We start from the raw sequence: 57,671 nt of genomic DNA, 5'->3' as shown, positions 1-57,671 counted from the left end.
CCTGTCGCTCTGTCCCCGGGACGCATCTGCGACCGCTGCGCCGAGGTCGTCCGGGCGCGCTCCGGAGGTGAGCTGGCGCCGCGGTGCACCGACGGTTCGCTGTCCCGGGGCGCGGCAGGGTCCCTCGGTGGACAGGCATCGCCCGGAATGCCCTTCGGGTACCAGGTCTCAGGTGGACGGTCCGGCGGGACGAGGCCGTGGACGTCACTCGCCTGCCGGCACGGGACGCGTCGGGCAGGGCGTCGACTCGTGTCCGGGCCGATCCGTGCACCCCTTCGATTGTCGTCGGCCAGGGCGCACCGGCAACTCGGGATGACAAGCAATCGGAGTGCGACCGTTCTGTTCCGTCGGGTGACGAGAACCCTGCTCCGCTCGGGGTTCTCGACCGTCCATCGACCGACGCCGCCCCGTCGCCCGGTTCTACGGTGCGGTCCGCGGTGACCGGGTGCGGGGTGGACGCGCGGACGGGTGTGCGCGCCTCAGCGGGGCGGCTGCGTCACCGGGAACACCAGGTGGGTGACCCGCTCCGCCCGGATGCAGGTCGTGGGATCGCCCAGCAGCACGTCGCGGTGCCGGAGCTCGCCGAAGAACGGCCGGCCACCGCCCAGGACGACCGGGACCAGATCGACGGCGACCTCGTCGAGCAGACCCAGGTCCAGGCACTGGGTGGCGACGGTGCCGGCGGCGACCGCCACGATCCGGTCGCCGGCCAGGGCCTGCGCCTGCTCGACGGCTGCGCGGATCCCGTCGGTCACGAAGGTGAACGGGGCATCCGGATGTGCCGCGATCCAGTCGTCCGGTCGCCGGTGGGTGACGACGACGACCGGCACGTCCATGGTGTGCCGCCCGTTCCAACCGTCGGTGACGTCGAAGAGGACGCGTCCGCAGACCAGAGCACCCAGCTGCGACGTCCACCGCTGCCAGTACCCGGCACTGGTCTCGGTGAGGTGGAAGGTCAGACCGGGTGTCACGGTCGGCACCGTCACCGGACCGACGTCGTACCAGTCGAAGAGATGGCCGATCCCGTTGTCCGCGGTCGCGATGTACCCGTCCAGCGACATGGTGGCGGCCGCCACGACCTTGCCCATCCTGTCCTCCGATCGGTCGGCACCTGGGGAGTGACCGGCCCGCATGGCGCGGGACCGGGTGGGGCGGGAACGACGGTCAGGGTCCCACCGCGCGGGGCGGCGTGCACCTCGGGCCGGGGGAGGGCCACCGCGGACCGGCACGGCGGGTTGTCGTCGTCGGTTGACGTCGTCCGTTGACGCCGTTGGTTGGCGCAGCCCGAAGGTGCAGCCCGCTGGCGCAGCCGTGCGCGGGCCCGGACGGGACCCAGGTCTATGGACCGCGTCGGGACGAGGCACGGACGATGATCCGTGCCGTCCCGGGCGTCCGGCGGCGTTCCGCCACCGCCGTGCCGTCAGGGGAGACCGCAATGCCCACACCGCATCCCGTGCGAACGGTGGGGACGGGACGCCGGCTCGTCGCCGGTACCACCGCTGCGTGCGCCGTGCTGCTGATCCGCCTGCACCAGCGGGACCGGCACGGACGCGGCCGGCACGAGGACGTCGGCGACGGGCACGACCTCGGGTGCCGCACCCAGGTCGTCCGCCACGTCCGCGTCGTCCGCTACGTCCGCGTCGACCACGGCGGCCACCTCATCCACAGCGGTGAGCTCGTCGACGATGTCGACCGCAGCCACCACCGCGACGTCCGGGGCGTTGCCGCGCCCGCGGCTGCCGCTGGACGCGGCGGCGCTCAAGGCCCAGTTCGCCGAGCCGGCGGCCAGCAGGCGGATCCCCGACGCGGCCATGCTGATCCGGACGCCGGACGGCGATGTGACCGCCACCTACGGCGTCACCGCGCTGGGCGGACGGACACCGGTGTCGTTTGATGCAGACGTCGTTCCCGGCGACGGACGACGCGTCGCTGCCCGCGCCGTACTCCCGCGGGTACATGTACACGGACAACCTCCGCACCATGGCGACGGCCGAGCTGCCGGGCGACCTGCTCGCCCAGGCGCGGACCGGAAAGCTGCGACCGGACGACCAGACCGACGCCAACCCGTCCTGGGGATGGGCTGCCGGGGCGGGTATCTCGACGATCGGCGACCTGGCGACCTGGGTCGAAGCGCTCGGGGGGGACGTACGCCGCTGCTGGACCCCGCCCTGCAGCGGCGGCGGATGGACAGCGTCATCGACGTGCCGATCGCGCTACCGGGTTCCGGGTACGGCTGGGGGATCGCCAGGATCGGCCCGCAGTTCTACGGGCACACCGGTGAGCTGCCCGGCTACAACTCCTACATGGGTCACGACCCGGTCGACAAGGCCACCGTGGTGGTCTGGTCGAACCTGGCGCCCGGCGCCGACGGGAAGTCCCCGGCCTCGGTGATCGCCGCGGGGCTCATCGACCGCATGTACGGCACCACCAACGGCAGCTGACGTGCGGTATGCGGCACCCGCTGCTGAAGCCGGCTTCCCGGCAGTGCCGAAGAGTCTGCGCGGGTCGGTCCCGCCCCGGGTCGATGTGCCGGCGTCGACGCTCCGCCCCCGCACCTGCGGGCCCTCTCACGCCGAGCGTCGGCGCGCCGGCAGCGGTGACCGCGGGCTCCTCTCGTCGACGTCGGCGGCGACCCCGACATCGCCGCCGGCGTCGACGACCTGCGCGCCGACGACCTGCGCGTCCGAGGACGGCAGCGGCGCAGCCGTCAGTCCTGGGTCGCGGTGACCGGCAGTGGATCGGGCACGGTGAGCTCGGTCGGGCGCAGGACCGGCGGCCGCGGCCGGTCGTCAGGCTGGGCCCGGGCGAGCTCCGCGGTCGCGTCCGGGCCCTGCTGGGACACCGGGAGCTGCACCGACAGTCGGGTGCCGCCACCGGCCGGGCTGTCCAGCGTGAGGCTGCCGCCCAGCACGTCGACCCGGTCGGCGAGACCGCGCAGGCCGGTCCCGTGGTCGCGGGACGCGCCGCCCCTGCCGTCGTCCCGGACGTCCACCAGCAGGTTTCCGCCCACCAGCTCCAGGCGCACGACCACCTTCGACGCCGCCGCGTGCTTCACCACGTTGGTCAGGGCCTCCGCCACGACGAAGTAGGCGGTGCTCGCGACGGGCGTCGGCAACGGCTCGACGTCCCCGAGGACGAGCTCCGCCGGTACCGGCAACCGGTCGACGAGGTCCTCGGCGGCGAGCCCGAGACCGCGTTCGAGCAGCGACGAGGGCATGACCGCGTGCACCAGCGACCGCAGCTCCGCGGCGGCCGCGTCGATCCCGCGGCGCAGGTCGGTCGCCCCGGTCCGGTGCGCGGAGGTGGCGCCCGGTTGGTGGGCGAGCTGCTGTGCCTGGATGGCCAGCAGCACGAGGGTGACCTGCAGCCCGTCGTGCAGGTCCTGCGCGATGCGGCGACGCTCCCGGTCGGCCGTCTCCACCAGCCGCTCCCGGGACCGGCGCAGCGACTGCTCCGAGGCGCGCAGGGCCGCGGTCAACCGTTCCCGCTCGACGCCCAGCGCCACCACCCGCCCGGCCGCCCGGACCAGCTCCGGGTCGGCGATCAGCTCGGAGTCGTAGACGATCGCGGCGATCACCTCGCCGGAGAGCTCGACCGGGACGGCCGCCCGGGTGTCCCCGGGTGCGGGCAGGCCGACCGGTCGACCGGCGGAGTCGACCCAGTCGAGCCGGCCGGGCACGCGGAACGCGATCTCCAGCAACGGATCACCGAGGACGGCGGCCAGCGCCGCGGACAACCCGGATCGTTCCGCCGTCGGCGCGCTCAGCCAGGAGGACAGCTCCTCCACCTCGCCGGTCCGCGCAAAGCCGCCGAGCAGCACCGCCAGGGCGAACGCGACGGGAACTCCGCTGATCGCGACCAGCTGGCTCACCCCGATCGCGAACGGCGACCAGTCGAACCACCGGGAGAACAGGTTGGGCGACAACGGGATGAACAGCACCGCGAGGACGCCGTAGCCGAACAGCGGGACCAGGATCCGGCGCTGCCAGGGCTTCGCCCGGCGCAGCCGCACGACCAGCACCACCGCGGTCACTGCCATCACCAGCGCCCCGGCGTACCGCTGGATCTCGATCCCCGTCCGCAGCAGGTCGGGCCGGTCGGCGACGAACAGCGGCAGCGCGGACATCCGGGCGTCGAACGCGTAGAGCGGGAACTGGAGCACCAGGGTGACGACGTAGCCGGCGGCGACCACGGCCCAGGGCAGTGCGCGCCGCAGCCGGCCGGACGGGAAGGCCAGCAGCAGGTGGACCACCACGGCCAGCGGCAGTGTCCCGGCAGCCGTCCCGAGTGCCGCCAGTAGCGGTGCCGCCGTGGAACCGACGAGCAGCAGCGACACCGAGACGCCGCCCCACACGATCAGCGCACCCATCCCGTTGCTGGGCCGCCGCCACCAGGCCACACACCCGGCGACGAAGTACAGCCAGCAGACCGCCGTGTAGCCCCAATAGGCCCAGGGCGGCGAGTCCGGATGGACGAGCAGGATGGCCAGCAGCACCCCGGTGCCGCCGACCAGGCCGCCGCACAGCCAGATCAGGCTCCGGCGCAGCGATCTGGCCAGCGCGGGCCGGGCCGTCCGTACCGGCGCGGCACGCACTTCGTCCGCCACCTCGTCCGTCACCTACTGGGCCAGGTACTTCAGGACGGCCAGGACCCGGCGGTGGGCGTCGTCGTCCACGGCGATGCCGAGGGCGTCGTAGATCCGCGAGGTGTGCTGCACGACCGCCTTTTCCGTGATGTGCAGTTCCGTGCCGATCGCGAGATTGCTGCGTCCCTCGGCCACCAGCTTCAGGACCTCCCGCTGCCGCGGCGTGAGCCGGCCGATCGCCGTCCCGTCCCGGTCCGCCCGGGCCACCATGATCTCCACGACCTCGGGGTCGATGACGGCGCCGCCGGCGTGCACGCGGCGCAGGTCCGCGCAGAACGTGTCGACGTCCGCGATCCGCTGCTTGAGCAGGTAGCCGATGCCCCTGCGCTTCTCGCCGAGCAGCTCGACGGCGTACCGGCGCTGCACGTGCTGGGACAGCACCACCACCGACATCGACGGGTAGATCCGGGCCAGTTGCAGCGCGGCTGCCATGCCCTCGTCGGTGTGCGTCGGCGGCATACGGACGTCGGTGATCACCATGTCGGGTTCGTGCACCGCCGCCAGGCGCACCAGGCCGGCGGCGTCGGCGGCCGTCCCGGCCACCAGGAAGCCGGCGTCCTGGAGGATCAGGGTCAACCCGCGCCGCAGCAGCGCCTCGTCCTCCCCGATCACCACCTGCACCGGCGCACCTGCCTCGTCGAGCCGACCCGGGTCCTCGCGCCCCGGCGCGCGCTGCGGGACAGCATGCGGCAGGCGCGGCCGTTCGCCAATAGACCCAGGTCGCGTGCCGGTCGCCGGAGGGCCCGCCCGGGTCCGGTCGACGGGCGCGCCGCCGGTGCGCCGTGGCGGACTGGCGACCCAGGTCCATGGACCGCGCTCCCGGCCGTTCCTAGGTTGACCTGCGGACCGCTCCACCACCCGCGGCACCGCCGCCGACAGACAGGCATCGACAGATGACCGCAGCAGTTCGTACCCGCCCGGGCCTGGTGGTCCTCGTCGTCGTGCTGGTCGTCCTCGGGGCGATCGGCTTCTTCGTTACCGGCATCGTCGCGATGTCCGCCCACGGCGGGGTCTCGGTCGTCGGTGTGTTGATGATCCTGCTCGGCCTGGTCTACCTCGCCGTGGCGAAGGGCCTGGCCGACGGCAACCGCCTCGCCTGCGCCGTCGTCACGGTCGTCGCCGTGCTGCAGATCCTGGCGACCGTCCTCGGCTGGATCCTGCGCGACCAGCAGTACCAGGACTCGCGCGGACCGGGGACCGGGTCCGCGGTGGTGGCGGTCGTCATCCTGATCTGCCTGTACACCCCCAAGGCCAGCGCGTACTTCCAGCGCTCCGCCTGATCCGCCGCGCGGCCGGCCGGATCCCGTCACGGCAGGGCCGGATCGGGGCGCCACCGGAACGGATCGTCCAGGCCGGCCGGCCGTGCCGCCAGCACGCACCGGAGCACGCCGTCCGGGTCACAGCCGTACGGTCCGGCGCTCCAGGCGTTGTTCGCCTCGAGCAGGACGAACCGGCCGTCGTCGAGCCGCGCCACGTCCAGCGCGGCCGCCGGCGGCACCGCCGCGTCCGGCAGGTCCCGCAGCAGCCCGGCGGCCCAGGCGGCGGCCTCGACGTGGAACGACGCCCGGTGCGTGTGCAGCAGCGGACTCCACGGTTCGTCCTGCACCCGGTAGGCCGACGCGGCCGCGACCTGCCGGTCGCAGCAGAACACCCGGTACTCGGAGTCGATCCGCAGCCACCCGGCCGTCACGAGCAGCTGCATGCCGGGGCCGGCTCCCACCGCCGCGACCGCGCGCGCCAGCTCACCGGGGTCGTGCATCCGCTGCGCCGGGAAGTCCGGGAGCTTGGCGTCGGCCGGCTTGACGAACCGGGGACCGCCGCGCAGTTCCGCGGCCGCCGTCGCCGGGTCGCACAGCATCCACCGGCGGCCGGTCACGGCGGCGTCCAGACCGGCGAACCAGGCCGGGGTGGGGCCGGCGAGCTCCACCGGAGCGCCACGGGACAGCGCCGCGGCCACCAGGCCGCCGGGGGCACGGATCGCCGTCCGCTCCGCGGCGCCGGCGGACAGCGCGCGGACCACGGACTCCGGGTCCGCGGTGACGGGCACCACCGCGAGGTGGAGCCGCTCCGCGGCGGCGGCCAGCGCCGCGGCGGTGTCGGCGTGCCGGGCGTACAGCACCAGCCGGTCCACGTCCACGTCAGTGCGCCCGGCGGTCGAGCAGGGTCGCGGCCGCGACGTCGGGCGCGTCGTCCGGATCGGTCCCCACGTCCGGCAGCACCCCGGTGCCCTCCCAGTTCCGCCCGGTGGCGGTGTCCACGACGAACGCCTCCGGCAGCAGTCCGCGGACCCGCCGGGTGAGGCGGACGGGCGTCACGTGGTCGGCGGCGCCCCGGGTCGGCGCGCCGACCACCGGCACCCCGCACCGCTGCTGCAGGTGGAAGGCCAGGGCCTCCGCGGACGAGTAGGTGCCCGGCCCGGTGAGCACGGCCAGGGGGGTCTCGGGCGACAGCGCCCGCGCGGCCGAGCGGCCGGCGGTCCACCACTGGCGCGTCCGGTCGCGGTACCGGACGTCGCTGATGTGGGTGGGCACCGGGCCGATCACCCAGTCCAGCAGGTGGGCGACGGTCGCCGGGTCACCGCCGCCGTTGCGCCGCAGGTCGAGGACCGCGCCGGCGGCACCGCGGACCAGATCCGCGGCGGCGTCCAGGTACGGCGCGGCCAGGTGGGCCGCGTCGAGCCCGTCGATGCGCAGCACCGCGATCCCGTCCGGGCGCCGCACGACCGCCGCGACGCCCGAGGCCCGCCGGTGCACCGCCGCGTCCGGCTCCCGGGTCCAGCCCGGCGGGTCCCGGTCTGGCGCGGCTTCGGTGTCCTCGTGCACCAGCTCGACGTGCCGCGACCAGCGGTGCACCAGCGTCTCCAGCTGGCGGCAGACGAGCGGGTCGACCGGCCGGTCGTCGCCGGCGAAGGCCTCCCGGAGCGCGACGGCCGCGGCGGCGCCGCGGTCCGGGTCCGGCCAGAGCCGGTCGAACCACCGGACGAGCGCCGCCACCAGCTCGGACGTGGTGCCCGGCACCGGCTCGCTGCGCACCCCGGTTCCTCCAGTCGTCGGCCGGGCTCCGGTCACCCGCCGGTGCGGACCGCCGGACGGCGCGGGCGCCGGCGGCAGCGGTCACCCGGGCGACTGACCGGACGCCGGGTGCAGCGATTGTCGGCCCCGGACGCCGGTCGGGCCACCGGTGTCAGCGGCTCGGCGCGAGCGGGCTGACCAGCTCGGCGGTGAAGACGCCCCGTGGATCCAGCCGGACGAGCCAGACCCGCACGTCCTTGGTGTTGTCATCCTTCTGCCGGACCCGCACCGCGGTGCCGTCAGGCGCGCCGACGCCGGCCACGGCCGTCATGCCGGCGCCGAGGTCCACGGTGAAGTGCACGTCGTCGACGAAGTCGGCCAGGCTGTGCGGTGTGTTGCCGCGCACCGCGACCACCGGGCACGGGCGTCCGGACGGAACCGGATCTGGGCTGCCGGCCATCGCGGTCACCTCTCCTCGGATCCGCCGCACGGTGCCGGCGGTCGGTGCCAGTGCCGCCACGGTACCTACAGGCATGTCGGACGGCATCACCCCCACGGGTCCCTCGCACCGTGTCCCGGCGTCGGCGCGACGACCGGCCAGGGGCGGCTCCGTTGGTGTGCCCGCCTAGCATGCCGCGATGGACAGCTACACCCGCGGCGACCTGACGTTCCCGGTGCTGGACCGGGGGCCGGACGACGGCCCGGTGACGGTGCTGCTGCACGGCTTCCCGCAGGACGCCCGTTCGTGGGACCGGGTGGTACCGGACCTGCACGCCGCCGGCCTCCGCACCCTGGCACCGGCGATGCGCGGCTACCCGGCCAGTGCCCGTCCGCGCAGGCGCCGGTCGTACGCCACCCGGGAGACGGTGGCCGACCTGGTGGCGCTGCTCGACGCAGCGGGCGTCGACGCCGCGCACGTCGTCGGGCACGACTGGGGCGGGGCGGTGGCCTGGGCCGCCGCCGGCTGGCACCCGGACCGGATCCGGTCGCTCACGGTGCTGTCGACGCCGCATCCGGCGGCCCTGGCCACGGCTTTGCTGCACAGCACGCAGGGTCTGCGGTCGTACTACATGGCCCTGTTCCAGCTCCCGTGGCTGCCGGAGCTGCTGGTCGGCCTCTCCCTGCGGCGGACGCTGCTGCGCTCCGGACTGCCGGCGGCGGACGCCGACCGGTACGTCGCACAGCTGGCCGACCGGGGCGCCCGGACCGGTGCGCTGGACTGGTACCGGGGGATGCCGTTCTCGCTGCGCGTCCCGGTTCCGGACGTCACCGTCCCGACCACCTACGTCTGGGGTCGGAGCGACTTCGCGCTCGGCCGGGCGGCCGCGGAGGCCACGGCCGGTCACGTCCGCGGGGAGTACCGCTTCCTCGAGCTCGCCGGCGGGCACTGGCTGCCGGAGACCCGGCCGGCCGACGTCGCCGCCGCCGTGCTGGCGCGGACCGGGAGCGTGCCGGGACCACGGTGACCGGCCCGCAGCGGCCTGCTCACCGGCGGACGGTGAAGCCGGTGAGCCCGACCGGGAAGCCGGAGAGGGCCGGCCGGTTGCCGTTGACCGCCAGCCAGTCGCCGTGCTGGCGCATCCGCGCCAGACCCGGTCCGACGTTCTCGACGGTCCAGCCGCCGTGCCGCAGCGCCCGGGTGGACGCCTCGAGCAGCGGGTCCGACGTCGCGTCCGGTCCCAGGCTGTCCGCGCCGACGCCCAGCACGCCACGCCGGTCGAACAGCCAGTCGACGGCGTCGCCGGAGAAACCGGGGACCGGCGTCGTGACGTACGGGGACTGCTCGCCGCCCGGCAGGTGGAAGAGCTCGGCGGCGCCGGTCAGCAGCAGCACGCAGCCCCGCGCCGGGACGGGTCCGTGGTGCCGCTCCCACTCCTGCAGGTCCGCCGTGTCGACCCGGAAGTGCGGACCCTGCCGGCGGATCCGGTGGCGGACGTCCACCACGGCCAGCGGCAGCAGCGCCAGGTCCTCGGTGAGCTCGGCCAGGGTGCGGCCGCCGGGCACCAGGTGGGCGGGAGCCGAGACGTGGCTGGCGGTGTGCGTGCCGAGCCGGGTGACCTGTTCCACCAGGTAACCGCCGGGCGTCCCGCGGGTGTCGACGAACGCCGGGTCGACCGCGAAAGCCGGGTCGCCGGGATAGCTCGGGCCGCCCGGGCGGACGGACAGCGTGAGCGCCACCCGGCGGGCGGTGCGCGGGTCGACGTCGGCGTACCCCGCGGGGATGCCCGCCGCGTCCGATGCCGGTGCGCCGGTCGGCTCCGCCCGGTGCGCGGCTCCCTCCCCGCCCGACGGCGGCGGTCCCGGCGGGGTTCGGGGCGACGGGTCCGGCGTCACGGGAACGCGGACATGCCGACGGACGATCCGGGCGCGACCCGGACGCCCGGCTCGGGGGACTGGTCGACCACCCGGGACGAGCCCGAGCCGACCATCGCGACCACCACCGGCGCCAGGCCCGCCGTGCGCAGGGCGTCCTCGGCCTCCTGCACGGACCGGCCCACCAGTGGCGGCACGGTCACCGCGCTCGACAGGTGCAGCACCACCCGCGGGTCGGCGGGGTCGACGCGGCTGCCCGCGGTGGGCACGGTGCCGGAGACGCTGCCGCCCTCGGCGTCCGGGTCGAACACCCGGTCCCCGAAGGAGACGGTGAAGCCGGCGGCGGTGAGCCGGGCCGTGGCGTCGGCCACCGAGCGCCCCTGGGTGGGCGGCACCAGCAGGGAGTGGCCGGTGAGCAGGGACACCGTGGTGCCCCGCGGGGTCGGCACGCCGGCCGCCGGTCGGGAGCCGACGACGGCTCCGTCGGGCACCGACGGGTCGAACGTCGGCACCGTGGCGCCGACCAGGAACCCGGCGGCCAGCAGGGCGTTCCGCGCGTCCTCCGGCGACTTGCCGGCGACCGCCGGCACCGGCACCGGCGCAGGCCCCAGCGACCGGACGACGGTGACCGCGGCGGACACGGGGACGGCCGTCCCGGCGACCGGGTCGGTGCCCAGCACGGCTCCGGCCGGCACCCGGTCGTCGTACCGGTCGGCGGCCGGGTCGAAGCGGGCCCTGAGCGTCGCCCGGGCGAGCGCCGCTTCGGCCTGCGCCACGCTGGACCCGGCCCGCACCGCGGGCACCCGGGGCCGGCCGGTGGACACCACGAGGTCGACCTGGGTGCCGCGGAGCGCCCGGGTGCCGGCGGCCGGGTCGGCCCGCGCCACCGAGCCGGCCGGGACGTCGTCGTCGAAGGCGGTGTGCACGTCGGGCACCAGGCCGGCGCCGCGCACGACCGATTCGGCCGCGACCTGCTGCAGGCCGACCGTCCGCGGCATGTACGCCCACCGGCCGCTGCCCAGCCACCAGCCACCCAGCGCGGCGGCCGTGCCGAGCAGCAGGAGGATCACCACCGCGATCAGCCAGCGGCGCCAGCGCCGCCCGGCCCGACCCCCGCCGGTGGCCAGTGGCGACCGGGGCGCCGGCGCGGTGCCGCGACCCGGCCGGTCGACCGGCCGGGCCGGCGCGACGGTCGGAGCCGCCAGGGTGGCCTGGCGGGGAGCCGGCGGACGGTCGGCCCGGCGGGTCCGGGCCGACCCGGTGGCCGGCGTACCCGGGGAGGGGCGCGGTCCGGCGCCGACCGGGTTGCCCCCGCCGGCCGCGCCGGTGGCGTCCGGGGTCGGCCGGTCCAGCTGCGGCGTCGGCACCCGCTGCAACCGGATGCCGAGCCGCCGGCGGACCCCGACCAGCGACGCGACAAAGGCCCCGGCGTCGCGGGGGCGGGCGTCCGGGTCGCGGCAGGTGGCCGCGAGCAGGAGGTCGTCCAGCTCGACCGGGACACCGGGCGCCCGGTCGGTGACCGGCGGCACGTCCGAGTGCACGTGCTGGTAGGCCACGGACATCGGGTTGTCGCCGGTGAACGGCGGTGCACCGGTCAGCATCTCGTAGGCCACGACGCCGGCGGCGTAGACGTCCGAGCGCGGGTCGCTCGCGCCGGTCGCCACCTGCTCCGGCGAGAGGTAGGCGACCGTGCCGAGGATGACGTCGCCGGTGGCCATGGTCTGCGAGGTCACCGCCCGGACCAGGCCGAAGTCGGCGACCTTGACCTCGCCCCGGCCGGAGATCAGGACGTTCTCCGGCTTGACGTCGCGGTGCACCAGGCCGGCGGCGTGGGCCGTGGCCAGCGCGCCCAGCAGCGGCTCGAGCACCGACACCGCCACCGGGACCGGCAGCGGGCCGCGCTGGCGCAGCAGGTCCCGGAGCGTGCCGCCGTCCACCAGCTCCATCACCAGGAAGACCACGTCGTCGTCGCGGCCCTGGTCGTAGACCGCGACGACACCGGGGTGATGCAGCCCGGCGGCCAGGCGCGCCTCCCGCTCGAACCGGGTCAGGAATGACGGGTCCCCGGCGTAGCCCGGGTGCATGACCTTGATGGCCACCGCGCGGTCCAGCCGGGTGTCCACCCCGCGGAAGACCGTCGACATGCCGCCCCGCGCGATCACCGCGCCGACCCGGTAGCGCCCGTCGAGCAGGCGGCCGGGCCGCGCGTCGGCGGGAAGGGTCACGGGGCCGATAGTAGGAGTGCGGCGCCCGGCCGCCCGGTGATCGACGGACGGCACGCCAGGACCTGGTGCCGGCCGGTGGGGACCCGCGCCGGGCCGCGGATGGCACGCTGTCCGACGTGAACGCCGACACCCCAGGCCCCGACGCCGGTCCGCCCAGCTACGTCCCGGTCCCGGCGATCGCGGCGGCGCTGCACCTGGTCGTCACCCGGGTGCACCAGCTGCTGCGGGACCGGCAGCTGGTCGCCGTCCGGCGGGACGGCGTGCAGCAGATCCCCCTCGAGTTCGTCGACGACACGGGCGTGGTCAAGGGCCTGCCCGGCACGATCACCCTGCTCACCGACGCCGGCTTCTCCGACCAGGAGATCGTCGACTGGCTGTTCGAGGCGGACGACACCCTGCCCGGCCGGCCGATCACCGCGCTGCGCGAGAACCGCGGGCGCGAGGTGCACCGGCGGGCGCAGGTCGCCGGCTTCTGACCCCGCGCGACGGGACCGACCAGATCAGCGGGTCCTGGTCGTCATGGCCAGCGCGACGGCCCGCAGCTCTCGGGTGACCGCCGGCGCCAGCACCGGCGCGTCGCCGGCGGCCCGCTCGTCGAGCACCGCGATGCCCTCGGCGGTCAGGTCCCGGATCCGCTCCTCGACCCGGTCCGGCGCGCCGGAACCGGTGATCACCGCCGCCAGCCGGGACAGGTCCTCCGGGTCGGCCGACCGGCCCAGCCCGGCGTCGAGGGCGGCCAGCTCGGTGGCGCGGTCCGCCAGCCCGGCCCTGGCCAGGGCGACCAGCGCCGTGCGCTTGCCCTCGGCCAGGTCGTCGCCGGTCGGCTTGCCGGTCACCAGGGGGTCCCCGAAGACGCCGAGTACGTCGTCGCGCAGCTGGAACGCCATGCCGACCGCGGCGCCGTAGCGGCGCAGCAACCCGACCGCGTCGTCGCCGCCGCCGGCCAGCGCGGCGCCCAGGTGCAACGGCCGCTCGACGGTGTAGGCCGCGGTCTTGTAGCGGTTGACCAGCATGGCGTCGGCGTCCTGGGCCGTGGCGTCCGCGCCCAGCTCGACGCCGACCCGCACGTCCAGGATCTGGCCGGCCAGCACCTCGAGCCGCATGGCCCGCCAGGGCGGTAGCGCCCGGTCCAGCACGCCGAGTTCCGCGGCGGCGGCCGTGAACAGGTCGTCGGCCCAGGCCAGCGCCAGGTCGCCGAGCAGCAGCGCGATGGACGTGCCGTAGTGGTCCGACTCGCCCGACCAGCCGGCGTCGGCGTGGGACTTGGCGATGGCCCGGTGCATGCTCGGGCCGCCGCGCCGGGTGTCGGACCGGTCGATCAGGTCGTCGTGCACCAGGGCGCAGGCCTGGATCAGCTCGAGGGCGGCCGCGGCGCGGATCACGGCGTCCGGCAGCACGACCGGCGCGGGCGCCCCGGTGCCGTCGGTGCCGTCGGTGCCGTCGGTGCCGTCGGTGTCGCCGGTGCCGGCGACGACGTCACCGCCGATCTCGCGGACCGCGCGGTACCCCCAGCACAGGAAGCGCGGCCGCAGCTGCTTGCCGGTCAACGCGAAGTCGGCGAGCCGGTCGGCGTCCGCGGCCAGCCGCGGGTCGACGGCGAGCAGTTCGGCGCGCCGCAGCGCCAGCTCCGCCCGGAGCGCCGCGGTCACGGCCGGTCCGGGATCCGCCACGGCATCTGGGTGGGCCACGCCCACAGTCTGCACGGCTGCGGACGGTCGGGACGAGGACGGCCGGCCGATAGGCTCCGTGCCATGGTCACCGTCCGCGAGCGGCTCGCGGCGCCCGGTCCGCATTTCTCCGTCGAGTTCATGCCGCCCCGCGACGACGCGGAGGAGGCCGCCCTGTGGCTCGCCATCCGCCGGCTCGAACCGCTGCGGCCGGCGTTCGTCTCCGTCACCTACGGCGCCGGTGGGTCCCGCCGGGACCGCACCATTCGGATCACCGAGCGGATCGCCGCCGAGACGACGCTGCTGCCGGTCGCCCACCTGACGGCGGTCGGTCACTCGGTGGCCGAGCTGCGGCAGGTCATCGGCTCGTACGCGGCGGTCGGGGTCCGGAACATCCTGGCGCTGCGCGGCGACCCGCCGGGGGACCCGACGGCCGACTGGGTGGCGCATCCCGACGGGCTGCACTACGCCGGCGAGCTGGTCGCGCTGGCCCGGTCGCTGGGCGACTTCAGCGTCGGCGTCGCCGCCTTCCCGGAGACGCACCCGCGGTCCCCGGACGCCGAATCGGACCTGCGGCACTTCGTCGCCAAGATGGCCGCCGGGGCGGACTACGCCGTGACGCAGATGCTTTTCTCGGCCGGCGACTGGGTGCGGTTGCGCGACCGCGCCGCAGCCGCCGGGGTGGGCGCGCCGATCCTGCCGGGCATCATGCCGGTGACCTCGCTGGCCCGGCTGCGCCGGATCTGCGAGCTGTCCGGCCAGCGGCTGCCCGGCGATCTGGCCGACCGGCTGGCGGCCGTCGACGGGGACGCGGCGGCCGGCCGCGCGGTCGGCATGGAGCACGCCGTCGAGATGGCCCGCGAGCTGCTCGCCGAGGGCGCGCCGGGGCTGCACTTCTACACGTTCAACCGGTCCAAGGCGACGCTCGACGTGCTCGCGGCGCTGGACTGGGCCGGGCCGGTGCCGGCCGCGGCGCTGAGCTCGACCACCACGTCCGGCCTCCTGCCCGGCGGCGGCTAGGCCGGCGTGGACCTGCACGTCGTCGAGAAGGCCTTCGGGCTCTCCTCCCTGGTCCTGCTGGTCGCCCTGATCGCCGTCCGGCTGTCCCGCAGGTTCGGGCTGCCGAGCCTGCTGCTCTACCTGTTGATCGGGATCCTGCTCGGCAACCGCGGACTCGGGATCGACTTCGGCGGCACCCTCGGCTCCACCGCGCTGACCGAGCAGCTGGGCCTGGCCGCGCTGGTGTTCATCCTCGCCGAGGGCGGGCTGACCACCCGGTGGGACGACGTGCGGCCATCGCTGGGACTGGGCATCGCACTGGCGACGGTGTCGGTCGCGGTGTCGATCGCCGTCACCGGCGCCGCCGTGTACTTCCTGCTCGGCGGGGCGCTGGGGCTGGACCTGCGGACCAGCCTGCTGTGGGCGGCCGTGCTCTCCAGCACGGACGCGGCGGCGGTGTTCTCGGTGCTGCGCGCGGTCGGTGTGCGCCCGCGGCTGGCCGCCGCGCTGGAGCTGGAGTCCGGGCTGAACGACGCGCCGGTGGTGATCGCGGTGCTGCTGCTGGCCGGTACGACGACGATCAGCTGGCTCGACCCGGTGCTGGTGGTCTACGAGCTGGCCGCCGGCGCGGTGATCGGTGGGGCGCTGGGCTGGCTGGGGGCGTGGTGGCTGCGCCGCGGTGCGCTGCCCGCGACCGGCCTGTACCCGCTGGCCACGCTGGCCCTGGTGGGCGGTGCCTACGCCGTCGGCCAGTTCGCCCACGCGTCGGGGTTCCTGGCGACGTACGTCGCCGCCGTCGTGCTCGGCAACTCCCGGATGCCGCACCGGGCGGCGACGCTGTCCTTCGCCGAGGGCTGGGGCTGGATCGCGCAGATCGGGCTGTTCGTGCTGCTGGGGCTGTACGTCGACCCGGCGCAGCTGCCCGCCGCCCTGCTGCCCGGGGTGCTGATCGGGCTGCTCGTCCTGCTCGTCGCGCGCCCGCTGTCGGTGGCGGCCGCCGCACTGCCGTTCCGGATGCCGTGGCGGGAGCAGGTCTTCGTGTCGTGGTCGGGGCTGCGCGGGGCGGTGCCGATCGTGCTGGCGCTGATCCCGTTGATGCTGCGGCAGGACGAGCAGTCGCTGCTGCTGCTCAACGTGATCGTGGTGGTGGTCGTCATCTACACCCTGCTGCAGGGGACGACCCTGCCGCTGGTGGCCCGGCTGCTGGGCGTGGTGCAGGCCGGGCAGGCGCTGGAGATCCAGGTCGAGGCGGCGCCGCTGGAGGACATGCACGCCCAGGTGCTGCAGATCCGCATCCCGCCGGACTCGCGGATGCACGGCGTCTACCTCTCGCAGCTGCGGCTGCCGGCCGGAGCCGTGATCGCGCTGCTGGTCCGGGACGAGGCGCCGGTGGACGTCACGCCCACCGTCCGGTTGCAGTCCGGTGACCAACTCCTGGTGGTGACGCCGGAGCGGTTGCGGACGGCCACCGAGCGGCGGCTGCGGGCGGTGTCCCGGGGTGGCGCGCTGGCCGGCTGGTTCGGCGAGCGCGGCGAGGCCGGTCGCTGAGCCGCCCGCGGGGTGCGCGGCGGCGCGGCGGCCCCGTGCGGTTTGCCAGACTGTGGGGCATGAGCGACGCAGCAGGGCCCACCGGGGGACCGGCCGACGTCCCCGCCGCCGCCGGGGCCACACCGGCCCCGGCCGCGGATCCACGGCGGCGCCGGCGGATCCTGCTGCTCGCCGGCCTGGCGCTGGCGGTGGTCGTCGTGGACCTCGTCACCAAGATCATCGTGGTGCGGACGCTGACCCCGGGGGTGTCGCCGCGGATCCTCGGCGGCCTCGTCTACTTCTCGCTGCTGCGCAACCCGGGTGCGGCGTTCTCGATGGCCACCGGGATGACGTGGGTGCTGTCGCTGGTGGTGGTGGCGGTGATCGTGTTCATCCTCCGGATGGCCCGCCGGCTGCGGTCGACCGCCTGGGCGGTGTGCCTCGGGCTCGTGCTCGGCGGTGCCGTCGGCAACCTGATCGACCGGATCTTCCGGGCCCCGGGCTTCCTGCGTGGCCACGTCGTCGACTTCATCTCGGTGTTCGGGCCGGATGCGCGCTACTTCCCGGCGTTCAACGTCGCCGACTCGGCGATCACCGTCGGCGGCATCGCGCTGGTGGTCACCGCGCTGTTCGTCACCGACATCGACGGCCGCCCGGTGCGCGGCGGCCGCACCCGGGGCGGCTCGGACCCGGTTGCCGGACGGCGGGAGGGTGTCGATGGCTGAGTCGCGACGACTGCAGGTGCCCGACGGCCTGGCCGGTCTGCGCGCCGACGCGGGGATCGCCCGGCTGCTCGGGATCAGCCGCACCACCGTGTCGACCATGATCGACGCGGGCGACGTGCTGGTCGACGGCGACCCGGCGCAGCGGTCCGACCGGTTGGTCCCCGGCGGCTGGCTGGACATCACCCTGCCCGAGCCCGAGCGCCCGGTGCAGGTCGTCCCGCAGCGGGTCGACGACCTCGCGGTCCTGTACCAGGACGCCGACATCGTGGTGGTCGACAAGCCGGTCGGGGTGGCGGCGCACCCGGGGCCGGGGTGGACCGGGCCGACGGTGCTCGGCGCGCTGGCCGCCCTGGGCATCGGGGTGTCGACGTCCGGCGCCGCCGAGCGGCAGGGGATCGTGCACCGGCTGGACGTCGGGACCACCGGGGTCATGGTGGTGGCGCGCAGCGAGCTGGCGTACTCGGTGCTCAAGGACGCCTTCCGGCACCGCACGGTCGAGAAGACCTACCACGCGGTGATCCAGGGCTACCCGGACCCGAGCTCGGGCACCATCGACGCGCCGATCGGCCGGCACGGCACCGCGGACTGGCGGTTCGCCGTCATGGCCGGCGGCCGGGAGAGCGTCACCCACTACGAAACGCTGGAGATCTTCCGCTCCGCCACGCTGGTCGAGGTCGAGCTGGAGACCGGCCGCACGCACCAGATCCGGGTGCACTTCTCGGCGATCCACCACCCCTGCGTCGGCGACCTGACCTACGGCGCGGACCCCGTGCTGGCCGGCCGGCTCGGCCTGGAACGGCAGTGGCTGCACGCCCGGGCGCTGGCCTTCGCGCACCCGCGCGACGGCCGCCGCGTCGAGTTCACCAGCGAGTACCCGGCCGATCTGGCCCGCGCGCTGGACGTGCTGCGGCAGGGCTGAGAGCGGGCTGAGACAGGGCCCCGCCTGCTGCGCGTCTCAACTCTCCTGGCGCCGCTCGGCCGGGTCCGTCCTGGCCCACGCCGCGGAGCCGGGGATGCCCCAGACCCGGGACGGGTCCACGGGACCGGGCGGCGGGGCGTCGGCGCCGGTGGGTACCACCGGGAGCGGACCGGCGGCGGGCTGACCGGCCGGCGGCGTGGGCACGCCTGCGGGCCTCTCTGCTGACTCGTCCGTCCCGGCGACGGCGGGGGTGCCGAACGGGGGCTGGCCCAGCGGGACGGCGCCGGCGATGGCCTGCTCGTGCGGCGGGACGGCGGGCACCGGCGGCACGGGGGGCGGCACGGTGCCCGGGCGGCCGACCGCGGCGGGTCCGGGCGCGGATGGGTGCCCGGGCGGCGGCAGCGGGTGTCCGGGCAGGCCCAGCGGCGTGGGCACCGAGGAACGGGGTCCGGGACCGCCGACCGCGCCGGCCGCCGGCAGCCCGCTGGTCGCCGGCCCGGCCTGGGTGATCCGCCAGAGCGCCTGCCGGTCGCCCTCGGCGATCAGCCGCAGCGGCATGCCGCGCTCGGCCATGAGCACCAGCCGTTCGGCCGCCTCGCGCACCGGCATCCTTGCGTTCCAGGCCGCCTCGGCCAGCGGGATCCAGTCGCGCCGGACCAGTTCCGAGAGGATGCGCAGGTCGTCCGCGTCGGGCACCGGGCGTCCCGGATCGGGGGCCGACATCCCTGTGGGTCCGGTCATGCCGCGGAGGCTACCGGGCCGCCGCCCCGTCGGTGGTCCGGTCGCGGAAGCTGCCGCCCCGGCACGGATCCCGGCCGGATCGAGCCTCCGGCCCGGGCGCGTCACGGCCGTGCCGCCGCCGGGTCAGCGCGTCGTTCGTCGGCTCGGACGTCGGGTCCGGGGGACTGTCGGACGGTCCTGGTAGACCAGAGGTCACGACGCGCCGGGGCGACCCGGCAGGGTCCCGCGTGGCGGTCCGGCACGGCCGCCGGCTCGTGGATGATGGTCTGGCCCGGCCCGGTCGGGCAGGGGCGGTGAGAAGGAGAGCGACGGCACGTGACGGCGAGTGCGGGCGGGACCGGATCGGGCGGAAGCGCGGCGTCGGGAGACTCCTTCGTCCACCTGCACGTGCACACCGAGTACTCGATGCTCGACGGCGCCGCCCGGCTCGGCCAGCTGTTCCAGCGCACCGCCGAGCTCGGCATGCCGGCGCTGGCCATGACCGACCACGGCAACGTCTTCGGCGCGCACGACTTCTACCGGCAGGCCAAGGCGGCCGGGATCAACCCGATCATCGGCATGGAGGCCTACGTCACGCCGGGCACGTCCCGCTTCGAGCGGCGCGGCGTCCGCTGGGCCGAGGGCGGCGAGGACGACGTCTCCGGCGCCGGCGCGTACACCCACATGACCCTGCTCGCGCAGGACACGGCCGGCATGCACAACCTGTTCCGGCTGGCCTCCCGCAGCTCGATCGAGGGCTACTACTACAAGCCGCGGGCGGACCGCGAGCTGCTGAACCAGTACGCCGGCGGCCTGATCGCGACGACCGGTTGCCCGTCGGGCGAGGTGCAGACCTGGCTGCGGATCGGCAACTACGCCAAGGCGGTGGAGAGCGCCGCCGAGTTCCGGGACATCTTCGGTGCCGGCAACTACTTCATGGAGCTGATGGACCACGGGCTCGGCATCGAGACCCGGGTGCGCAGCGACCTGCTCCGGCTGGCCAAGGACCTCGACCTGCCGCTGCTGGCCACCAACGACCTGCACTACGTCCACGAGTCGGACGCCGACTCGCACGAGGCGCTGCTCTGCGTCCAATCGGGCAAGACCCTGGACGACCCCAACCGCTTCAAGTTCGACGCCCGCGACTTCTACCTCAAGTCACCGGCGGAGATGCGGCGGCTCTGGGCGGACAAGTACGACCTGCGCTCCGCGTGCGACAACACCCTGCTAGTCGCCGAGCGCTGCCACGTCGAGTTCGACGAGTCGGCGTCCTACATGCCGCGGTTCCCCGTGCCCGACGGCGAGGACGAGCAGAGTTGGTTCGTCAAGGAGGTCGAGCGCGGCCTGCACGACCGGTTCCCGGACGGCATCCCCGCCGAGGTGCGGGCCAGGGCCGACTACGAGGTCGGGATCATCGTCCAGATGCGGTTCCCGGGCTACTTCCTGGTGGTCGCCGACTTCATCAACTGGGCCAAGAACAACGGCATCCGGGTGGGTCCGGGACGCGGGTCCGGTGCCGGCTCGATGGTCGCCTACGCCATGCGCATCACCGACCTGAACCCGCTGCACCACGGGCTGCTGTTCGAGCGCTTCCTCAACCCCGACCGCGTCTCCATGCCCGACTTCGACGTGGACTTCGACGAGCGCCGCCGTGGCGACGTCATCCGCTACGTGACCGAGAAGTACGGCGACGACCGGGTCGCGCAGATCGTCACCTACGGCACCATCAAGGCCAAGCAGGCGGTCAAGGACTCGGCCCGGGTGCAGGGCATGCCTTTCTCGGTCGGCGACCGGATCACCAAGGTCATGCCGCCGCCGGTGATGGGCAAGGACGTGCCGCTGGCCAAGATCTTCGACCCGTCCCACGACCGCTACTCCGAGGGCGGCGAGTTCCGCTCCCTGGTGGACAGCGACCCCGAGGTCAAGCAGGTCGTCGAGATGGCGAGGGGGCTCGAGGGCCTCAAGCGGCAGTGGGGCGTGCACGCCGCCGGCGTGATCATGTCGTCGGAGCCGCTGCTGGACCTGATCCCGATCATGAAGCGGGAGCAGGACGGCGCGATCATCACCCAGTTCGACTACCCGACCTGCGAGCGGCTCGGGTTGATCAAGATGGACTTCCTGGGGCTGCGCAACCTCACGGTCCTGGACGACGCGCTGGAGAACATCCAGGCGAACCGCGGCGAGACGGTGGTGCTCGAGGAGCTCCCGCTGGACGACGCCGCCACCTTCGGACTGCTGGCCCGCGGCGACACGCTCGGCGTCTTCCAGCTCGACGGCGGCCCGATGCGTGCCCTGCTGCGGTCCATGCGCCCGGACAACTTCGAGGACATCTCCGCCGTCGGCGCGCTCTACCGGCCCGGTCCGATGGGTGCCAACTCGCACAACGAGTACGCCGACCGCAAGAACGCGCGGAAGCCGGTCGTGCCGATCCACCCGGAGCTGGCCGAGCCGCTGGCCGACATCCTGGACGACACCTACGGGCTGATCGTCTACCAGGAGCAGGTCATGGCCATCGCCCAGCGGGTGGCCGGGTTCTCGCTGGGCGCCGCCGACCTGCTGCGGCGGGCGATGGGCAAGAAGAAGAAGTCCGAGCTGGACGCGCAGTTCGAGAAGTTCGCCGCCGGCATGGCCGAGCGCGGCTACTCCACCGGCGCGGTCAAGACGCTCTGGGACATCCTGCTGCCGTTCTCCGACTACGCCTTCAACAAGGCCCACTCCGCGGCGTACGGGCTGGTGTCCTACTGGACCGCGTACCTCAAGGCCAACTACCCGGCCGAGTACATGGCGGCGCTGCTCACCTCGGTGGGCGACGACAAGGACAAGATGGCCGTCTACCTGGCCGAGTGCCGGACCATGGGCATCACCGTGCTGCCGCCGGACGTCAACGCCTCGGTCCGCAACTTCGCACCGGTGGGCACGGACATCCGCTTCGGCCTCTCGGCCATCCGCAACGTGGGCACCAACGTCGTCGGCTCGATCATCGCGTGCCGCAAGGACAAGGGCGCCTACACCGGCTTCTTCGACTTCCTGGACAAGGTCGACGCGCTGGCCTGCAACAAGAAGGTCGTCGAGTCGCTGATCAAGGCCGGCGCGTTCGACTCGCTGGGCCACCCGCGCAAGGGCCTGCTGATGGTGCACGCCGAGGCGATCGACGCGGTGCTCTCGCTCAAGCGCGCCGAGGCCGCCGGCCAGTTCGACCTGTTCGGCGAGATGACCCAGGAGGACCGCGGCGCCGGGTTCCACGGCCAGGTGCCGGACACCGAGTGGGACAGCAAGCTGCGGCTGGGCTTCGAGCGCGAGATGCTCGGGCTGTACGTCTCCGGGCACCCGCTGGCCGGTGTCGAGCACGTGCTGGCCGCGCAGTCGGACGCGTCGATCCCGGAGCTGATCGACGGCACCGTCCCCGACCGCGCCACCGTCACGGTCGGCGGCATCCTCACCGGGCTGCAGCGCCGGCTGACCAAGAAGGGCGACCCCTGGGCGTCCGCCACGCTGGAGGACCTGGCCGGCGGCGTCGAGGTGGCCTTCTTCCCCAAGGTCTACGCCGACTTCGGGCTGCTGCTCGCCGAGGACGCCGTGGTGCTGGTCAAGGGCCGGGTGGCGCGCAGCGACGACCGGCTCAGCCTGCACGCGCAGACCGTCGTGCTGCCCGACCTGACCACGTCCGTCGGCCGCGGGCCCATGCAGCTGACGCTCACCGCGGCGCGCTGCACCCCACCGGTGGTGGACCGGCTGCGCGACGTCCTCCAGGCGCACCCCGGCACCACTGCCGTGCACCTGCGGCTGCTGTCCGGTCCGCGCGCGACGACCCTGCGGCTGGACGACGGCCTCCGGGTCACGCCGACGTCGGCGCTGATGGGCGACCTCAAGGCGCTTCTCGGCGCGGACTGCCTGGCATGAGCGTGGCGGACATGTACCGGCAGCCGACCGCCGGTCCGGCGGACGGCGCCGCATCGCGGGGGAGTGCGCGCGACCCGGTGGACCGGCTGCGCGCCGAGCTGCGGCTGTGGCGGTTCGGCGGCGTGCTGCTCGCCGCGTGTGTGCTGCTCGGTGTGGGGCAGGCGGTGCTGTGGGCCGCGCTGGCGCCGGGGGAGCAGTTCCAGGTCGCCAAGGACGGCGGGTACGCGGCGCTGCCCACGGAGTCGGTCCACCAGTGGACCTCGGTGGCCATGTTCGCCGTGCTGGGCATCGTGGTCGGGGTGTGCGTCGCCGTCGCGGCGTGGGGGGCGCGGTCCGTCCGCGGCACCGTCGCGCTGGTCGCGGTCGGCGTGGCCAACGGCGTCGGGGCGCTGACCGGCTACCTGGTGGGCCGGGTGATCGCCCCAGGCGTCGACCCGGCGTCGGTCGGGGCCTCGTCCGCGGCCCGGCTGGTGTTCGCCCCGCCCGTGCTGGGCAACGCCATGGTGGTCCTCGCCCAGCCGGCGCTGGCGGTGGTGACCTACACCGTGCTGGTGCTGTGGAACGGGCAACCGGACCTGGGCCGCTCCGAGGGCCGCCGAGGCCCGGACGCCGCCGGCGACCACGGGTCGGACCCCGAGGTGACCGGGTATCCGGACGCAAGGGACCCGGCCGACGGGTACGCCGGCGCGGCCGGGCAGCGCGGAGCGTGGCCAGCCGGGGACCGCACCTCCGCGGCACCGCACGGCGGCGGCGCCTGGTACCAGCAGCGCGCGGACGCGGTGTGGGCCGCCGTCCGTCCCGACGAGCCCGGCCCCGGCTGGTCCGCGGCGGGCGACCCCGACCGTCCGGCCGGGGCGGGACCGGGCGGACCGCTGCCGGACGCGACGCCGGAGACGCCGATCGAGCCGGCCGGGGCGGGACCGGGCGGGCCGCTGCCGGACGCGATGCCGGAGACTTCGATCAGGCCGGCCGGTCCGGCGGACGGAACGCCGCGAACGGGTCGGTGACCCGCAGCTCCGACACGGTGAACCGCTGCAGGGCCGCCGGCCGGCCACCGGCCGGCCCGGGCGGGGCGGTGGTGCCGGTCGGCTCGAGCATGCCGCGGCGCAGCAGGATCCGGTGCAGGTTGGTGGGGTCGACGTCGTGCCCCAGCGCTGCCGCGTAGACCCGCCGCAGGGTGGCCAGGGTGAACTCCGCCGGGGCCAGCGCGAACCCGATGTTGGTGTAGGACAGCTTGGCCCGCAGCCGGCCGGCCGCCCGTCCGGTGATCCCGCCGTGGTCCAGCGCCGTCGGCGGCAGCGCCGCCACGGGATGCCAGCGGGTGTCCGGCGGCAACGACGGCTCCGCACCGAGGGGGACCAGACCGAGGAAGCCGGTGGCGACGACGCGGGCGCCGGGCACCCGCCCGGGGTCCGAGAACACGCCGATCTGCTCGAGGTGGGCGACCCGCGTCAGGTCCACCTTGTCCGCCAGCTGCCGGCGCGCCGACTGGTCGACGTCCTCGTCGGGACCCACGACCCCGCCGGGCAACGCCCAGCGTCCGGCGTCCGGGTCCATCGCCCGCTGCCAGAGCAGCACGTCCAGGTCCAGGGTGCCGTCCGCCCGCGGCCGGGTGGTGAACACCGCGGCCAGGACCTCCACGCGGGTCTCGGGCGGCGAGGCACCTGCAGCAGGACTGCTACTATGGGGCATGTTTTCGATTATAAGTCGAAAACCCCGCCCGCCGGGAGTCCGGCGGGGTCCGTCTCCAGGAGTCAGCGATGACCGTTGCGCCCGCCCTGCCCGACACCGCCACCCAGGACGCCGGCGCGCCGGCGCCGTACGAGACCGCGGCCGCCGACGACGGGCGGGTGCCCGACGCCGGCTGGGCCGAGCGGGTGCGAGCTCTCGCGCGGCAGCGGGACGCGGTGATCCTCGCGCACAACTACCAGCTGCCGGCGGTCCAGGACGTCGCCGACCACGTCGGGGACTCGCTGGCGCTGTCCCGCATCGCCGCCACGGCCTCGCAGTCGACGATCGTGTTCTGCGGTGTGCACTTCATGGCAGAGACGGCCAAGATCCTCTCGCCGGACCGGACGGTGCTCATCCCGGACGCCCGGGCGGGCTGCTCGCTGGCCGACTCGCTGACCGCCGAGCAGCTGCGGGCGTGGAAGGCCGAGCACCCGGGTGCGGTGGTCGTCTCCTACGTCAACACCACCGCGGCGGTGAAGGCCGAGACGGACATCTGCTGCACCTCGTCGAACGCGGTGGAGGTGGTCGCCTCGATGCCCGCCGACCGGACGGTGCTGTTCGGTCCCGACCAGTTCCTCGGCGCGCACGTGCGCCGGGTGCTGCGCCGGGACAACGTCCTGGTGTGGGGCGGGGAGTGCCACGTGCACGCCGGCATCAATGGGGACCAGCTCGCGGCCACGGCCGCGGCCCACCCCGACGCCGAGCTCTACGTGCACCCTGAGTGCGGGTGCGCGACGAGCGCCCTGTACCTGGCCGGGGCGGGGGCGGTGCCCGCCGACCGGGTGCGCATCCTGTCGACCGGTGACATGGTGCAGGCGGCCTCCCGGACCCGCAGCCGCCAGGTGCTCGTCGCCACGGAGGTCGGGATGATCCACCAGCTGCGGCGCGCCGCACCGGGTGTGGACTTCCTGCCGGTGAACGACCGGGCGTCGTGCCGGTACATGAAGATGATCACCCCGCGCGCCCTGGAACGCTCGCTGGTCGAGCTGCGCGACGAGGTGACCGTGGACCCGGACACCGCCGCCCGGGCCCGCCGCGCCGTGCAGCGGATGATCGAGGTCGGCACCCCCGGCGGTGCCGAGTGACCGGGGACCGGGCCGACGTGGACCTGCTGGTGATCGGGTCCGGCGTCGCCGGGCTCACCGCGGCGGCCGACGCGGCGGCGGCCGGGCTGTCCGTGCTGGTGGTCACCAAGGGCACCGCCGAGGAGTCCAACACCCGCTGGGCGCAGGGTGGCATCGCCGTCGTCGGCGCCGGCCACGCGCCCGGCGACAGCGTCGGCGCGCACGTCGAGGACACCCTCGTCGCCGCGGCCGGCCTGGCCGACCCGGCGGCGGTGGCCGCCATCCTCGGTGACGGCGCCGCCGCGCTGGACCGGCTGCGCCGCCGCGGCGCGGTGTTCGACACGGCGCCCGGCGACCCGGCTCGGCTGCTCCGCACCCGCGAGGGCGGGCACAGCGCGGACCGCGTCGTGCACGCCGGCGGCGACGCCACCGGTGCCGAGGTGGAACGGGCGCTGCTGGCCGTCCCCGGCCGGCCCGCGGTGCTCGCCGGCCACAGGGTGGTCGAGCTGGTGGTCGACGACGGCCGGGTGACCGGCGCCGTCATTGCCGCGGACGCCGCCGCGGTCGCGGGCACCCCGCACCCGTCCGTCGGGTCCCCCGACCCGGAGCCCTCGACGGGGATCCGGCCGGACACCCGGGTGCTGCGCGCCCGTGCCGTGGTGCTGGCCACCGGCGGCGCCGGGCAGCTGTGGGCGGCGACGACGAACCCATGGGTGGCCACGGGTGACGGGCTCGCCCTGGCGCTGCGGGCCGGCGCGGCGCTGGCCGACCTGGAGTTCCTGCAGTTCCACCCGACGGTGCTGTGGAGCGGCCCGCGGGCGCGCGGTCACCGGCCGCTGGTGACCGAGGCGGTCCGCGGCGAGGGCGCGGTGCTGGTGGACGCCACCGGCGCCCGGGTGATGGCGGGTGTGCACCCGCTGGCAGACCTGGCACCGCGGGACGTCGTCTCGCTGGCTGTGAGCAGGCGGATGGCGCAGTCGCCCGGTGGCGTCCGCGACCACGTCTTCCTCGACGCGACCGGCATTCCGGCCGAGGTCTTCGCCCGGCGCTTCCCGACCGTCACGGCCAGCTGCCGAGCCGCCAGCGTCGACCCGGCCCGCGAGCCGATCCCGGTGGCGCCCGCCGCGCACTACCACTGCGGGGGCGTCGTCACCGACCTTCACGGGCGCAGCACGGTCCCGGGGCTGTACGCGGTGGGTGAGGTCGCGCGCACCGGCCTGCACGGCGCCAACCGGCTGGCGTCCAACTCCCTGCTGGAGGGCCTGGTGCTGGGCGAGCGCGTCGCCCGCGCCGTGCTCGCCGACCTGTCGGGATCCGGGACCGGACCGGAGGTCGGCGTCGGGCCGGCGCTGCTCACCGGGGCGGACGGCGAGCACCTGCACACCGTCCGGGCGCCGGTGGCGGAGCCCGGCGCCGGCGGCACGGCTCATCCGGCGGCCGCGCGCCCGGAGGACGGCCCGCGGTCGGTGCTGCAGCAGGCGATGAGCCGGTCGGTCGGGATCGGGCGGGACGCCGACGGGTTGGCCGGCGTGTTGGGCGAAGCACTCCGGCAGGCCGCCGGGCCGGTCGACGACCCGGCGACGGCGGCGGCACTGGCGTCCGCGGCGGTGGTGGTGGCCGCGGCCGCCCGGGCGGAGACCCGCGGTGCGCACGTACGGACCGACGCCCCTCGCACCGCTCGCGCTGCCGTCCCGGTGGTGGTGCAGCTGGTCGACGGGGTGCTCACCGCCGGCCCCGCCGCCGTGCGCACCGGCCTCGGCGCGGCGGTGGCCTCGTGAGCGCCGCCCTGCCGGTCGTCGACCCGGCGCGCTGGTCGCCGGCCACCGTCGCCGCCGTCCGCGACGCCGGCCTCGACGCGGACGCGGTGGCGGCCGTCGTCCGGTCCGCGCTGTCCGAGGACCTCGCGGACGGGCCCGACGTGACCACCCTGGCCACCGTCCCGGCGCAGGCCCGGGGGCGGGCCCGGCTCACCCCGCGCACCCCCGGCGTGCTGGCCGGGGTGCCCGTCGCGCTGGCCGTCCTGGACACCCTGCTCGGTGCGGATCTCGTCGTCGAGCAGGCCGCCCCGGACGGGACCGCGATGACCGCCGGTGAACCGGTGCTGGTGGTCCGGGGTCCGGTACGCGGGCTGCTGACGGCCGAGCGCACCGCATTGAACCTGCTCGGCCACCTGAGCGGGATCGCCACCACCACGCGCCGCTGGGTCGACGCGGTCGCCGGCACCGGCGCCCGCATCCGGGACACCCGCAAGACGCTGCCCGGGCTCCGCGCCCTCGAGAAGTACGCCGTCCGCTGCGGTGGCGGGGTGAACCACCGGATGAGCCTGGGCGACGCCGCGCTGATCAAGGACAACCACGTCGAGGCCGCCGGGTCGGTGACCGCCGCCATCGCGGCGGTCCGGTCCGGGGCGCCGGGCGTCGACACCGAGGTCGAGGTCGACACCCTCGAGCAGTTCGACGAAGCCGTCGGCTGCGGCGCGGAACTGGTTCTGCTGGACAACTTCTCGCTGACCGACACGGCAGAGGCGGTGCGCCGCCGCGACGCCGCGCACAGCGGGGTGCGGCTGGAGTCGTCGGGCGGCCTGACCGTGGATCGGGCCCATGAGGTCGCTGCGACCGGCGTCGACTTCCTGGCCGTCGGTGCGCTCACCCACTCCAGCCCGGTGCTGGACCTGGGCATGGAGCTCGAGCGCGCGGCCGGGTAGCGAGGTGTCGGCGACCCTCCCGGCCCGCACCACACAGGGGCGAGGGACGATCGTGGCCGTGGCACCGCTCAGCACCGACAGCCGGCCCGGGCCGGCGCCCCTGTCGACGGCGCCGGACACCGGTGCCGGGCGGGGCTGACCGGCGTGGTGCGGATCGACGGACACCCGGTCCGGTTGACCCGTCCCGAGCGGGTGCTGTACCCGCGGACCGGGACCACCAAGGCGCAGGTGCTGGAGTACTACGTCGCGGTGGCCCCGGCGATGCTGCCGCACCTGGCCGGTCGTCCGGCCACCCGCAAGCGCTGGCCCGAAGGGGTCGACGGCGAGTCGTTCTTCGCCAAGGACCTCGAGCCCGGCGTGCCGGACTGGCTCACCCGGGTGCGGGTGGACCACACCTCCGGTCCCAAGTGGTACCCGCTGCTGGACGGGCCGGCCGCGTTGGCCTGGCTGGCGCAGGTGGCGGCGCTCGAGGTGCACGTCCCGCAGTGGCGGCTGGACGACGCGGACCCGGACCGGCCGGCGACCACCACGCGGTCCACCCGCTGGCCGGACCGGGTGGTGTTCGACCTGGATCCCGGACCCGGGGTCGGGCTGGCCGAGTGCGTGGAGGTCGCCCTGCTGATCCGCGAGCGGCTGGACGGGCTTGGCGCCCGGACGGTCCCGGTGACCAGCGGCAGCAAGGGTGTCCACCTGTACGTCCCGATGGACCAGCCGATCACCTCGGCCGCCGCGTCGGACTGGGCACGGCAGGTCGCCGAACACGTGGAGCGGGAGCTGCCGCAACTGGTGGTGTCCCGGATGACCCGTGCGCTGCGGGCCGGCAAGGTGCTGGTCGACTGGTCCCAGAACAACGCGAAGAAGACGACGATCGCGCCCTACTCGCTGCGCGGCCGGGACGAGCCCACCGTGGCGGCCCCGCGCACCTGGGCGGAGCTGACCGAGCCCGGACTCGTCCACCTCGACCACCGCCAGGTCCTGGACCGGCTGGCCGCCGGCATCGACCCGCTCGCCGGGTGGCCGGGCCCGGCCGCGACCGGGTCCGACGGTCCGCCGCCGACGGCCGCTCGGCGGCGGGCGCGGGCCGGACCCGGCGGCCCGTCGTCGCCGGCCTGGACGCGCCGGCCGGCGACAGGTGACGATGCCGCCGGACCCTCCGCGGCCGACCCGGCTGCCGCGACCGGCGCCGGTGGCGGGGACGGCCCGTCCGGCACCCCGGGCACGTCCGTCGCGTCCGGCACGGACGGCACGGACGGCACGGACGGCACGGGTCCCGGGGCCGTTCAGCACGGCACGGAGGGTGCGGACCGCGCCCTGCCGGAGGGCCTGGCGGGGCCGGTCGGCGTGGAACTGGCCCGCGCCGAGGACGCCGTGCCGGGTCCGAACGCGCTGCCGGGAGGCTGCCGCTACGAGCTCAAGTGGGACGGCTACCGCCTGGCGGTGGTGCGGGATGCGAAGGGTGTGCGGCTGTGGTCGCGGCAGGGCCACGACCTGACCCACCGGTTCCCGGAGATCGCCGCCGCGGCCCGGGCGCAGCTCCCGCCCGGGACCGTGGCCGACGGCGAGGTCGTCATCTGGAACGGCGCCCGGCTCGACTTCGACCTGCTGCAGCGACGTCTCGCCACCCGGCCGCGGGACATGGCGGCCGCCGTGCGGGCGCACCCCGCGTCGTTCGTCGTCTTCGACCTGCTCGCCGACCGGGGCGAGGACCTGCGTCCCCGCCCGCTGCGGGAGCGGCGCGACCGGTTGGAGCGGGCCGCACCCTGGCGACCGCCGCTGCAGCTGTCCCCGGTCACCGGCGACGTCGCCCAGGCCCGGGCCTGGATGGCGGACTACCGGCCGGCGGGCGTCGAGGGGCTGGTCGCCAAGGGCGCCGACACGCCCTACGCCGCAGGGCGGCGGGACTGGATCAAGGTCAAGTCGCGGGAGACCGAGGAGGTCGTGGTCGGCGGCGTCCTGGGGTCGCGCACCGCCCCCGAGTCCGTGGTCGCCGGTCTGTACCGGGGGACCGAGCTGGTGCTGGTCGGACGGACCACGGTGCTGACCGCGGCGCAGTCCCGCGCGCTCGCCGCCGTGCTGCAACCGGCCGAACCGGACCACCCGTGGCCAGACCGGATCGGCGGTGGCCGGTTCGCCCGGTCCCGCGAGGCCGTCCCGCTGACCCGGGTGGCACCGACCGTGGTCGTCGAGGTGTCGGCGGACACCGGGCGGCAGGGTGGCGTGTGGCGGCATGCGCTGCGGTACGTCCGGATCCGGGCGGACGTGCGCCCGGAGGACCTCCCGCGGCTGCCCGACGACGACGGGCCCGCACCGGCCGGATCCTGACGCGGTCGGCCTGCATCGGCCGGCCCTATCGGGCCGACCCGCTTGAGGTCCCTTACGCTGAGCCGCCTCGGACCCTCGCGGGACGTGCCGGCCGGCGCGTGCTCGACGGGGATCCACCTTCGAGGAAGAAGGATGCGATGGCCACCGCTCTGGACAAGTACGCGGACATGGCGCCGACCTGGGACGGGCCGGTGGTCATCGAGTCGCACATCAACGGCGTCCGGTCGAAGGCGATGAACCCCCACACGCCGACCAGCTACGAGGAGATCGCCGAGGACGCGATCCGCTGCTGGGAGGCCGGCGCCGGGGCCATCCACGCCCACAACACCAGCTTCGACCTGCTCGGCGAGAACGCCGTCAAGGACTACCGGCGCACCTGGGACACGGTGCTCGCCCGGCACCCGGACATCACCTGGTACCCGACCACGTGCAACAACCTGCGGCTGCTGCCCGAGGAGAACGGCCTGGAGCACGTCGCCCTGCTGCACGAGCAGGCCAACGTCCGGATCGCCTGTGTCGACACGGGTCTCACCCTGTTCGCCACCGAGCAGGACGACGAGGGCTACCTGAGCGGGCCGGAGTTCGGCTTCAACTACGCGCGGGTGGCCAGCCAGTGGCGGATGCTGCGCGAGCGCAACATCCCGATGGTGTACGGGGTGTACGAGCCCGGGCACCTGCGCCATGCCCTGCACTACGTCGACAAGGGGCTGTCGACACCGGGCTCGATGTGGGACTTCTACCTGATCGGCGACTACGGGCTGACCGCCATGGAGCCGATCGGGACCAACGGCATGAAACCCAGTCTGGAGAGCCTGTACTACTACCTGTGGATGATCGAGGAGGCCAAGGTCCGTCATCCCTGGTACATCTCGATCTGGGGGCAGGGCGCCCTGGACGACACCGCCATCCTGCGGCGGGCGATCGAGCTCGGCGGCCACATCAAGACCGGGCTGGAGCTGTTCTACGACCCCGACCGCAACCCGACCAACCTCGAGCTGCTGCAGCAGGCGCAGGAGATCGCCCGCGAGGTCGGCCGGCCCGTCGCCACCCATGACGAGGCCCGCGCGCTCTACCAGCTGAGCTGAGCTCTCGAACGTCCGCTGCCGTCCGCCACCGGCCGCTGTCGGCCGCTGTCGGCCGCTGCCGGCCGTGCCTGCGGTGGTGCTACTCGTACGAGATCAGCACCGGCGTCGGGTCCTTGGCGAGGCTGCCGGCCGGATCCAGCACCGGATGGTCGCGACGCAGGAAGTTCTTCCAGCCGAACCGCACTCCCGCCGGTGCGTCCGCGGTGATGGACTGCCAAGTCTCGTCCTTGACGTCCTGGTTGCCCTGGCCGTCCATCTGGATCACCACGGCCAGCTCGGGATGGCGGGCGTCCAGGTCCTGCCGCTCCAGGATCATCGACCGGGTGAACTGGTGCAGCAGCAAGAGCTTCTGCGGCAGGTGGTGCTGCGCGGTCAGCGCGGCGAGCCAGTCGGCCACCGCGTTCACCTCGGCGGCGTGCACGCTGCCGATCTGTTGCAGGTGCCGCTGCCCGGGTCCCAGTCGCCACTCCGGGTCCAGTGCCAGCCCGACGTTCGGGCGCTGCAGCAGCTCGGCGTAGCGGCGGGCCTGGGTCAGGAAATCCGTCCGGCCCGGCTGCAGGTCCAGCACGACGTACAGGCCAGCCGCCGTGGCGGCGTCGACCCACGAGCGCAGGGTCTCGACGTCGGTCTCGGCCGAGTAGTCGCCGTCGGGCCCGGCCGCGCTGTCCGCGATGGTGGCGATGATCTCGAACGTCGGGACGACCGTGCCCCGGCCCAGTTCCGCGTAGCGCGCGGCCAGGCGCCTGGCCCGGGTGATCGACTCGGGCACGTCCTGCTCACCGAGGACGCCCAGCCCGGAGATTCCCGGCTGGCCGTACAGGGCCACCAGCAGGTGGCCGGGGAAGAGCGTGCGGCCACCGCCCGGCAGCGTCGCGGCCGGCGGGACCGACCGGGCCGGGCCGGTGCTGGTGGACGGTCCTGACCGGGGTCCGGACGACACCGGCAGCGAGTCGGTGGCCGATGCGGATGCCGACGCGGACGTGATGCCGGACGACACCGGCGCGGACCCGCGGCTGGAGGACACCGAGGCGGACCCGGGGCTGGACGACACCGACGCGGATCCGGTGGCCGGCTCCGGCGTCGACCGCCCACCCGAGGAGGCCGCCGTCGCGGTCGCCGGCATCAGCGGTCCGGAGGACGGCGCAGGGCTGCTGGTCGCAGCGGCACCGTCGGGTGTCGAGGACGTGCCGCAGGAGGGGGTGGCGAGGGCCACGGCTGCCGCGCAGAACACCGCCAGCGTCCGTCGCAGCGCGGGCGGGCAGCCCGGCCGTCGCCGTCGATCCACGTGCGCCCCCTCGCGCCCTGCCCCCCGGTGCCGGCTGCCGGCGGCGTGCGGGAATGGTCGCACGGCGGCCGCGACGGCCCGGTGCCGACCCGCCGACGGACGGCGGCCCGGTGGGACCCGCGGCGGTCGCACCGGAGCCGCAGCCGGGACGCGCGCACCGCAGCCGGGTGGACCAGGGCGGCCCCCGGGACCCCCACGGCGCACCTGGGCCGCCTCCGGCGGCGGGCCGGCCTCCGGCGTCGGGATCAGCCTGGAGCGTCGCCGGGCGCGGGCGCGGGGTCTGCCGTCGCCACGGAGGCGGCGTCCTCGCCGGCCGGGGTACCGCGCAGTCGGCCCTGCTCTGGTGGCGGCCCGTCCCCGTAGGGCAGCGGGGCCGGCGTCGGCCGGTCGATGCCGAGCCGCGCGGCCAGCCGCCGGGCGTCGTAGGGCGCGTGTCCCCAGGCGTCGTTGTCGAAGTAGACGTGCACCTGCCGCACCCCCGGCCGGGACGCCCAGTCCGCGACGCGTCCGGCCCAGTGGTCGATGCCGGCGTCCGTGTAGCCGCTGACGTACAGCTCCTGGTCGCCGTGCAGCCGCACGTACACCAGGTCGGAGGTGACCTGGTCGACCCAGACGAACCGCCGGGCGGTGTCGGCCACCACGAGCGCGACGTCGTAGCGCCGGCACAGGTCGTAGAAGCCGTCGTCGGCGAAGGTGTCGGACCGCACCTCCAGGGCGTGCCGCAGCGGCGCCGAGACGGCCGCGGAGGTCACCGGCTCCTCGCCGAACCGGCGGCGCAGCCGGTCGTCGTGGCCGGCGGCCAGGTGGGCAGCGGCCTCGGTGTCCCGTGGCAGCCGGTCGAGGAAGGCGGTCAACCGGTGGGGGTCGTACCGGGTGGTCTTCGGCAGCTGCCACAGCAGCGGTCCCAGCTTGGGGCCGAGGTCGAGGAGCCCGGAGGCCAGGAAGTTGGCCAGGGCCTGATCGATGTCACCGAGCTTGAGCAGGTGCGTGATGTACCGGCTGCCCTTGACCGCGAACACCACGTCGTCGGGCACGGTGTCCCGCCAGCGCCGGTAGCTGCTCGGGCGCTGCAGCGAGTAGAAGGACCCGTTGATCTCCAATGCGTTGACCGCGGCGCCGGCGAACTCCAGCTCCCGGCGCTGCGGCCAGCCCCGCGGGTAGAACACGGACCGCCAGTGCGCGTAGTTCCATCCCGACAGCCCGATGCGGATCTCCGCCGTCACCCCACCCCTCCGCTCGCACGTCCGCTCCACCCGGCCGCCCCCGCGCAGCCTCGCACCGACGGCGCCGTCGTCCCCGGGCGGGCGCCGCCTCGCGCCCGTGGCGCCGCGCCCGGGACGACGCGGGGCGACGCCGCGGGGTGCCCGCGCCGGTGGCGGTTTAGGCTGTAAACACAATGGCGGTGAGCGTGCGACAGGTCGACCCGGTGGCACCGGCGGCGCTGTCGGCTGGCTGCGCCCGGGACGGCCGCGTGTCCGGTGCGTCCCTCGCACGGCCGGTGGGTGTCGGCGGGTGAGTCCCGGCGACGAGGCCGACCGCGGGACACCACTCGAGGAGGCCCCGGTCGGCGACCGCTTCGCCGAGATCCTCCGGCTGCCGTCCCACCACCACTCGCTGTCGGACTGCGTCCACGAGCTCCTCGACCTGGTGGTCGCCCTGCTGCCCGGGGCGATCTGCGCCAGCATGACCCGGCGGTCGCGGGACGGCTGGCTCACGGTGGCCGCGACCGACCCGGCCGCCGAGGACGCGGACGAGGCGCAGCTGGAGCACGGCCACGGTCCGGCCGTCGAGGTGCTCGGCGGCGCGGCCAGCGCCTTCGCGGACGACCTGCACCCGGCGAGCGGGGCCTGGCCCGGCGCCGGCGCTGCGGGCCTGCCCGAGCGGCTGCGGTCGGCGTACAGCTTCGCGGTGGAGGCGGCGCGGACCCCGCGGACGGCGGTCACCGTCTACGCCGACCAGCCCACCGACCACACCTCCGATGCGGAGCTTCGTGCCGTCGCCGCCGCGACGGCCGAGGCGGTCACCACGGCCGTGCACGTCATGGACCTGCGAGAGCGCGCGGACCAGCTGGCCGACGCGGTCCGGACGAACCGCCGGATCGGCGCCGCGGTGGGGTTCGTCATGCACGCCTACCGGCTGACCGAGACCGAGGCCTTCGCCCTGCTGCGCCAGATCAGCCAGCACGGCAACCGGCGGCTGCGCGACCTGGCCGAGGACGTGCTCACCGAGCGGGCCCTGCCGCAGCTGCCGGGACCGTCCGAGCGGCACGGCTGAGCGTCGCGGGACCCGACGAGCAGTTGCGCCGCCTGCCCGCAACGCGTCCGCCGGGAGGCCGGTGAGCCGGAGCGGACGTTGGTCCGCTAGCCGGGCTGGGGCGCCGCCACGAGCGAGGTGGCCGGCACCGGCCGCAGCCGGCGGCGCAGCGTGACCGTGATCGCCGTGGACACGAGCATGGAGCCGACCAGGACGACCGCCATCGCGGCGGGGTCGCCCTCGCCGATGAGCCCGGACAGCGGGGCCACCGCGGCCCCCACGCCGAACTGCACGGCGCCGAGGAGGGCGGCTGCGCTGCCGGCCCGGTGGGCGTTGGCGTCCAACGCCAGCACCGGCACCGCCGGCAGGATGATCCCGACGACCACCATGATCAGGACGCACAGGGCGGCGACGATCCACGCTCCGGCGCCGGTTTCGGCGGCCAGCAGCAACAGCACCGCGACGGTCAGGCCGGTGAGCGAGCCGCCCAGCACGATGCGACCCGGGGACACGCGGCCGATGAGGAAGCCGCTCAGCTGGGTGCCGAGGGTGACGCCGACAGCTCCGGCGGCGAACACCGCCGAGAACTGCTGCGAGCTGAACCCGAAGCCCTCCTGGAACACGAAACTCGACGAGGAGACGAAACTGAACAGCGCGCCGAACGCGAAACCGTTCAGCAGGGCCAGTCCGACGAAGCCGCGGTCGGTCAACAGGGATCCGTAGGACCGCACGGCCGCTCCGACGCCGTTGGACCGGCGGCGTTCGGCCGGCAGGGTCTCGGGCAGCACGAAGATCGTCAGGAGGAGCAGGACGACTCCGACGACGGCGAGACCGGCGAACAGGTGCCGCCAGGATCCGATCTGCAGGACCTGCGCGCCGATGACCGGCGCGAGGCACGGCGCCACCCCGGTCACCAGCATCATCCGGGCCAGTGCCTTACCCATCGCGACGCCCTGGTAGCGGTCGCGGATCATCGCCATGGCCAGCACCGTGCCGGCAGCGGCCGCGAAGCCCTGCACGAAGCGCAGGCCGGCCAGCACACCGACGTTCGGCGCCACGGTGATCGCCAGGGATGCCGCGACATACAGCACCAGCCCACCGACGAGGGGTCGGCGGCGACCGAGCGCGTCGGAGAGCGACCCGATCACCAGCTGGCCGAGGGCCAGTCCGGCCATCGTCGTGGTCAGGGTGGCCTGGACCGCCGCGCCGCGGGTGCCGAAGTCGGCCGTGATCTGCGGGAAGGCCGCCAGATACAGGTCGATGGTGAAGGGACCGACGGCCATCAGGCTCGCCAGCAGCACGATGAACCAGGTGGACGGCGTGCGGGAGCGCGGCAGCGCGGCCGGCCCCCGGGTCTCGGGCGTGCTCACGTCGGTGATCGGTGCGGGCGGAGTCACCCCGCCGGCAACACCGGCCTGTTGCCGGGGATTCCCTGCTCGGCCCATCCGGGACAGAGGTCACCGTCGGCGGCCGACGTGGAGCCCGTGCACCGGCGACGTGCAGGTCGTCCGCGGCCACCGGAGGGCGTGACGCTCTTCACCCCTGGTCCCGTCCCGGCGGGGAGCGGGGCGGGAGCCGGCCGGCCGCGCGCCCGGTGACCCTAGGCTGGACGGGGCCGCCGGACCGGCCCGGCCGTTCGTCGGACAAGTGAGGACCCCGCATGTTGCGTCGCATCGACCTCCGAGGGGGGCTGGGCGCGGATCTCGACCGCGGCCTGCTACCGCGCGCGGCGATGGATGTCGGCGCTGCGGTGGAGGCCGTCCGGCCCGTCGTCGAGGACGTGCGCCGGCGCGGTGCCGCCGCCGTGCTGGAGGCGACCGAGCGGTTCGACGGGGTCCGACCGGTGCGGCTGCGGGTGCCGCAGGAGGTCGTGGACGCCGCCGTCGAGGCGCTCGACCCGGCCGTCCGTGACGCGCTCACCGAGTCGATCCGCCGGGCCCGCGTCGGCCACCGCGCCCAGTTGCCCACCGAGCGGGTCACCCAGATCGTGCCGGGCGGCGCCGTCACCCAGCGGTGGGTGCCGCTGCGCCGGGTCGGGCTGTACGTGCCCGGCGGCCTGGCGGTCTACCCGTCGAGCGTGGTGATGAACGTCGTCCCGGCGCAGGTCGCCGGGGTGCAGGGGATCGCCGTCGTCTCGCCGCCGCAGCCCGACACCGGGTGGCCGCACGCCACCGTGCTCGCCGCGTGCGGGATCCTGGGCGTCCCGGAGGTGTACGCCGTCGGCGGAGCACAGGCGGTCGCGCTGCTCGGGTACGGCGCCAACGACGTCGACGGCACGGCGATCCGGCCGGTCGACGTGATCACCGGGCCGGGCAACGTCTACGTCACCGCCGCCAAGCGGCTGCTCCGTGGCACCGTGGCCATCGACTCCGAGGCCGGTCCCACCGAGATCGCCATCCTCGCCGACGCCAAGGCCGACGCCGACCACGTCGCCGCCGACCTGGTCTCCCAGGCCGAGCACGACCCGATGGCCGCGTCGGTGCTCGTCACCACCTCGGTGGCGCTGGCCGACCGGGTCGAGGACGCGGTGATCGCCCGGGTGGTACGGACCCGCCACCGCGACCGGGTCACCCAGGCGCTGACCGGTCAGCAGTCGGCGATCATCGTGGTGGCCACGCTGGAGGACGGCATCCGGGTCGCCGACGCCTATGCCGCCGAGCACCTCGAGATCCAGACGGTCGACGCGCCGGTCGTCGCCCGCCGCATCCGCAACGCCGGGGCGATCTTCGTCGGGCGCTGGTCGCCGGTGTCGCTGGGCGACTACTGCGCCGGGTCGAACCACGTGCTGCCCACCGCCGGGTGCGCCCGGTTCTCCTCCGGGCTCGCCACCACCACGTTCCTCAAGCAGATGCAGATCATCGAGTACTCGCGGGACGCGCTGCGCGACGTCGCCGGCCACGTGATGGCCCTGTCCGCGGCCGAGAACCTGCCGGCGCACGGCGAAGCGGTGCTGGCCCGGTTCCCGGACGGGGTGACGTCGTGACGGTCGGCCGCGGGGCGAGGCTGGCGGACCTGCCGCTCCGGGACGATCTCGTCGGCCGCACCCCGTACGGGGCGCCGCAGCTGGCGGTCCCGGTGCAGGTCAACACCAACGAGAACCCGTACCCGCCGTCGGCCGCGCTGGTCGCCGACATCGAGCGCGCGGTGGCCGACGCCGCCGCGACGCTGAACCGCTACCCCGACCGGGACGCGGTGCAGCTGCGCACCGGGCTCGCCGAGTACCTGTCCCGCACCACCGGCGCCGACCTGGGCGTGGACAACCTGTGGGCGGCCAACGGTTCCAACGAGATCCTGCTGCAACTGCTGCAGGCGTTCGGCGGTCCGGGGCGCACCGCCATGGGTTTCGAGCCGTCCTACTCGATGCACCCGATCATCAGCACCGGCACCCGCACGGCGTGGGTGCCCTGCCCGCGCACCGCCGACTTCGAGGTGGACGTCCCGTCCGCCGTCGCCACCGTCCGCGACGTGGCGCCCGACGTGCTGTTCCTCACCAGCCCGAACAACCCCTCCGGCGGGTCGATCGCCCCCGCGGACCTGCGGCAGCTGCTGGACGCCGCGCCGGGGATCGTCGTCGTCGACGAGGCGTACGCCGAGTTCTCCGGGCAGCCCAGCGCCGCCGCCCTGATCGACGCCTACCCCACGAGACTGGCCGTGGTGCGGACGATGTCCAAGGCCTTCGCGTTCGCCGGTGGCCGGCTGGGCTACCTGGCGGCCGCGCCGGCGCTGGTGGACGCCCTGCTGCTGGTGCGGCTGCCGTACCACCTGTCCTCGATCACCCAGGCGGCCGCGTCGGCGGCCCTGCAGCACGCCGACGAGACGCTGGGATCGGTGGCGCGGCTGGTGCACTCGCGCGAACGGACGGCGCAGGCCCTGCGGGACCGCGGGTTCCGGGTGCTGCGGTCCGACGCCAACTTCCTGATGTTCGGGCCGTTCGACGACGCACCCGCCGCCTGGCGCCGCTACCTCGACGTCGGGGTGCTGCTGCGGGACGTCGGGATCCCCGGCTTCCTGCGGGTCACCATCGGCACCGACGACGAGAACGCGGCCTTCCTGGCCGCCTGTGACGCCGTGCTGGCCACGGCCGGAGAGCGGAGCGAGGCGCAGGCATGACGGGGACGAGCGGCCGGCGGGCGCGCATCGAGCGCACCACCCGGGAGTCGACCGTCCTGGTCGATGTGAACCTGGACGGCACCGGGACGGTCGAGATCGACACGGGCGTGCGGTTCTTCGACCACATGCTGATCGCCTTCGGCACGCACGGCGCCTTCGACCTCACGGTGCGGGCGACGGGTGACGTCGACATCGACGCCCACCACACGGTGGAGGACACGGCGATCACGCTCGGGCAGGCGCTGGCCCAGGCGCTGGGGGACAAGCGGGGAATCCGGCGCTTCGGCGACGCGTTCGTCCCGATGGACGAGACGCTGGCGCACGCCGCCGTCGACCTGTCCGGCCGGCCCTTCTCGGTGCACACCGGCGAGCCCGACTCCGTGCTCGGGTTCACCGTGGGCAACAACTACCCGGTGGTGCTGAACCGGCACGTGTTCGACTCGCTGGCGTTCCACGCCCGCATGGCGCTGCACGTGCGGGTGCTGTACGGCCGGGACCCGCACCACGTCTGCGAGGCGCAGTACAAGGCCGTCGCGCGGGCGTTGCGGGCCGCGGTCGAGCCGGACGGGCGGATCACCGGCATCCCGTCGACCAAGGGCGTGCTGTGAAGTGGCTCGGCATCGCGCTGCTGGCGCTGGCCGGGTTCCTGGTCGGCGGGGTGGTGTCGCTGTGGCGGGCGGACTCCCGGGTCGGGGCCGTGATCACCGGGGTGTTCGCGGCCGGCGCGGCCGTGGGCGGAGTGCTGTGGTTGATCGAGTGAGCGGTCTGCAGGTCGGAGAGGGGACAGCGTGAGCCGGCGCGTCGTGGTGCTCGACTACGGCTCGGGCAACCTGGCCTCCGCGGAGCGGGCGTTGCGCCGGGCCGGCGCGGACGTCGAGGTGTCCGCGGACTTCGACGCCGCCCTGGAGGCGGACGGCCTGGTGGTGCCCGGGGTCGGCGCCTACGCGGCGTGCATGGCCGGGCTCGCCCAGGTCCGCGGCCCGCGGATCATCGGCCGGCGGGTCGCCGGCGGCCGGCCGGTGCTGGGCATCTGCGTCGGCATGCAGGTGCTGTTCGACGCCGGCGTGGAGCACGGCGAGCGGACGGCCGGCGTCGGGGAGTGGCCGGGCACCGTCGAGCGGTTGCAGGCGCCGATCGTGCCGCACATGGGCTGGAACACGGTGCAGCCGGGCGACGGCTCGGTGCTCTTCGACGGCGTCGACCCAGACACCCGGTACTACTTCGTGCACTCCTACGCCGTCCGCCGCTGGGAGCTCGAGGTGCAGCGCCCGTTCACCCCGCCGGCCGTCACCTGGGCCGAGCACGGCGGCGACCGGTTCGTCGCCGCCGTCGAGAACGGCCCGCTGTCGGCCACCCAGTTCCACCCGGAGAAGTCCGGGGACGCCGGGTCCGAGCTGCTGGAGCGGTGGATCTCCCGGTTGTGAGCCGGCCGGGACCCGGCGGCCTCACAGCAGGGGCACCCCGGTGACCGATTCCTCGTACCCCGGAGCCCAGCACTCGCTGTAGCCGCCACTGCCCGTGTCGATCCGGGCGTGGGCCTTGTGCGGCAGGTGGGAGTAGGTCCCGCGGTACGTCCCGTCGGCGCCGCGCACCAGATCCAGTGTCTCGGTGTCCGGCCCGCATCCTGGATCGGGGCCGGAGACCGGCGGCACGCGGAGAACCCTGACGACGTGCACCCTGTCCGCTCCGGGGGTGAAGCTGATCGTCCGCGACGATCCGGCGATCGTGCCGGTGCAACTCGTGCGGGAGCACCGCCACGTTGCGGTCGTCGTCGTCCCGACCGGATACCCCCGCTGCGGTCCCGAGGGGAAGGTCTGCGTCACCCGCCACGTCGTGCGGTAACCCGTGACGGTGGGGGTCGGCGAGGACGACGCGGGAGGCGTCCTATCGCTCCTCCCGGAGCTGCCCGGTACCGGAGGAGCCGGAGGAGCTGCGGTGGTCGGCGAGGTCGCCAGGACGGAGGCGGTGGTCTGCGGCATCACGGACTGGGTCCCGCGTCCCGTCCCGGCCGTGCTGACCGCGGCTGTTGCGCCGGGATCCGTGCTCGCCGTGGTCGATGCCGTTCCTGGAACCGCGCCGGCGATCCGGGCCGCATCGACGTCGGACGGTGTGCCAGGACCGGAGGGCCGCAGGAGTAACACGCCGGCGAGGACGATCGCCGCCACGACGACGCCGGCTCCGATCAGGACCGACGGCCGCCGCCACGGCGGTGTCGACGGTGACGGCGCCAGGTGCGTCACCGCCGGGGTCGTGAGGTCGCCGAGCGGCGGCCGGCGCGGAGACCGCTGCTTGTCGGACCGGTCGACCCACACCCGGCGGCCGGTGGTCGGGTCGCGCTCCGGCTGCAGCAGGTCCGAGTCTGCCGGCCGGGTGGCGGAGACCTGGTACACCCTGCGGTCTGTCATGCCGGTGTCCTCCATCTGTTCGTCACCGGAACGGACTGGCGGCACAGCAGGGCGAGTTCGTCGTCCAGAAGACCTGCGTCCAGCGCGTCCAGGACGGGATCCAGGGTGCGCCCGGGCAGCGTGACCCACCGTTGGGATCCGTGACCACCGTCCAACTGCAGCAGGGCCTTCCACCAGGACGCGGCTACGACCCTGACCGTGACAACCCCCCGTACCCGCTCGCCGTAGTGCCGGTGGTCGGGCACGGCGGCGACCGGTCCGTCGTCGTCCAGCGGCGCTTCCATCGGAAGCGGGCGGAGACCGGCGACGACGTGGTCCACCAGACCGACCTCGGTATCGGACAGGACCGTCCGCGCCACTGGTCGGCAGCGCGACCAGTGGCGGGCCAGGACGTCCTGGGCCTGTGCGCGGCCGATTCTCGTTGCGCGGCCGGCGACGTAGAGATCGGGCCCGAAGGCGGTGCGGTCCACGTACCAGCCGAATCGCTCCGTGGCACGAGCCGGACGGACCCGGGGAGCGCCGGGGGCGGCGATCCGGCGGATACCGATCCGGCGCTCGGCCAGGAGCACCGTGGCCACCGTCAACGCGACCGCCGCCCGCAGCTGGTCACCGGCCGCGAACTCGCCACCGATCTCCAGTCGCCCGGGTCTCGGGCGGACGAGCACTCCAGGGGAGCCGGCCCGATCGAGGACCAGCATGAGCGGGATGGCCATGCGCCGCGCGACGAGTCGGGCCACCGGAACGACCGCATGGTCGCGCACCTCCACGCTGATGTGCGTGGAATAGCCGACGAGCCGGTGTCCACCGAGTTGGGCGGCCAGGTGCCGCTCCGCTGCCGCCGCGTGCGCGAGCACGGTGTCCGTGCAGCCGGGTTCGAGGACCACCGGCGGCGTAGCGATCTCTGCGTGCGGCCCGTCCGTGGTGATCGCCGCCCCGGTCGGACAGCGGCGAGCCTGAGGATCACCGGGATCGATTGCCCGCCCGGGGCCCGGGAGGTCGCGCCAGACGGTCCTGGCGTCGACCGGCCGGTCCCCACCTGGAGGGCCCGTGTAAATTTCGTACTCACGTTCGACGCCGATCACGCGGCCACCGGACCAGCGGCCGATGACCTCGGCGAGGGAGTCGGGCTGTGCTGCCGCCATGGTGGCGCGCACCCTGTCGAGAGGAGCTGTCCGGCGGTCAGGAACCGGTGCCCGTTCCGCCGCCCTGGTCCGTCCGGGCGGGTGACTCCTGGTCGGGGTTCTGGGGCTGGGTCCGGCGTTGCAGTCGCTCTCGCGCGGCTGCGACGGTGTTGTCGGCCATCGCGCCGACGGTCTTGTCCTTGACCGTCGAGAAGAAGTCCTCACCGACGCCGGTCACCGTCTCGGTGGCCGTCGTGGTGACCCGCTCGACGAGGGACGGTGCGGCCGCGGCCGCGGCGACCGCGGGCACGTCCCCGGCATTTCCCTTCTCGCCCATCCGCATCCTTTCGTAGAGCCCTGACCTGCGCCGATGGTGGACCCTACGATGTGAGGGGCTGTCCGACAAGCGCTGATTGTCGGGTGTGGTGCAGGGATGACGACGCACCCCGGACGGTCGCCGCCGTCGCGGCTCGACTTACGGACCATGCGCAGGGTCGGTCGCCGCCACGGACTACCTCACCGGTGCTGGGCCGGGGTGGGCGCCGCTGTTCGGCCGTCGGGTCTGCGTGCCACGATCACGGTGCGGAGCGGGGCGGTGCACCGATCCGGTGAACCGGTCGGCCGGGCTGGACAGCCGCCGAGCCGTGGCCCTAGTGTCGAACATGTGTTCGACCAATGGGACGCCGCGCCGCCGACGCCCCGCGAGCACCTGCTGGCGGACCTGCGCCGCCGGATGGCCGCCGTGATCCCGGGTGGCGAGCGGGTCGGCCGCCCGTTGCAGGAGTCGGGGTCGGCCGCCCTGGCGCCGGATCCGGACGTGGTGCAGCTGACCGACGACGACCCGGCCGCCACCGGACCGGTCGCCGTCCCGCCGCCCACCGCCGGCCGGGAGGTCGCCGGTCGGTTCGATCCCGCCGCGTTCGATCCCGCCACGGTTGCCCCTGCCGGGGATCGCGGCGCCGCCGACCTCGTCGCGGTGGACCGTCCCGATCCCGCCGCCCTGGGTCCCGTCGCCGCTCCGACCCGGCGCGAGGTGCTCCCGGCGCCCGCTCCGCTCGCCGGGATCCTGCCGGCCGGCGGGCTGCCCCGCGGAGGCGTGGTGTCGCTCGCCGGCGGCCAGGGTACGACCAGCCTGCTGCTCACCCTGCTGGCCGCGCCGGCCCCGACGTGGAGCGCGCTGGTCGGCATGCCCGGTGTGGGCCTGCTGGCCGGTGCCGAGTTCGGCGTCGACCTGGACCGCGTCGTCCTGGTGCCGGATCCGGGGCCCGATGTGCTGCAGGTGCTCTCGATCCTCGCGGACGGCATGGACGTCATCGCGGTCGCCGCCCCACCCGGCGGGTTCACGGCGCCGGCCCGGCTGCGCGTCCTCGCCGGGCGGCTCCGCCAACGCGGCGTGGTCCTGCTGGTGGCCGGCGCGTGGCCGGGCGCGGACCTGGTGCTGCGGACCCGGATCACCGGGTGGTCCGGCGCGGACCACGGCCACGGCCGGCTGCGGGACCGGGAACTGTCCGTGGAGGTGCGGGGACGCGGTGCCGCCGGTCACCCGCGCCGGACGACCGTGCTGCTGCGGTCCACCCGGTCCGCCGTCCAGGTGCAGCCGGTGACCGTTCCCGCCGCGCCGGTGCAGGTGCCGGTGGCGGCGCAGGTCGGGTGACCCGGGTGCTCGGGCCCGGTCGCTCGCGTCGGTCCGGTGGGTGTCCGATGCCGGCGGCGCGCTGCGCCACCGGGGAGTCACCGTGCGGCGCCAAAGGCGACCGGGTCAATGCCGCCAGCCCACCACCGCGCCGCGCGTCGAGCTGCCGATGCTGCGCACCCGGCCGCGGACGGCCGCCGCCACGTCGATGCCGCCGGTGCGGGCCAGGGTCAGCGCCACCGCCACGGTCACCAGGCCGGGCAGCACGGCCCCGGCCAGCAGGCCGGCGCGCGGACCGAGGTGCTGGATGATCGCCCCGACCACCGGCCCGCCCACGCACCCGGCACCGAACACCGCCACCAGGTAGATGCCCATGACCCGGCCGCGCATCTGCTCGCCGGCGGCCAGCTGCACCGTCGCGTTCGCCGACACGCCGAACATCACCGACGCCAGGCCGGTGACCGTCAGGGCCGCGGCGAACGCCACCTCGCCGGGCGCCAGGGCGGCGAGCAGCTGCGCGGAGGCCAGCGCCCCGGCCAGCGTCACCAACTGCCGCAGCCGCAGCGGACCCCGCCGGGCCGCCAGCAGCGACCCGACCACCGATCCGCCGGCGAGCATGCAGGTCAGCAGGGCGAACCCGCTCGGGCCGCCGTGGAACACGGTGGCGGAGAAGGCCGCCAGCGTCACCGGGAAGTTCATCGTGAAGAGCGAGAAGGTGGCCGCCAGCACCATCGGCCACCACATCTGCGGCCGGGTGTGCATGGTGCGGGCCGCGTCGATCGCCCGCATCGCACCCGCCGCCGAGCGTGGCGTCAGGTGCAGGTCCGCCGTACGCACCCGGGTCAGCGCGAACACCGACGCGCCGAACGAGGCGGCGTTCACCACGAACGCCGAGCCGATGCCGATCCACCCGATCAGCACGCCGCTGACCGCGGGACCGACGGTCGCACCCAGCTGGAACGCGGCCGAGTTGAGGCTGATCGCGTTGCGCAACTGCCCGGGGCCGACCAGCTCCCCGGCGAACGACTGCCGCGTCGGGTTGTCGACCGCCGTCGCCAGGCCGAGAACCGTTGCGACCGCGAAGATGTACTCGACCCGCACGGTGTGGGTGAGCACCAGCGTGCCGAGAACCGCGGCACAGCAGGCGATCACGGTCTGGGTGGTCAGCAGCACGGTGCGCTTGGGGTAGCGGTCGGCGAGCGACCCGCCCACCGGACCGAGCAGCAGCGTGGGCAGGAACTGCAGGGCGGTGGTGATCCCGACGGCCGTCGCGCTCCCGGTGAGGGTGAGCACCAGCCAGTCCTGCGCGATGCGCTGGGTCCAGTTGCCGATGTTGGCGATGAGCTGACCGGTGAAGAAGACCCGGTAGTTGCGGATGCGGAGCGAGGCGAACATGGACGAGCCCGCACGGGCAGGGCGAGGCGAGAGCACGAGGATCCCAACGTTTCGTATGCGGAACTGACCGGTCCATCCTGACCTCGGCGCTGCTCATTACATGTCAGAATCAGCCCTATCACTCTCATCGTGTTCCGTGATGATTGCTGCCGGGCGGCGCGGGCGGCGCGGGCGGTGCGCGGCCGGACGGTCGGAAGGGCGGCGCATGTACGACCCGGAACAGCTGCGGACCCTGGTCGCCGTCGCCGACACCCTGAGCTTCACCAGGGCCGCCGAACAGCTGGGGCTGCGGCAGCCGACGGTCAGCCAGCACGTGCGCAAGCTGGAGGTGGCGGTCGGCCGTCCGCTGTTCCTGCGGGACACCCGGTCGGTCACCCTGACGGCCGACGGCGAGGCGATGACCGGGTTCGCGCGGACGATCCTGGCGGCGCAGCAGGAGGCCGAGAGCTGGTTCACCGGCCGCGGGTTGCGGGGCCGGCTGCGGTTCGGGGTGTCCGACGACCTGGCGCTGACGGCGCTGCCGCGCATCCTGCGGGAGTTCCGCCGGCTGTACCCGCGGATCGACCTGGAGCTGACCGTGGGGCAGAGCGCGGGCATCCACCGTCGGCTCGAGTCCGGGCACCTGGACGTGGCGTTCGTCAAGCACCAGCCCGGTGACCCGCGGGCGGCGGTGGTCCGTCGTGACCGGCTGGTGTGGGCGGCCGCGGACGGCACCCGGCTGGATGCTGCCGAGCCGGCACCGCTCGTGGTGTACCAGGCGCCGAGCCTGAGCCGGTCGCTGGCCGTGCAGGCGCTCGAGGCGCAGGGCCGGCCGTACCGGATCACCTGCACGGTGCGCGGTGTGAACGGGGTCCTGGCCGCTGTCCGGGCCGGTCTCGGGATCGCGGTCTTCCCGCGGACCCTGGCGCCGGGGGACCTGGTCGAGCTGGGTGCGTCGGCCGGGCTGCCGGAGCTCGGCGAGATCGACTTCGTGCTGCTGACCGGTCCGCGGGCGCCGGCCGAGGCGGCCGGGGCGCTCACCACGGCGATCCTGGGCCACAACCGCGCCCTGCACTGAACCCGGCTCCCGGCGGTCCGGGCCGCCGGCTGGCCGGTCGGTGGTCCGGTCGTCGGCTGTCGGTGCCGTCTCCTACGATCGAACACAAGTTCGATACAGGAGGCGCGATGGTGAATGCCGTCGAGAGGGACGTCGGGCCGGCACCGGGCATCGGCGGGCCGGGACCAACCGTGCCGGGCGGGCGTGGGGAAGCGCTCTGCCTAGCAGGACGGCCCGGTGCCGCCGGTGGCCGGTTGCCGTGGCCGGGTCGTGCCGGGGTGCGGCCGTGGAGGTGACCGGGGAGGGTCCGCACCGGACCGTGGCCGTGTGGTGCCCCGACTGGCCGGTCGCGGCCGGATTGCGGGCGGCGGGTGCGCCGTCCACCCGGCCCGCCGCGGTGTTCCACGCCAACCGGGTCCGCACCTGCAACGCCGCGGCCAGGGCCGAGGGGATCCGGGTGGGGCAGCGGCGCCGGGACGCCCAGTCGCGCTGGCCGGAGCTGCTGGTGCTGCCCGCCGACGCCGATCGGGACGCGCGGATGTTCGAGCCGGTCGCGGTCGCGGTGGAGGACATGGCGCCGGCCGTCGAGATCCTGCGGCCCGGGCTGCTGGTCTGTCCGGTCCGCGGGCCGGCGCGGTACTGGGGGTCCGAGGAGGCGGCCGCCGAGCGGATCGTGGACGCGGTCGAGGCGCTGGACGTGGAGTGCCAGGTCGGGATCGCCGACTCGCTGGCCGTGGCGGTGCTGGCCGCGCGGCGCTCCGTCCTGGTCCCGCGCGGCGGGTCCGCCGCGTTCTGCGTGCCGCTGCCCGTCGGCGAGCTGGCCAGGGACCCGGCGATCGCCCCGCCGGAGCGCGCCGAGCTGGTGGACCTGCTGCGCCGGCTGGGGATCGACACCGCGGGGGAGTTCGCCCGGCTGCCCGAGGCCACGGTGGCCACCCGGTTCGGTGCGGACGCCGTCGTGGCGCACCGGCTGGCCCGCGGGCTGGCCGAGCGCGGGGTGTTCCGCCGCGTCGTGCCGGAAGAGCTCGCGGTGGAGCAGGTGTGCGACCCGCCGCTGGAACGGGTCGACACGGCGGCGTTCCTTGCCAGGGCGCTGGCCGAGCGGTTCCACGCGGCGCTGGCCGACGCCGGACTGGCCTGCACCCGGCTGGCCATCAGCGCGGCCACCGACCGCGGCCGCGAGCTGACCAGGACCTGGCGCTGCGCCCGGCCGCTCACCGCAGCGGCGACGGCCGACCGGCTGCGCTGGCAGCTAGACGGCTGGCTGACCGCCGGCCGCACCCTGTCCCGGGACGCCGACAGCACGCCGATCGACGGGGACGGCCACGGTCCCGGCGGCATCACCCTGCTGCGGCTGGAGCCGGTGGAGGCGGTCGACGCCGGCCTGGTGCAGTACGGGCTCTGGGGGTCCGACGGCGAGGACGACCAGCGCGCCGGGTGGGCCTGTGCCCGGGTGCAGGGGTTGCTGGGACCGGAGTCAGTGCTGTCGCCGGTGCGCTCGGGCGGCCGCGGACCGGGGGACCGGATCACCCTGGTGCCGTGGGGCGAGGAGAAGGTCCCGGCCCGGGACCCGGAGGCCCCGTGGCCCGGCGCGTTGCCCGCGCCGTCGCCGACCCACCTGTCCGCCGACCCCGCCGGCGGGCCGGTCGAGACGGTCCGGCTGCTCGACGGCGACGGCGACGAAGTGGTGCTGACCGGGCGCGGGCTGCTGTCGGCGGACCCGGCACGGCTGGTCGGGGTGCGCATCGACCCCTGCCAGGTGCTGGACTGGGCCGGGCCGTGGTTGCTCGACGAGCGCTGGTGGCTCGCCGCACCGCCGGACGGCGCGCCCCTGGTGGCTGCCCGGCCGGCCGTCGGAGCACACGGCGTGCAGCGGGTGCCGCTGGGCGGCGCGCCGCTGGTGGCGGCCCGGCCGGCCGGGTCGGGGCCGCCGGGTCCGTACAGCACGGGGCCCTACGAGCCGGGGTACCGCCCGGTGCGCCGGGGCCAGCTGCTCTCCCGCCGGCTGCCCGAGGACGAGGACGCCGCCGGCCCGGACGCCGTCGAGGTACTGCCGGGCGTTCCGGGCACGGTCGGCACCGTCGGCACGGTCGGCACGGTCGGCACGGTCGGCACGGTCGGCACGGTCGGCACCGTCGTCACCCGGCCCGCCCGCCACCGCGCCCGGCTGCAGGTGCTGACCGACACCGGTGCGGCGCTGCTGCTGCTGCACCGGGCGGACGGCTGGGTGGTCGAGGGGGTGTACGACTAGTGGCCTGGTCGAACCCACCGGTGCCGTGGGGCGAGTTGGAGCGGGCGTTGTCCGGGCGCCAGCCGCTGCCCGGGCGGGGCCCGGACGAGGTGCTCGCGCGCCGGCAGCGGGCGGCCGAGGCGGCGGAGTCCCTGGCCGCCCGCCGGGCGGTCCGCGCGGCGGACGCCGGTCCGGTCCCCTACACCGAGCTGCACTGCCACTCGGCGTTCAGCTTCCTGGACGGCGCCTCGACACCCGAGCAGCTCGTGGCGGAGGCGCTCCGGTTGGGTCTGGAGGGTCTCGCGCTGACCGACCACGACGGCTTCTACGGCGTGGTGCGGTTCGCGGAGGCGGCGGCGGGCACCGGTCTGCGCACCCTCTACGGGGTCGAGCTGTCGCTGGGGCTGACCGAACCGCAGCTGGGTGTCCCGGACCCGGCGGGGGAGCACCTCCTGGTGCTGGCGCGCGGCCAGGAGGGGTACCGCCGGCTGGCCGGGGAGATCACCAGGGCGCAGCTGGCCGGTGGCGAGAAGGGCCGTCCCGTCTACCGGCCCGCCGATCTGGCCGCCGCCGCGGGCGACGAGTGGCTGGTCCTCACCGGGTGTCGCAAGGGCCGGGTGCGGCGGGCGTTGTCCCGCACCGGCGCGGACGGGGCGAGGACCGAGATCCGGGGTCTGGTCGAGCTGTTCGGCCGGGACAACGTGGCCGTCGAGCTGACCGGACACCGCGCACCCACCGATGACGAGGACAACGACGTGCTCGCCGCGCTCGCCGACGAGCTGCGGCTGCCGGTGGTGGCCACCACCGGCGCGCACTACGCGGCACCGGAACTGGCCAGGCTCGGGATGGCGATGGCCGCCGTCCGGGCACGCCGCAGCCTCGACGAGGCGGACCCGTACCTGCCCGCCGGCCCAGGAGCGCACCTGCGGTCGGGGGCCGAGATGGCCGCCCTGTACCGGCGGCACCCCAGGGCGGTGGAGACCGCCGCGGCGATCGGGCGCGAGTGCGCGTTCGACCTCATGCTGGTCGCCCCGCAGCTGCCGCCCTATCCGGTGCCGCCGGGACGGGACGAGAACAGCCACCTGCGGGCGCTCGCCCTGGCGGGTGCGGCGCACCGGTACGGCCGCCCGGAGGACAACCCGGCGGCCTACCGGCAGATCGAGCGGGAGCTGGCGATCATCGCCGAGCTGGACTTCCCGGGCTACTTCCTGATCGTCCACGACATCGTCGACTTCTGCCGTCGCGCCGACATCCTGTGCCAGGGAAGGGGTTCGGCTGCGAACTCGGCGGTCTGCTATGCGCTCGGGATCACCGCGGTGGACGCCGTCGAGTACGGCCTGCTGTTCGAGCGGTTCCTGGCGCCGGAACGCGACGGCCCGCCGGACATCGACGTGGACATCGAGTCCGACCGGCGGGAGGAGGTGATTCAGTACGTCTACCACCGGTACGGCCGGGAACGCGCCGCCCAGGTGGCCAACGTCAACACCTTCCGGCCGAAGATGGCGGTGCGGGACATGGCCAAGGCCTTCGGGCACTCACCCGGCCAGCAGGACGCTTTCTCCAAGCAACTGGACGGCTGGACGCCGCTGGCTCACCAGCTGCGGGAGATGGAGCAGCACCGGGAGGCCGCCGGGGACGGGGACGCCGGCACCGGCTCCCGCCTGCTGGAGCACGAGATCCCGGTGGAGGTGCTGGACCTGGCCGGCCAGGTGCAGGACTTCCCGCGGCACCTGGCCATCCACTCCGGCGGCATGGTGATCTGCGACCGGCCGGTCGGGGAGGTGTGCCCGGTGGAGTGGGCGCGCATGGAGAACCGGTCGGTGCTGCAGTGGGACAAGGACGACTGCGCCGCCATCGGGCTGGTCAAGTTCGACCTGCTGGGGCTGGGCATGCTGTCCGCGCTGCACTACGCGGTGGACCTGGTGCGCGAGCACGAAGGGGTCGAGATCGAGTTCCACAAGCTCGACCTCGAGGAACCGGCCGTCTACGAGATGCTGCGCCGGGCCGACTCGGTCGGCGTCTTCCAGGTCGAGTCCAGGGCGCAGATGGCCACCCTGCCCCGGCTCAAGCCGCGCACCTTCTACGACCTGGTCGTCGAGGTGGCGTTGATCCGGCCGGGGCCGATCCAGGGCGGCTCGGTGCACCCCTACATCCGGCGGCGCAACGGCGAGGAGCCCGTCGTCTACGACCACCCGGTGATGGAGCGGTCGCTGGCCAAGACCCTGGGCATCCCGCTGTTCCAGGAGCAGCTGATGCAACTGGCCGTCGACGTCGCCGGGTTCGACGCCGGGGAGGCGGACCAGCTCCGCCGGGCGATGGGCGCCAAGCGTTCCGGCGCCAAGATGGCCAAGCTCAAGGAGCGGCTCTACACCGGGATGGCGGAGAACCACGGCATCACCGGAACGGTCGCCGACCGGATCTACGAGCGGCTGCTGGCCTTCGCCAACTTCGGCTTCGCCGAGTCCCACGCCCTGTCCTTCGCGGCACTGGTCTTCTACTCGTCGTGGATCAAGCTCCACCACCCGGCGGCGTTCACCGCGGCGCTGCTGCGGGCGCAGCCGATGGGTTTCTACTCGCCGCAGTCCCTGGTGGCCGACGCCCGCCGGCACGGGGTGACGGTGCGCCGCCCCGACGTCAACCGTTCGCTCGCCGCCGCCACCCTGGAACCCGGCCCGGACGGCCGGCCGGCCATCCGGCTGGGCCTGGCCGGCGTCCGGACCATCGGCGACGAGCTCGCGGAGCGGATCGTCGCGGCCCGGCCGCCGGAGGGGTACGCCGACATCGACCAGCTGACCCGCGCGGTCACCCTCACCGTCGCGCAGGCCGAGGCGCTGGCCACCTCGGGAGCGTTGGATCCCGTCGTCACCGGCCACGAGCGACCCGGCGACCCGGCGGCCGGGCGGGCCGGGCGGGACCGCCGGCAGGCGTTGTGGGCCGCGGGTGCCGCGGCGGGGGACCGTGCCGGGACGCTCCCGGGCAGCACCGTCGGGCTGCAGGCGCCGCCGCTGCCCGGCATGAGCGAGATCGAGCTGACCGTCGCCGACATCTGGGCCACCGGGATCTCCCCGGAGGCCTATCCGACCGAGTTCTCCCGGGACCACCTGGCCGCGATGGGGGTGCGGACGGTCGCCGAGCTGGCCGAGGACGTCCCGCACGGCACCCGGGTGCTGGTCGCCGGCATCGTGACCCACCGGCAACGGCCGGCCACCGCCTCCGGGATCATCTTCATCAACCTCGAGGACGAGACCGGGATGGCCAACATCGTCTGCTCCAACGGCTTCTGGGCGCGGAACCGGCGGGTCGCCCGGGGCGCCGGCGCGTTGCTGGTCCGCGGCCGGCTGGAACGGGCCGGTGGTGCCTTCTCGGTGCTGGCCGACCGCATCGCACCCATCCAGCTGGTCGCCACCACCCCGTCCCGGGACTTCCGGTGACCGGCTCCGTCCCGCCGGCCCCAGCGGGCCCGCCGCGGCCGCCCTGCAGGACCGGTCTCCGCCGTGCGCTGCGGGCACGGCGGCCCGGTCTGGCACGATCGGCTGCCATGCGCGCGGGTCGGGGTCGAGCGGTGCGGTCCGGGTGGCGGCGCCGCCGATGAGGATCGCCACCTGGAACGTCAACTCGATCCGCGCCCGGCTCGACCGGATGGTGGACTGGCTCGGCCGCAGCGACGTCGACGTGCTCGCCGTCCAGGAGACCAAGATCCCCGACGAGTCGTTCCCGGCCGCCCCGTTCCTCGACCTGGGCTACGAGGTGGCGCACCACGGCACCTCGCAGTGGAACGGTGTCGCGGTGCTGTCCCGGATCGGCATCGACGAGGTGCAGCAGGGCATCGACCTGCTGCCGGGCTGGGGGGATCCGGCGGTCGCCGAGGCCAGAGCCCTGGGGGCCCGGTGCGCCGGTGTCTGGGTGTGGAGCCTCTACGTGCCCAACGGCAGGGCACAGGACGACCCCCATTTCGCCTACAAGCTGGCCTGGCTGGACGGGCTGCGGCGGTTCGCCGCCGGGCGCCTCGCCGAGCGACCCGACGTGCAGCTGGTGCTCTGCGGCGACTACAACATCGCGCCGACCGACGACGACGTCTGGGACCCCGAGTACTACCGGCCGTTCACCCACACCACCCCGGCCGAGCGGGCCGGGTTCCAGGCACTGCTCGACGCCGGCTTCACCGACGTCGTCCGCCCCTACACGCCGGGCCCCGGCGTCTTCACCTACTGGGACTACCAGCGGCTCGCGTTCGCCAAGCGGCGCGGCATGCGGATCGACTTTGCGCTGGCGTCACCCGCGCTGGCCGCCAGGGTCACCGGCGCCCTGATCGACCGGCAGGAGCGCAAGGGCAAGGGCGCCTCCGACCACGCCCCGGTCATCGTCGAGCTGACCGACGACCACCCCGAGCCACCGCGCCGGGTGCCCGCGCGGCCGGTCCCGTCACCCCTGCCCGCGGATCCCGCGGCACCGGACGGGCCGAGCGCGGACGCCTCGACCGCCGACGCCTCGACCGCCGACGCCTCGACCGCCGAAGCTGCGACCGCCGGCGCCCCGACGGCCGACACGTCGACCGCCGGCGCCACGCCCGGTACGTCCGCGGTCCCCTCGGCCCCGGACGCGCAGCCGGCACTGTTCGAGGAGCCCTGGTCGTGACCGGGTCCACGGGCGGGAGCGCGGAGGGCGTCGGGGGTACCGGCGGTGCCGAGGACGCTGCCGCCGGGCCGGTCCGCGTCCTGGTCCTGCAGCACGACCCGTCCGATCCGCCGGAGCTGCTGGCCGGGTGGCTCGAGCAGGCGGGCGCCCGGATCGAGCTGTGCGTGGCCCACCGCGGCGATCCGGTGCCGCGGACCGCGGCCGGCTGGGACGCGATCATCAGCCTGGGCGGCGAGATGGGTGCCCTGGACGACGACGTGGCGCCGTGGCTGCCGGACACCCGGCGGCTGCTCGCCGACGCCGTCCGGACCGGGACGCCGTACCTGGGCCTGTGCCTCGGTGCCCAGCTGCTGGCCGCGGCCACCGGCGGCCGGGTGGCGCGCGGAGCCGACGGCCCGGAGATCGGCGCCTACCTGGCCGCCAAGCGGGACGCCGCGACGGACGACCCGCTGCTCGCCGACCTGCCGATGACACCGGACGTGCTGCACTACCACGACGACGTCGTGGAGACCCTCCCGCCCGGTGCCGTGCTGCTGCTGTCCTCGCCGGGCTACCCGCACCAGGGCTTCCGCGTCGGGCCGGCCGCCTGGGGACTGCAGTTCCACATCGAGTGCTCGGCCGCCACCGTCCGCGGGTGGGCGGTCGGGGAGATCCGGGCCGCCGAGCGACGGATGGGGACGGCGCTCGACGACGCGGCCGAGGCGATCGCCCAGGTGTGGCCGCCGGTGATCCGCCGTTTCGTCGGCCTCGCTGCTGCCCGGCGCCGCGGCGGGGCGTCCCTGGCCGGCCGGCGGCTCCCGCTGGCCGGTGCCCCATGACCCGGGTACGCCCGTCCGCTGCCGGCGGGTGTCCCGTGACCCGGTACGCCCGCCCGCTGCCGGGCGGTGCCCCGTGACGCGTCCCGCCCCGCGGACCCTGGCCCGGTTCGGCCTGTCCGACACGCCCCGGGTCGTCGAGGACCTGCGGGCGGTCGGACTCCTGGCCGTCGACGGGACCGTCGGCGAACCCGACCTGCCGATGCTCGCCGCCGTCTCCCGGACCGGCCGTCCCGACCTGGCGGTCGCCGGCCTGGCCCGGTTGGTGCAGGCCGGCGCCGACCGCGCCGCCGTGCTCGAGGCGCTACGCGACCAGCCGCGCTTCCGCGGCCGGTTGCTCGCCGTCCTCGGGGCGTCGACCGGACTGTCCGACCACCTCGCCGCCCACCCGCAGGACTGGGAGCGGCTGCTGGTCGAGGCCCTGCCGGGACACGAGCTGGTGGATCCGGCCGGCATCCGGGCCGGGATGCTCGCCGCCGTGGGCGTCGAACCGTCGGCGCCGCCCTGCACGGGCACCGGCGGCGCCCGGGCGTCCGTGACCGGCGGAGCCGCCGTCGCCGCGCTCCGGCGCGCCTACCGCAGCACCCTCCTGGTGATCGCCGCGCACGACCTGGCGCCGGCGGTGGAGGCCTCGCTGCCGGCCGCGGCCCTGCCGGCCGTCTGCCGGTCGCTGACCGAACTGGCCGACGCGACGCTGCAGAGCGGCCTGGCCGTCGCGGCCGCCGCCCTGCCCGCCGCCGCCGCGCCGGCCCGGCTCGCCGTGGTGGCGATGGGCAAGTGCGGCGCCCGCGAGCTCAACTACCTGTCCGACGTGGACGTGATCTTCGTCGGCGACCACCCCGACGACGCGCCGGACGGGGCCGACGAGACCCGCATGCTCGCCACGGCCACGACCCTGGCGTCCTCGCTCATGCGCATCTGCGGCCAGGCCGCGTGGGAGGTCGACGCCGCGCTGCGTCCCGAGGGCAAGGCGGGTGCCCTGGTGCGCACACCGACCAGCCACGCCGCCTACTACCGCAAGTGGGCCAAGACCTGGGAGTTCCAGGCCCTGCTCAAGGCCCGTCCGGCCGCCGGGGACCAACCGCTCGGCGACCGGTTCATGGAGATCGTGGAACCGGGCGTGTGGAGCGCCGCCGGGCGGGAGTCGTTCGTCGACGACGTGCAGGCCATGCGCCGCCGCGTCGAGGACAACATCCCCGAGGACCGTCGCGACGGCGAGCTCAAGCTCGGCGTCGGCGGGTTGCGGGACGTGGAGTTCGCCGTCCAGCTGCTGCAGCTGGTACACGGCCGGACCGACCCCGAGCTGCGCCTGCCGAACACCCTGATCGCGCTGCGCGCCCTCGTCCGCGGCGGCTACGTCGGGCGCACCGACGGCGCGGACATGGCGGCGGCCTACACCTTCCTGCGGCGGGTCGAGCACCGGTTGCAGCTGCAGCGGCTGCGACGGACGCACCTGCTCCCGCAGGACGACGCCGACCTGGAGTGGCTGGCCCGGTCCGACGGCTACCTGTCGACCGGCCACGCCAGCGCCGCCGACGCGTTCCAGGCCGACCGGGTGCAGCACCGCGCCACGGTCCGGCGGCTGCACGAGAAGCTGTTCTACCGGCCGCTGCTGCACGCCGTGGCCGCGGTGCCCGGCGAGGAGCTGCGGCTGACGCCGGAGGCGGCCGCCGAACGGCTCGGAGCCCTGGGTTTCCGCAACCCCGACGCCGCCCTGCGCCACCTGGCCGCCCTCACCAGCGGTGTCAGCCGGCGCGCCGCCATCCAGCGCACGCTGCTGCCGGTGCTGTTGGAGACCTTCGCCCGCAGCCCCGACCCGGACGCCGGGCTGCTGGCCTACCGGCAGGTCTCCGACGCCCTGGCCGGCACGCCGTGGTTCCTGCGGCTGCTGCGCGACGAGGGACTCGTCGCCCAGCGGCTGGCCACGCTGCTGGGCGGCTCCCGGCTGGTCGGCGACCTGCTCACCCGCGCGCCGGAGGTGCTCCGGCTGCTGGTCGACGACGTGGCGCTGACCCGGCCGGAGCCGGAGGACGTGCGGGCAGCGCTGCTCGCCCGGGCCGCCCGGGCGCCGTCCGCCCAGGAGGCCGTCGACGGTGCCCGCTCCGCCCGCCGGCACGAGATGCTCCGGCTGGCGTGCGGCGACCTGCTCGGCCTGATCGGCGGGACCGACATCCTGCGCGGCCTGACCAGCGTGGCCGAGGCGACGGTCCAGGCCGCGTTCGCCGCCGCCACCCGGCAGGTGGTCCAGGAGCGGGGCGCCGAGCGGGCGCGCATCGCGGTCGTCGGCATGGGCCGCCTCGGCGGGGCGGAGGTCGGGTACGGCTCGGACGCCGACGTGGTCTTCGTCGCCGAGCCGCTGCCCGGCGCCGACACGGCCGCCGCGCTGGACGACGCCAACGCCGTCGCGGACCTGATGACGCGGCTGCTCGGCCGGCCCAGCCCGGACCCGCCGCTGCCGCTGGACGCCGACCTGCGACCCGAGGGTCGCAACGGGCGCCTGGTCCGGACGCTCGACGCCTACCGCAGCTACTGGCAGCGCTTCGCAGCGCCGTGGGAACGGCAGGCGCTGCTGCGCGCCCGGCCGGTGGCCGGCGACGCCGAGCTCGGCGCCGCCTTCGTCGCGGCCGCCGACCCGTTCCGGTACCCGGCCGACGGGCTGGACCAGCGGGACGTCATCGAGATCCGCCGGATCAAGGCCAGGGTGGACGTCGAGCGGCTGCCGCGCGGCGCGGACCCGAACACCCACACCAAGCTGGGCCGCGGCGGCCTGGCCGACATCGAGTGGACCGTGCAACTCCTGCAACTGCGGCACGCCGGCGCGGTGCCGTCGCTGCGGACCACCGGCACGCTCACCGCCATCGACGCGGCGACGACCGCCGGGCTGCTGTCCGTCGCGGACGCCGCCGCACTGCGGGACGGCTGGCTCGAGGCGACCCGCACTCGCAACGCCCTGATGCTGGTCAGCGGCCGCCCGAACGACCAGATCCCGGCGCACGGCCGCGAGCTGGCGGGCGTGGCGCGGGCACTCGGCTACCCGGAGGGGGGCGACCCCGGGGTGTTCGTCGACGACTACCGGCGGGCCGCCCGCCGCGCCCGCCAGGTGGTGGACCGGCTCTTCGACGGCAGCTAGCTGTACCCGGCCAGGACGTTGGTGACGGCGGGGCGGCTTGAACGTGGGAGAACCTCCGGGTGGGGT

Annotated in this window: 46 protein-coding genes and 1 pseudogene; 28 read left to right on the top strand and 19 right to left on the bottom strand. The window is 75.1% G+C overall.

Annotated elements, in window-relative coordinates; translation table 11 throughout:
* Positions 1–479: 479 nt before the first annotated feature.
* Both IEY37_RS17470 and IEY37_RS17465 read right to left on the bottom strand, forming a co-directional pair.
* Entirely contained in the window at positions 480–1,088 is a 609-nt protein-coding gene (locus IEY37_RS17470) for a dihydrofolate reductase family protein (protein WP_188943881.1), read from the bottom strand.
* A gap of 332 nt (positions 1,089–1,420) precedes the next feature.
* Positions 1,421–1,849 (bottom strand): hypothetical protein, encoded by a 429-nt coding sequence (locus IEY37_RS17465; RefSeq protein WP_188943879.1) that lies wholly within the window; start codon positions 1,847–1,849, stop codon positions 1,421–1,423.
* 334 nt (positions 1,850–2,183) lie between these two features.
* Here IEY37_RS17465 and IEY37_RS22865 point away from each other — a divergent pair, with 334 nt between their 5' ends.
* Positions 2,184–2,441 (top strand): serine hydrolase, encoded by a 258-nt coding sequence (locus IEY37_RS22865; RefSeq protein ID WP_188943877.1) that lies wholly within the window; start codon positions 2,184–2,186, stop codon positions 2,439–2,441.
* Positions 2,442–2,707: 266 nt separating this feature from the next.
* On the opposite strand, the gene IEY37_RS17455 is transcribed toward IEY37_RS22865, so the two are convergent.
* Positions 2,708–4,606, bottom strand: coding sequence for a sensor histidine kinase (locus IEY37_RS17455; protein WP_188943875.1), 1,899 nt, complete (start codon positions 4,604–4,606; stop codon positions 2,708–2,710).
* A 12-nt stretch (positions 4,607–4,618) separates the two neighbouring features.
* Positions 4,619–5,266 carry a response regulator gene (locus IEY37_RS17450; protein ID WP_188943873.1) on the bottom strand — a complete coding sequence of 216 codons (648 nt, stop codon included), beginning with the start codon at positions 5,264–5,266 and terminating at the stop codon, positions 4,619–4,621.
* Positions 5,267–5,538: 272 nt separating this feature from the next.
* Between IEY37_RS17450 and IEY37_RS17445 the strand changes: the two genes are divergently transcribed.
* A complete protein-coding gene (locus tag IEY37_RS17445; RefSeq protein WP_188943872.1) occupies positions 5,539–5,925 on the top strand; it encodes a hypothetical protein in 387 nt (128 codons plus the stop codon).
* A 26-nt stretch (positions 5,926–5,951) separates the two neighbouring features.
* On the opposite strand, the gene IEY37_RS17440 is transcribed toward IEY37_RS17445, so the two are convergent.
* From IEY37_RS17440 to IEY37_RS17430, 3 genes are all read right to left on the bottom strand, one after another.
* Positions 5,952–6,782, bottom strand: a complete 831-nt coding sequence (locus IEY37_RS17440) for an ATP-grasp domain-containing protein (protein ID WP_188943870.1) — start codon at positions 6,780–6,782, stop codon at positions 5,952–5,954.
* Between the two features lies 1 nt (position 6,783).
* Positions 6,784–7,677 (bottom strand): S41 family peptidase, encoded by an 894-nt coding sequence (locus tag IEY37_RS17435; protein WP_188943868.1) that lies wholly within the window; start codon positions 7,675–7,677, stop codon positions 6,784–6,786.
* 151 nt (positions 7,678–7,828) lie between these two features.
* Complete coding sequence (locus IEY37_RS17430) at positions 7,829–8,062, bottom strand: hypothetical protein (protein WP_188943866.1); 234 nt, start codon at positions 8,060–8,062, stop codon at positions 7,829–7,831.
* A 232-nt stretch (positions 8,063–8,294) separates the two neighbouring features.
* Here IEY37_RS17430 and IEY37_RS17425 point away from each other — a divergent pair, with 232 nt between their 5' ends.
* On the top strand, positions 8,295–9,122 hold the full coding sequence (locus tag IEY37_RS17425) for an alpha/beta fold hydrolase (RefSeq protein WP_188943864.1): 828 nt from the start codon (positions 8,295–8,297) through the stop codon (positions 9,120–9,122).
* 19 nt (positions 9,123–9,141) lie between these two features.
* Here IEY37_RS17425 and IEY37_RS17420 read toward each other — a convergent pair whose 3' ends face one another.
* Positions 9,142–9,834 carry a cyclase family protein gene (locus IEY37_RS17420; protein ID WP_188943862.1) on the bottom strand — a complete coding sequence of 231 codons (693 nt, stop codon included), beginning with the start codon at positions 9,832–9,834 and terminating at the stop codon, positions 9,142–9,144.
* 152 nt (positions 9,835–9,986) lie between these two features.
* Complete coding sequence (pknB, locus tag IEY37_RS17415; RefSeq protein ID WP_188943860.1) at positions 9,987–12,194, bottom strand: Stk1 family PASTA domain-containing Ser/Thr kinase; 2,208 nt, start codon at positions 12,192–12,194, stop codon at positions 9,987–9,989.
* 107 nt (positions 12,195–12,301) lie between these two features.
* Here pknB and IEY37_RS17410 point away from each other — a divergent pair, with 107 nt between their 5' ends.
* A complete protein-coding gene (locus tag IEY37_RS17410) occupies positions 12,302–12,670 on the top strand; it encodes an Rv2175c family DNA-binding protein (RefSeq protein WP_373298383.1) in 369 nt (122 codons plus the stop codon).
* Between the two features lie 24 nt (positions 12,671–12,694).
* Here IEY37_RS17410 and IEY37_RS17405 read toward each other — a convergent pair whose 3' ends face one another.
* Entirely contained in the window at positions 12,695–13,882 is a 1,188-nt protein-coding gene (locus tag IEY37_RS17405; protein ID WP_229674584.1) for a polyprenyl synthetase family protein, read from the bottom strand.
* A 63-nt stretch (positions 13,883–13,945) separates the two neighbouring features.
* On the opposite strand from IEY37_RS17405, the gene metF reads away from it, so the two are divergent.
* The 4 genes from metF to IEY37_RS17385 are packed head-to-tail and all read left to right on the top strand — an operon-like array spanning position 13,946 to position 18,031.
* Positions 13,946–14,881 carry a methylenetetrahydrofolate reductase [NAD(P)H] gene (gene metF / locus IEY37_RS17400; RefSeq protein WP_188943854.1) on the top strand — a complete coding sequence of 312 codons (936 nt, stop codon included), beginning with the start codon at positions 13,946–13,948 and terminating at the stop codon, positions 14,879–14,881.
* Between the two features lie 6 nt (positions 14,882–14,887).
* Positions 14,888–16,408, top strand: a complete 1,521-nt coding sequence (locus IEY37_RS17395; RefSeq protein WP_229674583.1) for a potassium/proton antiporter — start codon at positions 14,888–14,890, stop codon at positions 16,406–16,408.
* Positions 16,409–16,467: 59 nt separating this feature from the next.
* Entirely contained in the window at positions 16,468–17,112 is a 645-nt protein-coding gene (gene lspA, locus IEY37_RS17390; RefSeq protein WP_188943852.1) for a signal peptidase II, read from the top strand.
* Entirely contained in the window at positions 17,105–18,031 is a 927-nt protein-coding gene (locus IEY37_RS17385) for an RluA family pseudouridine synthase (protein ID WP_188943850.1), read from the top strand. Before lspA ends, IEY37_RS17385 begins: the two co-directional genes overlap by 8 nt.
* Positions 18,032–18,067: 36 nt before the next feature.
* Here IEY37_RS17385 and IEY37_RS17380 read toward each other — a convergent pair whose 3' ends face one another.
* Positions 18,068–18,772 carry a hypothetical protein gene (locus tag IEY37_RS17380; protein ID WP_188943848.1) on the bottom strand — a complete coding sequence of 235 codons (705 nt, stop codon included), beginning with the start codon at positions 18,770–18,772 and terminating at the stop codon, positions 18,068–18,070.
* 315 nt (positions 18,773–19,087) lie between these two features.
* On the opposite strand from IEY37_RS17380, the gene dnaE reads away from it, so the two are divergent.
* Both dnaE and IEY37_RS17370 read left to right on the top strand, forming a co-directional pair.
* The gene (gene dnaE / locus IEY37_RS17375) at positions 19,088–22,651 is read left to right on the top strand and encodes a DNA polymerase III subunit alpha (RefSeq protein ID WP_229674582.1); all 3,564 of its coding nucleotides are present in this window, start codon (positions 19,088–19,090) and stop codon (positions 22,649–22,651) included.
* On the top strand, positions 22,648–23,658 hold the full coding sequence (locus tag IEY37_RS17370) for a DUF2567 domain-containing protein (RefSeq protein ID WP_188943846.1): 1,011 nt from the start codon (positions 22,648–22,650) through the stop codon (positions 23,656–23,658). Before dnaE ends, IEY37_RS17370 begins: the two co-directional genes overlap by 4 nt.
* Here IEY37_RS17370 and IEY37_RS17365 read toward each other — a convergent pair.
* On the bottom strand, positions 23,612–24,343 hold the full coding sequence (locus tag IEY37_RS17365; protein ID WP_188943843.1) for an NUDIX hydrolase: 732 nt from the start codon (positions 24,341–24,343) through the stop codon (positions 23,612–23,614). The two genes, IEY37_RS17370 and IEY37_RS17365, sit on opposite strands and share 47 nt — an antisense overlap.
* A 68-nt stretch (positions 24,344–24,411) precedes the next feature.
* Between IEY37_RS17365 and nadA the strand changes: the two genes are divergently transcribed.
* From nadA to IEY37_RS17335, 5 genes are all read left to right on the top strand, one after another.
* Entirely contained in the window at positions 24,412–25,467 is a 1,056-nt protein-coding gene (gene nadA, locus IEY37_RS17360; RefSeq protein ID WP_188943840.1) for a quinolinate synthase NadA, read from the top strand.
* Positions 25,464–27,224: an L-aspartate oxidase gene (locus IEY37_RS17355; protein WP_188943839.1), complete on the top strand. Its 1,761-nt coding sequence runs from the start codon at positions 25,464–25,466 to the stop codon at positions 27,222–27,224. Before nadA ends, IEY37_RS17355 begins: the two co-directional genes overlap by 4 nt.
* Complete coding sequence (gene nadC / locus IEY37_RS17350) at positions 27,221–28,150, top strand: carboxylating nicotinate-nucleotide diphosphorylase (protein WP_229674581.1); 930 nt, start codon at positions 27,221–27,223, stop codon at positions 28,148–28,150. The genes IEY37_RS17355 and nadC overlap by 4 nt, the downstream gene beginning before the upstream one ends.
* Positions 28,151–28,294: 144 nt before the next feature.
* On the top strand, positions 28,295–30,472 hold the full coding sequence (gene ligD, locus IEY37_RS22305) for a non-homologous end-joining DNA ligase (RefSeq protein ID WP_229674580.1): 2,178 nt from the start codon (positions 28,295–28,297) through the stop codon (positions 30,470–30,472).
* A gap of 137 nt (positions 30,473–30,609) precedes the next feature.
* Positions 30,610–31,557, top strand: a complete 948-nt coding sequence (locus IEY37_RS17335) for a beta-keto acid cleavage family enzyme (RefSeq protein ID WP_188943836.1) — start codon at positions 30,610–30,612, stop codon at positions 31,555–31,557.
* 79 nt (positions 31,558–31,636) lie between these two features.
* Here the strand turns inward: IEY37_RS17335 and IEY37_RS17330 are convergent, their stop codons facing one another.
* Both IEY37_RS17330 and IEY37_RS17325 read right to left on the bottom strand, forming a co-directional pair.
* Positions 31,637–32,680 carry a hypothetical protein gene (locus IEY37_RS17330; RefSeq protein WP_188943834.1) on the bottom strand — a complete coding sequence of 348 codons (1,044 nt, stop codon included), beginning with the start codon at positions 32,678–32,680 and terminating at the stop codon, positions 31,637–31,639.
* A gap of 407 nt (positions 32,681–33,087) precedes the next feature.
* Positions 33,088–34,065 carry a DUF72 domain-containing protein gene (locus IEY37_RS17325; RefSeq protein ID WP_229674579.1) on the bottom strand — a complete coding sequence of 326 codons (978 nt, stop codon included), beginning with the start codon at positions 34,063–34,065 and terminating at the stop codon, positions 33,088–33,090.
* Positions 34,066–34,354: 289 nt separating this feature from the next.
* Here IEY37_RS17325 and IEY37_RS17320 point away from each other — a divergent pair, with 289 nt between their 5' ends.
* Positions 34,355–35,116: an ANTAR domain-containing protein gene (locus IEY37_RS17320; RefSeq protein ID WP_229674578.1), complete on the top strand. Its 762-nt coding sequence runs from the start codon at positions 34,355–34,357 to the stop codon at positions 35,114–35,116.
* A gap of 86 nt (positions 35,117–35,202) precedes the next feature.
* Here the strand turns inward: IEY37_RS17320 and IEY37_RS17315 are convergent, their stop codons facing one another.
* Positions 35,203–36,465: a multidrug effflux MFS transporter gene (locus IEY37_RS17315; RefSeq protein WP_229674577.1), complete on the bottom strand. Its 1,263-nt coding sequence runs from the start codon at positions 36,463–36,465 to the stop codon at positions 35,203–35,205.
* Positions 36,466–36,755: 290 nt separating this feature from the next.
* On the opposite strand from IEY37_RS17315, the gene hisD reads away from it, so the two are divergent.
* From hisD to hisH, 5 genes are read left to right on the top strand one after another with little or no spacing between them, the layout of a single operon-like run.
* A complete protein-coding gene (hisD, locus tag IEY37_RS17310) occupies positions 36,756–38,078 on the top strand; it encodes a histidinol dehydrogenase (RefSeq protein ID WP_188943826.1) in 1,323 nt (440 codons plus the stop codon).
* Positions 38,075–39,205 carry a histidinol-phosphate transaminase gene (locus tag IEY37_RS17305; RefSeq protein WP_188943825.1) on the top strand — a complete coding sequence of 377 codons (1,131 nt, stop codon included), beginning with the start codon at positions 38,075–38,077 and terminating at the stop codon, positions 39,203–39,205. Before hisD ends, IEY37_RS17305 begins: the two co-directional genes overlap by 4 nt.
* Positions 39,202–39,813 carry an imidazoleglycerol-phosphate dehydratase HisB gene (gene hisB / locus IEY37_RS17300; protein WP_188943823.1) on the top strand — a complete coding sequence of 204 codons (612 nt, stop codon included), beginning with the start codon at positions 39,202–39,204 and terminating at the stop codon, positions 39,811–39,813. The genes IEY37_RS17305 and hisB overlap by 4 nt, the downstream gene beginning before the upstream one ends.
* On the top strand, positions 39,810–39,965 hold the full coding sequence (locus IEY37_RS17295) for a CG2302 family histidine operon protein (protein WP_188943821.1): 156 nt from the start codon (positions 39,810–39,812) through the stop codon (positions 39,963–39,965). Before hisB ends, IEY37_RS17295 begins: the two co-directional genes overlap by 4 nt.
* Positions 39,966–39,993: 28 nt before the next feature.
* Positions 39,994–40,629, top strand: coding sequence for an imidazole glycerol phosphate synthase subunit HisH (gene hisH / locus IEY37_RS17290; protein WP_188943819.1), 636 nt, complete (start codon positions 39,994–39,996; stop codon positions 40,627–40,629).
* Between the two features lie 21 nt (positions 40,630–40,650).
* Here hisH and IEY37_RS17285 read toward each other — a convergent pair whose 3' ends face one another.
* The 3 genes from IEY37_RS17285 to IEY37_RS17275 form a co-directional block, all read right to left on the bottom strand.
* Positions 40,651–40,797 (bottom strand): hypothetical protein, encoded by a 147-nt coding sequence (locus IEY37_RS17285; RefSeq protein WP_188943817.1) that lies wholly within the window; start codon positions 40,795–40,797, stop codon positions 40,651–40,653.
* Between the two features lie 809 nt (positions 40,798–41,606).
* Positions 41,607–42,494: a hypothetical protein gene (locus IEY37_RS17280; protein WP_188943815.1), complete on the bottom strand. Its 888-nt coding sequence runs from the start codon at positions 42,492–42,494 to the stop codon at positions 41,607–41,609.
* 295 nt (positions 42,495–42,789) lie between these two features.
* Positions 42,790–43,068 (bottom strand): hypothetical protein, encoded by a 279-nt coding sequence (locus IEY37_RS17275; RefSeq protein WP_188943813.1) that lies wholly within the window; start codon positions 43,066–43,068, stop codon positions 42,790–42,792.
* 327 nt (positions 43,069–43,395) lie between these two features.
* Between IEY37_RS17275 and imuA' the strand changes: the two genes are divergently transcribed.
* A complete protein-coding gene (gene imuA', locus IEY37_RS17270) occupies positions 43,396–44,385 on the top strand; it encodes a DnaE2-dependent mutagenesis accessory factor ImuA' (RefSeq protein WP_188943811.1) in 990 nt (329 codons plus the stop codon).
* 105 nt (positions 44,386–44,490) lie between these two features.
* On the opposite strand, the gene IEY37_RS17265 is transcribed toward imuA', so the two are convergent.
* On the bottom strand, positions 44,491–45,759 hold the full coding sequence (locus tag IEY37_RS17265; RefSeq protein ID WP_188943809.1) for an MFS transporter: 1,269 nt from the start codon (positions 45,757–45,759) through the stop codon (positions 44,491–44,493).
* Between the two features lie 205 nt (positions 45,760–45,964).
* Here IEY37_RS17265 and IEY37_RS17260 point away from each other — a divergent pair, with 205 nt between their 5' ends.
* From IEY37_RS17260 to IEY37_RS17235, 6 genes and pseudogenes are all read left to right on the top strand, one after another.
* Positions 45,965–46,816, top strand: coding sequence for a LysR substrate-binding domain-containing protein (locus IEY37_RS17260; protein WP_188943807.1), 852 nt, complete (start codon positions 45,965–45,967; stop codon positions 46,814–46,816).
* A gap of 265 nt (positions 46,817–47,081) precedes the next feature.
* Positions 47,082–49,046: a DNA polymerase Y family protein gene (locus IEY37_RS17255; protein WP_229674576.1), complete on the top strand. Its 1,965-nt coding sequence runs from the start codon at positions 47,082–47,084 to the stop codon at positions 49,044–49,046.
* Positions 49,046–52,456 carry an error-prone DNA polymerase gene (locus IEY37_RS17250; RefSeq protein WP_188943805.1) on the top strand — a complete coding sequence of 1,137 codons (3,411 nt, stop codon included), beginning with the start codon at positions 49,046–49,048 and terminating at the stop codon, positions 52,454–52,456. Before IEY37_RS17255 ends, IEY37_RS17250 begins: the two co-directional genes overlap by 1 nt.
* Before the next feature lie 157 nt (positions 52,457–52,613).
* Positions 52,614–53,402, top strand: a pseudogene (locus tag IEY37_RS17245) (exodeoxyribonuclease III); the annotation flags it as partial.
* A gap of 254 nt (positions 53,403–53,656) precedes the next feature.
* Positions 53,657–54,478 (top strand): type 1 glutamine amidotransferase, encoded by an 822-nt coding sequence (locus IEY37_RS17240; protein WP_188943803.1) that lies wholly within the window; start codon positions 53,657–53,659, stop codon positions 54,476–54,478.
* 73 nt (positions 54,479–54,551) lie between these two features.
* Entirely contained in the window at positions 54,552–57,605 is a 3,054-nt protein-coding gene (locus IEY37_RS17235; RefSeq protein ID WP_188943801.1) for a bifunctional [glutamine synthetase] adenylyltransferase/[glutamine synthetase]-adenylyl-L-tyrosine phosphorylase, read from the top strand.
* The last annotated feature ends 66 nt before the right edge of the window (positions 57,606–57,671 follow it).

It is taken from the genome of Nakamurella endophytica, from assembly GCF_014646215.1.
GTDB classification, from domain to species: domain Bacteria; phylum Actinomycetota; class Actinomycetes; order Mycobacteriales; family Nakamurellaceae; genus Nakamurella; species Nakamurella endophytica.
Note: the sequence above shows the minus strand (reverse complement) of the source record. Positions and strands in the feature narration are given on the sequence as shown.

Bases quoted from the DNA above. Each gene is read 5' to 3' on its own strand.
- IEY37_RS17275 (WP_188943813.1), bottom strand. From the start codon at position 43,068: ATGGGCGAGAAGGGAAATGCCGGGGACGTGCCCGCGGTCGCCGCGGCC.
- IEY37_RS17365 (WP_188943843.1), bottom strand. From the start codon at position 24,343: ATGCCCCATAGTAGCAGTCCTGCTGCAGGTGCCTCGCCGCCCGAGACC.
- metF (WP_188943854.1), top strand. From the start codon at position 13,946: ATGGTCACCGTCCGCGAGCGGCTCGCGGCGCCCGGTCCGCATTTCTCC.
- hisD (WP_188943826.1), top strand. From the start codon at position 36,756: ATGTTGCGTCGCATCGACCTCCGAGGGGGGCTGGGCGCGGATCTCGAC.
- IEY37_RS17335 (WP_188943836.1), top strand. From the start codon at position 30,610: ATGGCCACCGCTCTGGACAAGTACGCGGACATGGCGCCGACCTGGGAC.
- IEY37_RS17385 (WP_188943850.1), top strand. From the start codon at position 17,105: ATGGCTGAGTCGCGACGACTGCAGGTGCCCGACGGCCTGGCCGGTCTG.
- IEY37_RS22865 (WP_188943877.1), top strand. From the start codon at position 2,184: ATGGACAGCGTCATCGACGTGCCGATCGCGCTACCGGGTTCCGGGTAC.
- hisB (WP_188943823.1), top strand. From the start codon at position 39,202: ATGACGGGGACGAGCGGCCGGCGGGCGCGCATCGAGCGCACCACCCGG.
- IEY37_RS17470 (WP_188943881.1), bottom strand. From the start codon at position 1,088: ATGGGCAAGGTCGTGGCGGCCGCCACCATGTCGCTGGACGGGTACATC.
- IEY37_RS17380 (WP_188943848.1), bottom strand. From the start codon at position 18,772: ATGACCGGACCCACAGGGATGTCGGCCCCCGATCCGGGACGCCCGGTG.
- IEY37_RS17330 (WP_188943834.1), bottom strand. From the start codon at position 32,680: ATGCCGGCGACCGCGACGGCGGCCTCCTCGGGTGGGCGGTCGACGCCG.
- IEY37_RS17445 (WP_188943872.1), top strand. From the start codon at position 5,539: ATGACCGCAGCAGTTCGTACCCGCCCGGGCCTGGTGGTCCTCGTCGTC.
- IEY37_RS17260 (WP_188943807.1), top strand. From the start codon at position 45,965: ATGTACGACCCGGAACAGCTGCGGACCCTGGTCGCCGTCGCCGACACC.
- IEY37_RS17370 (WP_188943846.1), top strand. From the start codon at position 22,648: ATGAGCGTGGCGGACATGTACCGGCAGCCGACCGCCGGTCCGGCGGAC.
- IEY37_RS17265 (WP_188943809.1), bottom strand. From the start codon at position 45,759: ATGTTCGCCTCGCTCCGCATCCGCAACTACCGGGTCTTCTTCACCGGT.
- IEY37_RS17425 (WP_188943864.1), top strand. From the start codon at position 8,295: ATGGACAGCTACACCCGCGGCGACCTGACGTTCCCGGTGCTGGACCGG.
- nadA (WP_188943840.1), top strand. From the start codon at position 24,412: ATGACCGTTGCGCCCGCCCTGCCCGACACCGCCACCCAGGACGCCGGC.
- lspA (WP_188943852.1), top strand. From the start codon at position 16,468: ATGAGCGACGCAGCAGGGCCCACCGGGGGACCGGCCGACGTCCCCGCC.